This is a genomic window from Brevibacillus sp. SIMBA_040 (assembly GCF_046535075.1).
Classification (GTDB): Bacteria; Bacillota; Bacilli; order Brevibacillales; family Brevibacillaceae; genus Brevibacillus.
This window is the reverse complement of sequence record NZ_JAWRXI010000001.1, coordinates 1-57,117: the sequence shown is the minus strand read 5'-3', so window position 1 is coordinate 57,117 and position 57,117 is coordinate 1. Positions and strand designations below refer to the sequence as shown.

Below are 57,117 nucleotides of genomic sequence, written 5' to 3'. Positions count from 1 at the left end.
GCAGCTCGGTACCTGGTGAAATCCGAGCTGCCGAGTCTCTCTCGTCCTTTGTATGAAGTGCTGTTAACAGGTACGCCCAGCTCTGTAAACGGGATTACATCGAATCAAGTCGTTCGCCTTTCCCATCAGAAAAGCATTTTTCATTTGACCAAGGAGCACGGACTCAGCAATGCAGCGGCGGCTTATTATTGGGTAAGCGAGTTGTACAACCGTGCACCGTTTCATTACGTCGAGGATCGTTTCCAAAATGATGAGGAAAAGGCGATTCAGCACGGCTGCTTCTACTTTGAAGACAGCTATCCTGATTCACACCTCTTGCTCGATGGGGAGTCGCTACGACGCAAGGTAGACCCTGATTTTCTTTACATTCATTCGATGGGCGTAGACAATGCAGGCCATCTGTTCGGCTCTGATTCCAAGCAATACCGAGGCTCTGTCATTGCCGTAGATACGATTTTGGCTCAGCTTTTGCCAGTTTGGATGGACGAAGGCTACCAGATCATCGTGACCTCAGATCATGGCATGAATCCCGATGGCAACCACGGCGGAACAGGGGATGATGAGCGCAATGTGCCAGTGTATGGTATTGGGTCTGCGTTCACCCCAGGTGTTTACGAAGAGGCGATACCGCAATTGTCGGTAGCTCCGCTCATCTGCCAGCTACTCGGAATTCCAGCATCAGAAGCGATGATCCGCCACTCGTTCCCTGGCGTTCAAGGCTAAACGAATTGGAGGGGTACACCTGAATATTCGAAAAAGCCATAGGTGGCTGTTGCTGTCCTTACTGCCGTTTGCCTTTCTTGTCCTCTGTTTTGAATTATTGCCTCTTCTCGTCATGTTCCTGGAAAGCTTTCGAGGAGATGGCGGAGTAGGCTGGGGTCTTGACCAATACACCAAGGCGCTGACGAGCAAATATTATTTGCTTGGATTGAAAAACAGCTTTTTCATTTCGTTGTGTGCGAGTGCGGTGGGAATTGTGGTTGCTCTGTTTGCAGCTTACTCGATTACGCGCTTTTCCCAGCGCTCGCGTGATTTTTTATTGATGCTTTCCAATATGACCTCGAACTTTTCGGGGGTTCCGCTTGCTTTTGCCTACATTATCATTTTGGGGAGCAACGGGTTGTTTACGCTCCTGTTCAAGCAATTGGGCTGGACGACGCTGGCATCCATTGATTTATTCAGCTGGTTTGGGCTGGTATGTGTCTATGTCTACTTTCAGATTCCGCTTGCGATTTTGCTCTTGTATCCGACTTATTACGGAATTCATCAGCAATGGAGAGAATCAGCTGCCCTGCTCGGAGCATCCACGGTCCAGTTTTGGCGTTATATTGGTCTTCCGGTCATCCTGCCAGGGGTCGTAGGAACCTTCAGTATTTTGTTTGCCAATGCGATGGGAGCTTATGCGACAGCCTATGCACTGGTCGGAGGAAACTACAACCTGATTGCCATCCGGATCGGTTCGCTGGTTGCGGGTGACGTAGCTGCCAGACCGGAGCTCGCCGGCGCACTCGCCGTTATTTTGGCGATCACGATGGTGACGGCTATGCTGATCAATGAATGGATGATGCGGCGTGTCAGGAGGGAGCTCGGATGAAGCCTAACAAAGTATTTCACGGCTCACTCATCACACTTGTCATGATTTATCTGTTTATCCCATTGGTCGCAACCTTCTTGTATTCGATTTCGACGGACTGGTATCGAACCATTTTGCCAGAAGGCTATACGCTTTCGTGGTACAAAGAACTGTTTACCGATCCGCGCTTTTTAGACGCGATGCAGCGCACGCTACTGGTTTGCTTTCTTGCTATTTGCATCAGTGTCACAGTGATGGTGCCGACCATTTTTATCGTAACAGTTTACTTTTCTCGCTGGGAAAGAGTACTCCAAGGCTTGGTCATGCTGCCTTATGCGATACCTGGAGTCGTAGCAGCAGTCGGATTGATCAAGCTGTACTCGTCTGGACCGATTGTGCTGTCAGGTAGCATTTGGATATTAATCGGTGCCTACTTTGTGATCGTGCTTCCTTACATGTACCAGGGAATTCGAAACAGCATGCGCACCATCGATGCGATCAAGCTCGTGGAGGCAGCTGAGCTATTGGGCGCAAGTCGGATGCAGGCGTTTTGGAAGGTCATCTTTCCCAACATTTTGACAGGGATTATCGTTTCGACACTGCTTTCATTCTCTACGCTGTTTGGCGAGTTTGTGCTAGCCAATCTGTTAGTCGGAGGACACTACGAAACGATGCAGATTTATTTGATTCGCCGGATGTCGGAGAGTGGGCATCTGACTAGCGCCATCGTCGTTACCTACTTTATCCTGCTGTTTGCTTTGTCAGGAGTAGTGATGCGACTGGGGAAATCGTCGTCCAAGGAGGGAAGCAGATGAGCTATGTACAGATTGATCGCCTAAGTAAACGATTCAAGGAGACTACTGTGTTGAACCAGGTTTCCCTCTCGATTGAAAAGGGCGAATTGATTACCCTGCTCGGTCCGAGTGGATGCGGAAAAAGTACGCTTTTGCGCTGCATCGCCGGTTTGACAGAGGTAGAGGATGGGGGCAAAATCGTCGTAGGGGAGACGGACATCACGAATCTTGCCCCAAAGGACAGAGAAGTCGGGATGGTGTTTCAATCCTATGCGCTGTTCCCCAATATGAATGTGTTCGGCAACATTTGTTTTGGGCTGAAAATGAAAGGCGTGAAGAAAGAAGAATACAAGGCGCGAGTGGAGCGAATTATCGACCTGGTTGATTTGCGCGGGCGCGAGGATTCGTATCCACACCAGCTCTCTGGCGGTCAGCAGCAGCGTGTTGCTTTGGCGCGCTCGCTAGTCGTCGAGCCCAAAATCCTGCTGCTGGACGAGCCGCTTAGTGCGCTTGATGCCAAAATCCGCAAAAGTCTGCAAACCGAAATCAGGCGGATTCAGCAGGAGCTTTCCATCACAACCGTGTTTGTCACTCATGACCAAGAAGAGGCGCTGACCGTATCTGACCGCATCTTTGTAATGGATCATGGCAATATTGTACAGATTGGTACCCCAAAAGAGATATATGCTCATCCTGCGAGTGAGTTTGTTGCCCGTTTTATTGGGAACTACAACGTACTGAAGCGAGCGGAGATGACGCGGCTGGTTGGAGAAATAGCGATGGCAGGCGATGCGTTTGCCATTCGACCTGAGGTTATTTCTCTCAAGCAAGTGGACAAAGATGTATCGGCGCCGCCAGAAAATGGCTGGTCTGTAGAGAGTGTCGTTCGCAGTATGACGTTAAAAGGAAACGTCATTCGTTATGAAGTAGAAGCAAAACGTCAAAAAATGCAAGTGGATGTGCTCAATACGTCTGACAATCACTGGATTCGCGAAGGGACACCGGTGTTCATGCAAATACCGGCTGAAGAGTGCATCCCGTTACAATAAGGGAGCGTATGGAATGTCCATCTCGGCTGAAGAAAGAAAAAAAGCCATCATCGAGGAACTGAATCTGTATGGAAAGGTAAAGGTGCTCTCTCTCGCAGAGCGGCTGGAGGTATCGAGCGAAACGATTCGTCGCGATCTGGATGCCTTGGAGCAGGTAGGCAGACTAAAGCGTGTCTACGGTGGAGCGGTAAAAGAAAACTACGCAGAAGGGGAACCGCCCTATCAAGAGCGACAGGACATCAATCTGGCAGCCAAACGGGTGATTGGACAGCATGCCGCTGAGCTGCTTGCTGATGGCGAGACCGTCGTCATCGACACGGGGACGACCATGCTGGAATTTGCCCGTATGATCCAGGGGCGCAAGCGATTAACCGTGCTGACGAATTCGCTGCCCGTAGCCGCGTTGCTTTCGGAAGCGCTCAATCAGCATGTATTCACAGGAAAAGTCATCCTGCTCGGCGGGGAAGTGAACACCGAGCAGCAATCGATCAGTGGACCGCTGTGCGAGAAGATGCTGGAGACCTTCCATGTCGACAAGGCATTTATTTCTGTGGGAGGGATCTCCTTATCCTCCGGGATCAGTGATTACGACATTAATGAGTCCATGATCTCCAAAACGATGGCGCGAGTATCCAAAGCTGTTTTTGTCTTGGCGGACCAGAGCAAAATCGGCGTGCAGGCCTTTTGCAAAATCATTTCCCTGGATGCAGTCGATGTCATTATTTCCGACCATGAAAAGCCAGCGTCCTGGGAGAGCGAGTTGGAGCGAAAAGGGGTAACCTGGATGACGGTCGACACAAGGGAGGGGAAGGCGTGAAAGTAGATTATCACGTACATCTGGAGGAAGGTCCGTATTCCTTGCGCTGGTGGAATCGCACGGCAGAGGCGCTGCTTCGTTTTCGTCAGCCTGCACGGGACAGACATACAAGAGCATGGATGGAAGAGCTCGAATCCTGGATGCATGAGAGGATCAACCGAGGAGCGTACTCTCGTGAGTGGCTCGACCTGTACCGCATTCGTGCAAAAGAGCTAGGGCTCTCCCATGTAGGAATTGTGGATCATCTGTACCGCTTTAAGGAATTCAAGCCTTACTTTGAACAACATATGCATCTGGAGGACGATGAGCTGGGGAGCATGCAGCGCATCTGGCTGGATCAGGTATGCACCGATTCGATGGAGGATTTCGTCAGCTTTATTTTAGAGCAGCAGCCAATTTGGGAAGCGGATGGAGTCGCATTGAAGCTGGGGATTGAAGCGGATTATTTTTCTGGAGGCAAAGAAGTGCTTGCCCCTATGATCGATCGTTACCCGTGGGACTATGTGATTGGTTCCGTACATTTTGTAAACGGCTGGGGCTTCGACAATCCCGAAACAAAGGAGCGGTTTGAGGGCACCGATTTGCTGGCCCTTTACGAGCAGCAGTTTCGGGTGGTGGAGGAAGCGATCGCATCCGGATTGTTTAACATCGTTGCGCATTTGGACAATTTGAAGGTGTTTGGCTATCGACCGCACGAACATGAGCTTATCCCTTACTATCAGCGGATTGCCCGGCTTTTAAAAGAGCACGGGGCAGCGACAGAAATCAATACGGGGCTGTACTATCGTTACCCCGTGAAGGAAATGTGCCCGAGCTACAGCTTCCTGCAAATTTTGCGCGAGCATGGCGTGCCTATCACCACTTCCTCTGACTCGCATTTTCCCGACGATTTGGGCAGCTACCTGGACGAGGCACGAGAGACTTTGCTTCAAGCAGGCTATCAAGAAATCGTTACGTTTGAAAAACGAAAGCGAATATCGGTCGAGCTGTTGGACAAAAAATAATAAATTGGTTTGCAAAAAAACAAACTGCCTGAGTCTGTTTCGCTAAGACTCGGCAGTTTTTTGGTTTACGCAAGGATGACGTGAAGCATCAGGTCTCCTGTCATATGCGCGATCATCGCGTATTCCAGCCCTTTTTTCCAGTAAAGCCAACCAAACAGGATACCAGCAAGTGAATTCAACACAATTCCGCGAATGACAAGCAGCGATGACAGCTCGCCAAAAGCCTGAATGGTTGCAGGAAGATGGCCCAAGCCGAAGAGCACGCTTGTGAGTAGAATCGCTACGATGAACATCCAGCCGCTCGTTTTTTTGCCAGACAGGCGATAAAATAACCAGACAAACAAGGTCATTAGCCCCAAGCGAAGCAGCAATTCTTCCACAATGCCCCCATAAAAAATGGTCGTAAGTCCGAGCCAGCGAGAAGAGACGGGAACCTGAAGCTGTGAAAGCTGAGGGATGCTTGGCACAAAGAAAAGCCGATCGAGAGAAAGGATCGCCAGGGAGACGATGATGCCTCCCAAAATGGCGAGGAGCACGGTACGCTTTTCAAAACCTTCGTGCTTTTGGCGGTATGCCCATCCCTTCCAGAGGTTTAGCTGCAAACCGACTGAGGAAGAAAGGCGAATTCCGAGATAGCTCAAAAGAAAGGTGATGACCGCAGTCTGTATGGCTGAACCAACGAAAAGAATGGCGGGATGGACGGGAACCGTTTCGGGAAGCGGAATGATTTGCAGCTGATAAGGAATCATGATCAGGTTGGCCAGAAAGGAAATGACAGCAAAAATCAGCGCAAGGCGAAGAGGTCTTTCCTTCATCTCATACTCCCCTTTTTTTCCATACTTTTCGTACGACTAGCAAATACACGAGCAGCGGAGTCGGAATACTCGTTAATCCCCATAACCCCCAAAGCCACGGAAAACGGCTTCTTTTTTTTGCATCTAAAAACAGCCAGGTGCCCTGAATTGCAGCAAGAGTAAACAAAGTGAGAAACAGCCACAGTGGAACATCATGGAGTTGTGTCATGGTTACCTACCCACCTTTTGGCAAGGATGAGAACAAATACGAGAAAGGACAAGCCTTGAACAATGAAGAACACAATCGGCGCTTGGGATTGGATGAAGTAAAGCATGGAAAGCACGACGAGAGCGACACACCAAAAGGCGAGCAGCTCGTAGCGAATGCGTTTTTTTGTGCGTTCGGTTGTTTCCGAAACGATGCTCTGGAAAAAAGCAGGGTCAGGGGTGGCAGACGGAAAGAGCTCATCCAGCTCATCCAGACCCTCTCGCATCTTCTGATACAACTGGTCGTTGTCTTCATCCAGATGTTTGTTCATCGTCCAACCATTCCTTTCTCAATTGATTGCTGGCATGATGCACGCGGGATTTGACCGTTCCTTCGCGGATATGCAGAATGTCCGCGATCTCCGCATAGGTGTACCCGTAATAATGCTTCAAGATGAGCGGAATGCGATACTCCTCCGATAATGTCAGGAGAACTTCAAGGAACTCAGGCCAGTCTCGATTCATATTGCCCGCAGCCCATTTCATTTTGGATAGGGCTTTTTGTTTTTCTGTCCATCTTTTTTCCGTGTCTTTCTTACGTAGAAAATCGATATAAAGGCGGGAGCCAATCGTAATGAGCCAGCTGGAAAAGGCTGATCGGCCGTCATACGAAGTGATTTTCTCGATCGCTTTGATCAAGGTCTCTTGTGTCAAATCCTCCGCCAAGTACGGATTTACCGTGATTTTAAGCAGATAGCTTTTTAAAAAGACGTAATGCTTTTGCAATAGCTCAGACAATGCCTGCTGGTTTCCTTTTTGGGCTTGTTTGATCAGGTCGCGTTCATCCATAGTCGATGGAGCTCCTCTCGACGCATTCAACCTTAATACGATTAGCTTACCTCAATCGTTCAATTAAGCTTGTAATATTTTTTGTGAAAAAAGATTTGAAATGTTTAGACAATTGAATATATAATAAAAACAAAAAACAACTAAAAAACGGGAAAACAAACTAATTTATGTGGAATTGGTGTTGTCTTAACCGGAAGTCAGCTTGGAAGGGGAGAATGGATTAGAAACAAAAGGGGAGGGTTCTGGATGAAAAAATGGGTTAGCACAATCGTAGTGGGTGTACTGTCAGTAGGGCTTTTAGCGGGATGTGGACAATCATCTAGCTCCACAGGCGGTAAGGCAGGCTCGTCCGAACTGACAGTATACACAGCATTGGAGGATGATCAGCTCAAAGCATATGTGGGAGCTTTTAACCAGGCGCATCCCGAGATCAAGCTGAACATCGTCAGGGATTCAACAGGTGTTATTGTTGCCAAGCTTATTGCTGAAAAAGAGAACCCACAAGCAGATGTGGTGTGGGGAACAGCGGCAACGGAGCTATTGGGAGCAGAGTTCCAAGGTGTACTGGAGGGCTATACGCCAAAAGGAATGGAAAGAATCTCACCTGAATTCAAGGACTCCAAGGACCCGGCACATTGGGTGGGCATTGATGCATTTGAGACCGCATTTGTCGTAAATACGAAGGAGTTGGAAAAACGCAATCTTCCTATCCCGCAATCTTACGCTGATTTGATCAAACCTGAGTATAAAGGGCTGATCGTCATGCCGAATCCTTCTTCATCTGGAACAGGCTTCTTCACTGTCGCCGCATGGAAAGAGCTGTACGGTGAACAGGAAGCGTGGAACTACATGGATAAGCTCCATGAAAATATTGCTCTTTATACGCACTCCGGTTCCAAGCCGGCAAAAATGGCGGCGGCTGGCGAGTATCCCATCGGTATCTCATTCGGCTACCGCGGCATAACGGAAAAGAAAAAAGGAGCTCCACTTGAAGTCATCTTCCCTCCCGAAGGTGCTGGTTGGGATGTAGAAGCCAATGCCCTCGTGAAAAAAGCGCAAATCAAGCCGGAAGCAAAAGTATTCCTTGATTGGGCCATCTCGGACGAGGCGATGAAGGAATACAACAAAAACTTTGCGATTGTTACGGTAGACAACAAAAGTACCACACTCCCCGAAGGCTACACGAAAGACCCCAGATCGCAGCTCATCCATAATGACTTGACCCAAACAGCAAAAGATCGCCCGGGAATCTTGGCTGAGTGGGACAAACGCTACAGCACGAAAAGTGAGCCGAAGAGCTAGATGCGGATCACCATTCAAAGTAAATTACACGAAAAAGGGAGAAGGGAGGAGCGTATGACAAAGCCATATCTTAGCATTCAAGGTGTTCGAAAAACATTTGGCAAGTTTGTTGCCCTCACATCAATCGATATCGATATCCAAAAGAATGAATTCATTTGCCTCTTAGGACCCAGTGGATGCGGAAAAACGACATTGCTTCGAATCCTAGCGGGATTGGAACAGCCATCGAGCGGAAAAATTTTGGTTAATGATCGGGACATTACGGTTCTTCCGCCAGCTAAACGAAATTTTGGGATGATGTTTCAGTCTTACGCCCTTTTCCCCAATTTGACAGCAGCGCAAAATATCGCCTATGGCCTGCAATCCAAAAAGATGTCCAAAAAAGAAATCGAGGAGAAAGTGCGGGAAGTGCTGGTGTTGATTGACCTGGAGCACATCCGTGACAAATATCCATCTCAGCTGTCAGGGGGGCAGCAGCAGCGTGTTGCCCTGGCCCGTGCCATTGCTCTGTCGCCAGACTTTCTGCTTTTGGATGAGCCTTTATCTGCGCTGGATGCCAAAGTGCGGCTCAAGCTGCGCCGGGAGCTGCGAATTTTGCACGAGAAAATCGGGATTACGACCATCATGGTAACCCACGATCAGGATGAAGCACTGACGATGGCAGACCGCATCGTAGTCATGAACAACGCGGAGGTGGTGCAGGTAGGCACTCCGCAGGAGATTTATGAAAAGCCGAACAGTCCGTTTGTTGCAGACTTTATCGGAGCGATCAACTTTTTGGAAGAATCGGTGTTTACGGGAAACAAAGTCGGTCAGGATCGCTTGTATGCCATTCGCCCGGAGAACATTCATCTGATGGACCCGGCGGCAGAGTACAGCATGAAGGCAGTCGTGCAAGACATGGAGTTTCGTGGATCGTTTTATCGTGTAAGCCTGCAGCTGCTCAATCAGCATAAAGGACTCTTACCGCAATTCGTTACCATTGATCTACCTGTACAGCAAACACATCGATTGGGTCTTGCGCGCGAGAAGCAGGTTGCTTTTGAAATGCCACTCGAAAACCTGATCTCTTTTGAACAGGCTGCCGTGACGAAGAAGACGGGGAGTGATTAAAATGAGCACTCGAACCGTTCGGCAAAAGATGGGCAAGGACGAGTGGCTGCAAAAAATCTTGATTGCGAGTATTGTAATTGTCCTGTTTATAAGCGTTCTTTTGCCGCTGGGAGATTTGTTCAGCAAGGCTTTTATCAATGAGATGGGCGAATATATCGGCCTAGCCAACTTCGTCAAATATTTCGCTACGCCTGCTCTGGTTCAATCGTTCTCCAATACGATGTACGTATCAGGAGTGACGACGATTCTTTCCGTGACGCTCGCATTTCTCTACGCCTTTGCTCTGACACGAACCGATATGCGAGGGAAAGTGTTTTTCCGCTATGTAGCCCTGCTACCGCTTTTTGCACCGACAATGATGCACGGGATCGCCCTGACGTATTTGTTTGGCAATCAGGGAATTATCACGACCGGATTTTTTGGACTTTTCCCCGGCTTTGACATGGAGCTGTATGGCCCGCTGGGGATTATCCTCTCTGAGATGTTCTATACGTTTCCACAGGCGTATCTCATCATGGCGGTATCCCTCGCGTTTGCTGACTACAATCTGTACGAAGCAGCAGAAACCATGGGGGCAAGCAAGCTGCGAAAGTTTTTGACAGTAACGCTGCCCAATGTGAAATACGGACTGATCAGCGCGATTTTCGTCTGCTTTACGTTGAGCTTTACCGACTTCGGAGCGCCAAAGGTAGTAGGTGGACAATTCAACGTACTGGCGACCGACATTTACAAGCAGGTGATCGGGCAGCAAAACACGACGATGGGGGCGACAGTCGGGATCATCCTGATTATTCCGGCCATTCTCGCCTTTATCGTGGATCGAATCGTAGAGAGGAAGCAAAACTCCTCGGTGAATGCCAAATCGACACCGTACAAGATCACGCCACAGCGCGGGCGAGATGTTTCCTTCTTTATCTATTGCTCGCTGATCACCGTCTCGATCTTTTTGATGCTGGGTACCGTTATTTTCGCTTCTCTAGTCAAAGTTTGGCCGTATGATTTGACGATATCGCTTACGCATTACGACTTTTCCAAGGTAGCCGGGGAAGGGATGCAGCCATTCTGGAACAGCTTGCTCGTCGCCTTTTACAGTGCGGTGGTTGGAACGATTGTGACGTTCATCAATGCGTATTTGCTTGAGAAAACACGGTTTATGAAAGGGCTGCGGCAAATCGGCTATTTTCTCTCCATCCTGCCGCTCGCTCTGCCGGGATTGGTGATCGGTCTTGCCTACATCTTTTTCTTCAACCATCCTGACAACCCGCTGAACTGGATGTATGGCACGATCCTCATCCTGATTCTGGCTAATCTGATCCATTTTTACGCCGTTCCGTTTATTACCGCTACCACTGCGCTGAAAAAACTGGACAAGGAATTCGAGCTTGCTTCGGAGTCAATGGGTGTTCCGTTCTACATCACCTTTTGGAAGGTGACGGTACCGATGTCACTGCCGGCGATCCTGGAAATTGCCGTCTATTACTTCATTAACTCCATGGTAACAATCTCTGCTGTCGTCTTCCTCTATTCAGCCGACTTCAAGCTGGCATCCGTATCGATCGTCAACATGGACGATGCGGGAGATGTCGCACCAGCCGCAGCGATGTCCGTCCTGATCGTTTTGACCAACGTGCTGGTACGGATCTTCTATGAAGTCGGTACGAATAAGCTGAGGACAAAAACACAGAGATGGCAAAAACGGTGAATAAGCATGAAGAAAAAGGTGGGAGAGAGAGCATGATTCAAGCAGTGATTTTTGACTGGGCAGGAACAACCGTTGACTATGGATGCTTTGCACCACTGGATGTGTTTTTGGAGGTATTCAAAAAGCGGGGAATTGAAGTTACCCATGCTGAAGCACGTGAGCCGATGGGGATGCTCAAGTGGGATCACATCGACACGATGCTGAAAATGGAGCGCATCCAAGAGCTGTGGAGAGCTAAATACGGCAGACTCCCGGAGAAAAAGGACGTCGATATGCTGTACGCCGACTTCGAGCCGATGCTGTTCTCCATTTTGAAAAACTACGTGACTCCGATTCCTGGTGTGCTGGAGCTGGTGGCGCGGCTGCGAGCTGCCGGAATCAAGATTGGCTCGACGACGGGGTACACGGCGGAGATGATGGCCGTCGTGGCTCCCGCAGCCAAGAAGCTCGGCTATTGGCCTGATTCGATGGTAACTCCGAGCGAAATGCCTGCAGGCCGTCCGTTGCCGTGGATGTGCTACCAAAATGCGATCAATCTGGATGTTCATCCGATGAAGCACATCATTAAAGTAGGCGATACGACAAGCGATGTAAAAGAAGCGGTAGCAGCAGGTACGTGGGCAGTCGGCGTAATCAAAGGCGGCAGTGAGCTGGGCATGACGGAGAAAGAGGTGCTGGAGTGTGACCCTGACGAGCTGGCAGACCGAATGGAGGTCGTAACAAAACGATTCAAAGCCGCAGGAGCCGATTATGTGATCGATACGATTGGAGAGCTGGATTCACTGATTCCTAAAATCAACCTGCGCCTCGCGCAAAAGGAGAGATAACCATGAATCTCACACAATTGCCTGATAATCCGTATTTGCTCTTGACTCCTGGCCCGCTGTCGACATCAAAAGGAGTAAAAGCCGCCATGCTGCGCGATTGGTGCACATGGGATAACGAATATAACGATTTGGTTCAAAGTCTTCGCGCAAAGCTGGTCAGTCTGGGTGGGCGCAACCATGATGATTATACGACCGTGCTCATGCAAGGAAGCGGCACCTTCTCTGTAGAGTCTGTCATCGGCTCGGTCGTACCTGAAAACGGCAAGCTAGTTGTTTTGACGAACGGTGCCTATGGAAATCGTATCGCACAAATCGCCAAGGTGCTCAAGGTCAATACGGTCGTAGTTGACTTCGGGGAAGTCGGACAGGCGGAACCAGAAAAGCTGCGCGAGGTGCTGGAGGGCGACCCGGAGATTACGCATGTAGCTGTCGTTCACTGCGAGACGACCACAGGGATGCTCAATCCCATCGACGAGATCGGAAAAGTAGTCAAGTCGTTTGGCAAGGTATACATCGTGGATGCGATGAGCAGCTTCGGGGGCGTCGCGATTGATGTTGCCGATTTGCAGATTGACTATTTGGTCAGCAGCGCGAATAAATGCATCCAGGGCGTTCCGGGCTTCGGCTTCATTCTCGCTAAAACCGAGGAGCTGAAAAAATGCAAAGGGCAAGCACGCTCGCTCTCGCTCGACTTGTACGACCAATGGGAAACGATGGAGAAGCATAACGGAAAGTGGCGCTTCACCTCTCCAACCCATGTAGTGCGCGCCTTTTACCAAGCGATGCTGGAGCTTGCGGAAGAAGGCGGCATCGAGAAACGGCAGGTTCGCTACCGCGAGAATCAGCGCATATTGGTAGATGGCATGGAAGCGATCGGTTTTCGCGCACTGCTGCCAAAGGAATGGCAGTCCCCGATCATTACGTCCTTTTACTTTCCGGAAAGCCCACAATTTACGTTTGCAGCCTTTTACGAGCGGCTGAAAAAAGAAGGCTTCGTGCTGTATCCGGGGAAAATTTCACACGCAGACACATTCCGGATCGGCAATATCGGGGAGGTCTACCCGCATGATATGAAAAATCTGGTGCAGGCCATTGAGAAAAATATTTTCTGGTAAAGCTGCAGGAGGACTTCAGTTATGTCATTAGTGGGGGAAGAACGCAAAGATGCGATTATGAACCTGCTGAATTACGCCGGTAAAGTCAGGACCAACGAGCTGGTAGAAAAATTGCAGGTGTCCTCGGAGACGATCAGACGATATTTGGAGGAGCTGGAAAATGAAAATCAGCTCAAGCGTGTGTATGGCGGTGCCATCAAGATTAATTACGAAAGGGAGGAGCCCTCTCATCTGATGCGGGAGGTTTCCCACGCAGAGGAGAAGAAGCGAATTGGCCGTGCGGCTGCCAGTCTCGTACAGGACAACGATGTCTTGGTCATCGACGATGGAACAACGACCCTGCACATGCTCCCGTTTTTGATGAATCGCAAAAATTTGAAGCTCATCACCATCTCGGTACCTGCGCTCAATTTGTTGATGGAGTACCACAACAAGGAGCTTTTTACAGGGGAGATTTACTTCATCGGGGGAAAGGTTCAATCCAAGCATTTTCGAACGGCTGGTACGCTGGCTGAAAACATGATGCAAAGCTTTTTCGTCGACAAGGCGTTCATTTCGATTGACGGGATTTTGGCTCAGCATGGCATTTCCAGCTATGATTGCGAAAAAGCGATGATTGCCAAACGGATCATCGAGAATTCCAAGGAAAACATCGTTCTGACGGATCACTCCAAGATCGGTATCAGTACCTTCTACAAGGTGGCTGACTTGAAAGAGGTTGATACGGTAATCAGTGATGTGCCAGCGCCAAAGGAATGGGCAGGCGAGCTGGAAGCAAAAGGTGTCGATTGGTTAGTAGCGGACTGAAAAAAGGGGCAGGAAGTAGATGCTCTTCATTTTTTGGACCAAAACACAACTAATTTCAACGAAAACAACACAAAAACAAATTCTTAACTTGAAATCGGCTCCGGTTCGCATTATTTTCAGAGTATCGAATCTATTTTTTGCTTGGCGAAATGTGAAAACGAGGAAAGGGTGAAATCCAGATGCTAGAAAACGGCTACGCCTTGGGGATGATTGAAACCGTGGGATTTCCCGCTCTTGTTGCAGCGACAGACGCAGCAGCCAAAGCCGCCGATGTCCGCTGCGTGACCTACCAGGGAGCGGATGCGGGGATTGTCACCATCTATATCGTGGGAGACGTAGCTTCTGTTTCGGCAGCGGTAGCGGTAGGCGAGGCGGAAGCAAGACGAGTGGGTCAGCTTCGTCACTCCAGAGTCATTCCACGTCCTGACCGAAGCGTGATGCAAATGGTTTTGCAGCAATTGGAACAAGAGAAGTCTAAGCAGGCTTCTAAGCCAGGAGGGAAACCAGCGGCTGACAAGTCTAAAAATGCACAAGCAGCGATAGCAACCACAACACAAGCAAGCAAGGAGGAATAGTCATGGGTGATGCACTCGGAATGGTAGAAACACAAGGACTGATCGGTGCGGTAGAGGCTGCTGATGCAATGGTCAAGGCAGCGAATGTAAAGCTTGTCGGCAAGGTGCATGTAGGGGGCGGGCTGGTTACCGTCATGGTTCGAGGAGATGTAGGAGCGGTAAAGGCATCTACAGACGCTGGAGCAGCCGCAGCGGAAAAGGTAGGAGAGCTGGTTTCTGTCCACGTCATTCCACGCCCGCACTCTGATATCGAGCTGATTTTGCCAAAGCTGGAGTAGTTAGAGTGAATATGCCTTTTCACATGAAACGGATCCGTAAACGGCTGAAGAGAGGTGACGGTATATCGTGATGCTAGACGTAGATTTGCAATCTGTCCAGGAAGTAAGACAATATGTGCTCACTGCCAAGGAAGCGCAGAAACGACTGCAAGGCATGTCACAAAGTCAAATCGATCAAATCGTACAAAGCATGGCGGAGGCGGCAAAAGCAGAGGCAGGTCGCTTGGCAGCATTGACCGTTGAAGAAACTGGCTACGGAAGGGTAGCTGATAAAACCGTAAAGAATCTGTTTGCAGCACACGATGTGTATCAGGCAATAAAAGAGCTGAAGACAGTGGGGATCATTCGCCGAGACGAACAAAACAAGGTGTGGGAGGTTGCACAGCCGGTAGGTGTCATTGCGGGAATTGTGCCATCTACCAATCCTACCTCAACGGTTATTTTTAAGGCGTTGATTAGTGTAAAAGCGGGGAATGCGATTGTCTTTAGTCCACATCCGCAGGCGGCGAAGTGTACAAAGGAAGCAGCCAAAATCATGCAGGCAGCCGCAGAGCGCGCAGGTGCTCCGGCAGGACTGATCTCCTGCATTACGCAGCCGACGCTCGCAGCCTCCAAAGAGCTGATGGGACACGGGTGCACGGATGTGATCCTGGCAACCGGCGGAACCACGATGGTAAAAGCAGCCTACAGTAGTGGCAAGCCCGCTTTTGGCGTAGGGCCGGGCAATGTCCCCGTTTACATGCATGCCAGTGCCGATATTCCAACAGCGATACGCCAAATCATGCAAAGCAAAACGTTTGATTATGGAACGATCTGTGCTTCTGAGCAGGCACTTGTCGTCGATAAGACGATCAAACGCAAGGTTGTGACTGAACTGAAACGTCAAGGAGCCTACTTGCTGGACGATCATGAGACAAAGCGTGTGGCTGCCATCATCATGAAGAATGGTGGACTGAATCCCGCTATCGTCGGGAAATCACCACAAGCGATTGCTAAGCTGGCAGGCATCCAGGTGCCAGAGGATGCCAAGCTTTTGATGGCAGAGGAAACCGGGATCGGGCGAGATTTCCCGTTTTCGATTGAAAAGCTGGCTCCGATCTTGACGCTCTATACCGTTTCCGACAGCCAGGAGGCGAGCCATATTTGCCACAAGCTGCTGGAATTTGGCGGACTGGGTCATACACTCGGCATTCATTGTCAGGATGCACAGGTGATCGAATCGTTCGTCGTCGATAAGCCGGCCTCGCGCATTGTGGTCAACACGGGGACTACGTTTGGCGGAATCGGAGCAACTACCGGCATCTTGCCGTCGCTTACGCTTGGGTGCGGCTCCTATGGCAACAATGTGACTTCAGATAATATCGGACCACAGCACTTGATGAATATCAAGCGGGTCGCTTTTGGACTGCGCGACATGAAGCTGGAGGCGACAGATCATACGGCTCCGGTTGTGACCGCAGCTCCAGCAGCTCCTGCAATCAGCAGAGATGAAATCGCAGAAATTATTAAAAGCGTGCTTTTGGAATTGCAAACTTCCAATCGCTAAGGAGGCATAAGGGATGGCAGGAGAATGGGCAGCACTCGGCATGGTGGAAACAAAAGGCTTGATTGGTGCAGTAGAAGCAGCTGACGCTATGGTAAAAGCGGCAAACGTCAAGCTGATCGGGAAGGTACATGTAGGAGGCGGGCTTGTGACCGTCATGGTCCGCGGAGACGTTGGTGCGGTCAAAGCATCGACGGATGCAGGCGCAGAAGCAGCGCAAAAGGTGGGGGAGCTGAAATCTGTGCATGTCATTCCGCGACCACATTCTGATATCGAGCTGATCCTTCCGAAGCTGGAAGGGTAAATCACTAGCTTATGGCCGTCATTACAGAAACAACATTACGGGCCATGCTGCGAACAGGGGTCCCCAATCCCTTTCTGGTTCGTGCAGAGGACAAATTTACCCCGGCTGCAACTGATTTTCTAAAGGGGAGAGGGATTCGCGTAGAAGTGTTGGAAGCAGACAGCGCTTATTCTGACGGGAGAGAGAATGGGGCAGGGCAGACCATTCCGGTAGGGGTATCCAACCGCCATATCCATTTGGCCCCAGAGGATGTAGAAAAGCTGTTTGGCGCAGGCTACAATCTGACTCATCTGCGTCCACTCTCCCAGCCGGGGCAGTTTGCCGCGACAGAAACAGTGACTCTGCTAGGACCAAAAGGCTTGATAAAAGGTGTGCGGATACTGGGTCCGGCACGGGGAGTAAGCCAGGTGGAGATCTCCAGGTCGGATGGCTTCTCGCTCGGGGTTCATCCGCCGGTCAGAATGTCGGGTTCTTTGGAGGGGACACCAGGTATCACGCTGATTGGTCCAGCCGGATGCGTCGTTCTGGAGACTGGTGTTATCGTGGCAAAAAGCCATATGCACATGTCTGATGCGGATGCTAGGGCCTTTCACGTCCAGGAGGGTGACAGCCTGATGCTGCAATCTGTCGGGGAGCGGCCCCTTATTTTCCCAGATGTGACTGTGCGCGTCAGCCCGCGGTATGCGCTGGATTTTCATATGGATCTCGATGAGGCCAATGCGGCAGGGCTCAAAACAGGTGACCAGGTACGCTTGTTTGGGAAAAATGGCAAGCTTTTTACCTCGGCAGGGAGGTGATAGAATGGACGTCAGGCAAATGATAGAGTCGATTACGCGGGAAATTTTGCAGTCAATGAAGCCAGAAACGGTGCAGGAGAGCCAGGAAAAATGGTTGTATATCTTTTGTGACAGCAAGGCGCACGAGTCGTTTGAGGACCAGTTTATCGCCTTGCAAAACAACGGGATCTGCCATGACCTTTTATTTCTGGACGGGGAAACGTCCTCGTGGCTCGGGATGCATCGCATCGAATGTGGAGGGGCAGGCAAGATCATCACTGCGGATGAATTCGCTCCTGTTCCTTTGGAAGTGCCCAAAGAGTATGACGGTGTCATCATTCCGGAAATCGATTTGGATAATGCAGCCCGCATAGCAGCAGGTCTGAAAGGTACAATCAAGGCGGAGATCGTCTTTTCAGCGCTTGTGTTAGGAAAACCCGTTCTCGTAAGTAGGGATGTACCGGGAATCAAGCGAGCAGACCGGCGGACGCTAAAAACGTTAACACTTCCGAAGCCGTATCAGCAGCTCTTTTTGCGGCATGTGCATGACATGAAGGAGCTGGGGGTAGAGTTTTACCCGCAAAAAGGGCTTGCTGATGCTGTCATACGTAAGAGCAGGGCAAAAAAGCAGCAAGAGACAGCGGGCTCATCGGGCGGAGTCGTGGGGGCGCGACCAGCCCAATCAGCCAAGCTTCTGACTGCTGAGTGGGTCAATGCGCAAGCAGAATTTCCGGATGCGGGGCTTGTCCTGAGACAGGGGACCATTCTCTCTCCGCTGGCAAAGGATATGCTGAAGGAAAAAGGAATCGCGATCCACTACGAACGGTAAAGGGGGAGCGCCATGTTTTTGGGAAAAGTGATCGGCAGTGTCTGGTCCACACAAAAAGAGGATGGCATGGAGAATCTAAAGCTATTGGTTGTCCAGCCGATTGACTGGAACGAAAAGGAAGGTGGACACACGGTGATTGCAGCAGACCGCATCGGGGCGGGCTTTGGCGAAAAGGTCATCGTTTCGAGCGGCACTCCTGCGCGGATCATTTTTCACAACAAGATGGTCCCCATCGACGCCGTCATTGTTGGGATCGTGGATTCTTATGAAGTAACGCAAGAAGAATAGACAGGCGATAGGTGTGGTCAATTCAGACTGCACCTTTTGCCATTTACAAAAAGAGAGCTGGGAGAGTATGTCCACCACCATTTTGCTGATTCTGTTATTTGCAGCGGTATGCCATGCGATTTGGAATGCCCTGTCCAAGAAAATTGAAGAGCGCGACGCCTTTTTTACCCTGATTTTAGGGGCTTCTGTTATCTTGTATTTTCCACTTGCTGTCTATTTGTGGCAAACCTCATCGTTTCCGCCTGGTGCGATCAAATGGCTGTTGCTTAGCACTTGCTCGGAGGTTTTGTATTTTGTAGCTTTAGGTAAGGCTTATCAGACGAATAATTTGAGCTATGCGTATCCGATTTTGCGCGGTACAGCTCCTATCGTGACGACAATCATAAGCACACTGTTCATCGGCACGGCGATTGCCTGGACTGGTTTTGTTGGCATTTTAGTAATTGTAGCGGGTGTTGTCTTCATGAACCAGCGCACCTTTTCGTTTCGAGAGCTCAGTCATATCGTCAAGGATTGGGGCAATATGAAGTGGGTGTTTTTAGCGGGTAGCTTTTCAGCGTGCAGCAGCATAGTCGATGGCATGGGAGCATCCATGATGTCGGGTCTGCTGTTTAAATACTTCGTGTTCTTCGGAATGTTTGCAGGAAAGTGGATGATTGACCGCAGAGCAGAGATAAAGGTATCCTATGTGGCGCTGATCAAACGCTATCCGTGGCATACATTGGCGGGAGGACTCTTCGTTTTCGTCTCCAATTCGCTGGCTGTGTACGCCATGCAAACGACGCCGGTTACCTATGTCGCCTCTGTGCGAGAAATCAGCATCGTGTTTGCGACCATTATTGGGGTGATCTGGCTCAAGGAAAAGGTCGGGGTCATCAAATGGGTGTCCATCGGGATGATTTTGGCTGGGGTCGTGATTATTAAGCTGAGTTAGTCGGCGAAGATCAGCAAATGGGATTTGATAGCCCAAAAAAGCAGTGGTAGTCTAGGACATTATTTTTCGTCCTAGGTTGCGGCTGTTTACTAGGCGGAAAGCCGTTTCAACCCTGTTTCGTTTCTCATACGATACAAGAATACAGGGGAGGTAAGCTTCTATGGCAAATAACCGAACGCTTTGTGAGCAATTTTCAAAGATACTCAGGGGCAGGTCAAGTTTTGCTGGCGGAAAGTGCGTAGCAACCATAAGCAGAGATGAAATAAAAGCAATCATTTTAGGGAAAAGATTTCGAGTAACGTCTTCTTTTTCATTCGAATCCGTGAATAGTAAAACAGGCAGAGGACTTTGTCTGGCGCGAGCAGCATTCTTGCAAAAAGAAGTGAATCGATTTATTTCGGCCATAAGAAAACAAGGGATAAAGGTGTCCTCAGTTCGTAACGAATGGCTCTTCGATCAGCCGCGATTGATCTATATAAATATAGAAGCTGTTGATCAACCTCTCGCTTTTGCTAGAAAAGTCAGGCGAGCATTGGATGCGATTGGCCGCTTCTCTTAAAAACCGGAAGGACTCGTAAGCGTACAGCGTTACGAAGTCATTCCGGTTTTTTTTGCCTGTCAGGCTAAACCGAGTACCAGTGCCAGCAAGACTACTGATACGCCTCCTGCAAGTGAGCCTGTAACATTGACGGCATCGTTGTTCCAGCCGGAGCGGCCACGTATCCGCATGGCTGGCATTCCACAATGACGGGCTTGCTCGATTTCACGACCGCAGGTGCCACAACGGTACATTTGCTGCCAAGTCGCACCGATCCACGAATCGGTCAGCGACCCAATAATGCCTGCCAGGCCGGCTAATCCAATCCAAGCTGCTGGTCTGAGTGCCGTCGCGACCGCATCTGGTGCTGAGTGGCTGGACACCGAGAGCAGCAGCCACGCTACGGCACCGATAAAAAGGCCCCCTGCCAGCGATGCGCCCATGCCGAGGACAGAAACTCCTCCGGACGTGCCAGGAAGAACGCGCTGCCCCGTTTTGATTGACCTCGGCGGCGTCCGGCTCAAGCCGCCGATTTCTGTTGCCCAGGTATCGGCTGTGACTGCAGCCATAACACCGAGGAAGGCGTACCACCAAAGCGGATGTGGAAACGCCCAATTTATCGTACATAACAGCAGCCCTAGTCCACCGTTCGCGAGTACCTGGCCGGCATCGCGCCTCCCGGTTTTCTCATAACCACTCTCTGCCTCTTCCTGTGCATGCTTTTTCCACTTGGACAAAAGACTCGACGAGATAAAAAAGGCGATGAGGGATCCAAACCAGACTGCGCTTCCGAGCGCGTACATCACTGTGCCCAGTATCATCGCTGCTAAAAAACCGGAGCCGGACAGCGACCGCTTTATATATGCCGCCCCTGCAATACCGGTACTGCAGGCAAGACCTATTAACCACTCCACCGCACTATGCCCCCTTCACTTGGACCTATTATATCGCAATCCAATAGGCTTTCGAAAAAGATTAAGCTGTGCTCAAAAAATGAGCGAGGGATTTTGGATAGGATGTTGCCATCTGAGCTTCTATGAAAATGATGAAAGTATAATTATGGATTTTTGTGATACAATTGAAAATGAAATGAAACTTTTGGAAAATGGTTCACTTCTAGAGGAAAGGAAATGACTATCTATGACACTGCTACGTACACTGTCCCCAAAGCATTCAGGCGACAAAGGTATGGAATATAACCTTTTTACATTGAAAGAGAATCCTGAAATGGCTAGTGATTTTGACGCTATGAATGAGGCGGGCTGGCCAACGTTTATGTTATATGATGAAGTGGCGATCCAGTATTATTCTCAGGTGGTAGAGATCTTCCCACAATTCCAATTTTGTATCGCAGATGAAAACGGGACTGTAATGGCTTGCTGTAATTCTGTACCGTTTTATTGGGATGGTACTGAGGAGGGAATGCCAGCCGGTTGGGATCACGTATTTATGAAGAGCATAGAGGATTACCATCAGGGAAGAGTGCCAAACACGGTATCTGCTCTTGCTATCGTGATTCATCCCTCTTATCGTGGGAAGGGAATCAGCGGCATTATGCTAGACGCATTAAAAGGTTTAGTGAAAAGTCACTCGATCGAACAGCTGGTTGCACCGGTAAGACCTTCTTCGAAATCGAAATACCCGTTGATTCCCATGGACAAATACGTGCATTGGCAAAATGAAAAAGGAGATTCATTTGATCCATGGATACGGACTCATTTGCGAGCCGGGGCTAAAATAGTCAAGCTTGCTCCAGAATCTATGAAAATTAACGGAACGGTTGCAGACTGGGAAAGCTGGTCAAATATGAAGTTTCCTGAGTCAGGGACTTATATTGTGCCAGGTGCACTGGTTCCAGTTACCATCGATGTGGAGAAGAATGAAGGGCGTTATGTTGAACCCAATGTTTGGATACAGCATTTCCTTTAATTTTTTCAAATCGTAATCTACTATTTTTGAACAGAAGATCAGTAGGGCGCTAGTTTGCAATCATTTGGATTGCATGACTAGCGCCTATTCTTATCGGTTTGAATACACGCCACCAATCATCGCGAATACAAGCCAATTTTTTAACAATCAACGCCCCCGCTTGTTTGCTTGCACAGGATGCCTGTACCTTCGAGAAATAGAGCTCTTGACTTTACACTTAACTGGAGAGTATACAATTTAAACGACAAAATCAGAAGGGAAGGTAAAAGCAATGTTTAAAATCAGCGAATTCTCCAAGCTGAGCCGTATTCCGCTGCAAACTCTACGTTACTACGATCAGATCGGACTCTTAAAGCCTGCCAAGACCGACGAATCAAGTGGTTATCGGTACTACTCTGCGGAACAACTGCTCAAGATCAATCGAATTGTGATTTTTAAGGAATTGGGATTCACGTTGCAGCAAATCTCGGAGCTATTTCAAGAAGATATATCAGCTGAACAGATTCGCGGTATGCTGAAGCTCAAAGAGAGTGAGATCGAGCGCCAGTTAAATATCGAACTCGCCAAGCTTTCCCGGATAAAAGAACGAATGCAGCTTGTAGAATGTGAGGGAAAGATGGATAAAGAACAAGAAATCGTAGTGAAGCGCGTTGAAGTCGTGCAGATGGTTACTTACGCTTCCACGGGCACGGTTGATGATATCCCAAATCTTTTCGATATCTTCGATGGTCTGCTTGATAGCCGAATCCGATCTGCCTTATCTGGCCCGCGAACGGTGTTATGGAACGTATCCAGCAGCACGGCCCATGAGTTTGAGCTTGAGGCCGGTTATGTCGTGAAATCAGAAGCCCTCAGGCTGCCCGAGCCTCTTCGTTTCCGTTCCCTACCCTCAGTGACGATGGCCACGATGTTATTCCGTTCGGATTCGGTATATTCAGAGACGGCATGCTTAAACCTTGCTGAATGGATTGAGCAGCAAGGTTTTCGTATACGAGGCGACCACTCCGGTAGAGAATTCTATGTTCCACTACCTGGAAATCCGGGTGTTAATCTCATCGAAATCCAAATTCCTATTGAAGCTAATGAGGGACATTCATGAACAATAAATGGGTCGTTTATTCGCTTTCACTGGCGGTGTTTCTAATTGGTACGATTGAATATATAATAAGCGGAATTCTTCATATCGCAGCAGCAGATCTTGGGATTACGACATCTACCGCAGGGACGCTCGTCACGGCGTTTGCGCTTGCCGCTGCGATTGGCTCCCCCGTTGTGATCGCCACAACCATCCGGGTGGACCGAAGAAAAATACTATTTATCATGCTCGGCATTTTTATTTTAAGCAGCATCCTGGTCTATTTTAGTCCCTCGTTTGAGATGATGCTAATGACACGAATCATCCAGGGGCTCAGCGGAGGGGCAGCCACAGTCATTGCAATGGCCGTCGCAACGCGCTTGGTTGAAGAGCGGAGTCGAGGTCGTGCAATCGGCACAATTTTAATGGGATTAAGCAGTTCACTTGTTTTAGGCGTACCAGTCGGCACATTATTAAGCGAAGCGCTAGGGTGGAGAACCTTATTTGTTATCGTTGGGTTGCTGACGGTAATTCCGCTGCTTGTGGTCTACTTCAGAGTCCCTTCTATTCCTGAGCAGAGAGCTATTACGCTCGGAATGCAGCTGTCGATTTTAAAAGATAAAAAGATTGTGCTGGCGGTTGGCATTACGCTTTTCTATATAGGAGGATACTCTGCACTGTTTACGTATATTTCGCCATTCTTGCAATCGAATGCGGAACTATCTGCGACGGCGCTTTCCGGAATTCTGCTGCTTTCAGGGATTTGCAGTTTTGCCGGCTCCAAAATCGGAGGAGTCGCAGCGGATACGAAAGGGTCCAAGTTCACAATCTATGCCGGACTGTCTCTCCAAGCTGGAACCCTGTTGCTGCTGATCTGGTTAGACGGCTTGATCTATGCTGTTATCCCGTTGATCATGATATGGATGGCCGCCACATGGATGACCTCCCCGGCACAGCAGTTATATTTGGTTACCCTGGTGCCCCAGTCGCCGGATATTGCTTTAAGCGTAAATACTTCGTTTATCCAATTTGGCTTCGCCATTGGCTCGGGAATAGGGGGATTGATGATCAGCAGCTCCTCAATAGACAATCTAGGCTGGGCAGGATTTGCATTGGTTGTGCTGGCGCTCCTACTAGCAGCGTGGTTGTTCGCTTACGATAAAAAAACCGGACACGCAGCGAGTAACAAAGACAGCGAAAGCCGAAGAGTCTGTACCGAATAAAAATTCTCCAATAAATCTCTGTGTATGCGTCAAATATCTCTACTCAGGAATGCGGCGGTCTATAACTTTATTTACTCTTCCTAGACTGCCGCAATAGCCTCAAGAATTGCGTGGAACTTACACCCTAAACCTAAATCACCTGAATTTGTAACGTGAGCCCTATAGAAGCATCGTGCAATAATGTACTATATGCCCTTTCTTTTAAAGATGTAGATTATATGAGAATACTTGAAAGGAGTCTTCTCATGAATACGACATCTTTGTTACTATACTGTTTTATTGTTACATTTACACCAGGGCCTACTAACATCGTCATTTTATCCACAGTGAATAATTTGGGAACAAAAAAGGCAATGGAATATACGTATGGAGCAACGATTGCCTTTGGATTATTACTTGTCATTTCTGCTTTTCTGAATACGTTGCTCATAACGATAGTACCGAAAATAGTAATTGTTATGCAGATAATCGGAAGCATTTATATACTTTATCTCGCTTATCAAATTTATAAAATGGATACGTCAGAATCATCTGTAAACCAAACGGGTACCTTTATGTCAGGCTTTCTTATGCAGTTTCTAAATCCAAAAGTGGTACTATTCACAATGACTGTACTTCCTAGTTATGTGATCCCCTACTACAGTGAAATGCCTGCGGTGACAGTAAGTGTTATAGCGATAACGATCATTGGATTTTTAGCATTTGTTACATGGGTACTTTTCGGTACAATCTTCAAAGGGTTTTTACAGAAGCATAAAAAGACGGTTAATGTAATGATGGCATTGCTTTTAGCTTTTTCTGCCATAATGATTTGGATGTAAGGTAGTTAATGAGGAGGTGAGAGAGATGGACAAGTTTATCTATAAAAAGTCTGCAGGTGTTACTGCGCTGTCAGCGAGTATGACTGATTTTACGTATAAAAAGCACTCGCATAAAGAGTATGCATTAGGTGTTACGCTTCGTGGTATTCAAGAGTATAACCTGGATGGGAGTTTACAGTTATCCTATCAAAATGGGGTTATGCTTTTTAATCCAGAGCAGACTCATGACGGAATGGCGCATGATGAGACAGGTCTTGATTATGTTATGTTATATATTGATCCACAATTGTTTTTAGAGATTAGTGAGAAAAAGGAAATCGTCCGGTTTTCAACACCTATTGTGTATGATGATAGACTTGGACAAAAAATAGTAAATCTTTCTCATGCAATATTAAGCGAAAAAGATGAGGCTTTGTGCAATGAATTACTCGTATCTCTTACGGATAGCCTTGTTCAAACGAATCTATTTTCAGAATATAAAAAAGATGCCCCTCTCATGAGAAAAGCAAAGGATATGCTTCATGCCAACCTAGATATCGTACTTAAGCTTGACGAGGTATGTAAAGAGCTGCATTTATCAAAATTTCAGTTTATCAGGTTGTTCAAGGCTCATACTGGAATTTCACCATACCAATACTTTCTTAATTGCAAGATAGAACGTGCAAAGCAGTTAATCGAACAAAATCGAGATATATATGCGGCTGTAGCAGAATGTGGCTTTAGTGATTTAACCCATTTGAACAAGCACTTCAAAAGAGTATATGGAACAACGGCATTTGAATATATGTCACATGTAAATGCGGGAGGAGATAAATATGTCATTAAGAGCAGGAGATAAAATAAAGTTTGAACGAACTTTTACAGTGGAAGATGTTCAATTGTTCACGCAGGTTTCATGTGATGAAGGGGCTCATCATGTTACCCCAGATGAACAAGGAAGGCTGGTTATTCAGGGGCTGCTAACTGCTACATTGCCGACAAAGGTAGGAGGCGATCATAACGTGCTCGCCCGTACTATGAATTTTGAGTTTTTAAGACCAGTGTTTACCGGGGATACGATTATTTGTTAAGTAACAATAGAAAGATTCGAAAAGCAAGATAACAGGACATCTATTGCAGCAGCTTTTTTGTGTATCAATCAGAAGCAGAAGGAAGTCCTGAAAGGGAATTTCGCTGGAGTAACCCTATAGGTCATACATCTCGTCAACGGACCCTTAGGAAATGGTAAAATGGTGAGAAGTTGTGATGTATGTGAGGAGGTTTTTATGTTCCGTAATAAAAAATATTGGCGTTTACTCCCTCCTTTTTTGGTAATTGCAATAATATTGGCAATTTGGTTACCACCTAAGCTAAAACCGATTGCAGTTCTTGTCATATTAGTTTTTTGGGCAGTATATTACCTTTGGGTTCATTTCGAAAAAACGAATAATTCAAAGAAATAATGATAATTTCACACACTAGTCTGGATGCACAATACTATCCTGTCTAATTCTTTTCCGTTGACACCGCTTCCTCACTTTTATAGGATGATCTAATGCCCAAAATTTGATCGTAAAAGATCACATACTAGAGGAGGGTAGTTAAATGAATGTTGTGGTTACGGAGTACAACAAGGACTGGAAGAAAAAGTTTAACGAGGAAGCTCAAAAAATCAAGGATATCTTTTGTGATGAATTAATCGACATCCATCATATCGGAAGCACTTCCGTTCCAGGATTAAAAGCCAAGCCAATCATTGATATCATGCCAGAGGTAAAAGATATTGAAAAAGTGGATTCATTTAACGATCGGATGGAAGACATTGGTTATGAATGTATGGGCGAGCTCGGCATGAACGGAAGAAGGTATTTCCGAAAAGGCGGGGATAATCGCACACATCAGGTCCATGTGTTTCAATGGGTTAACAAGGAAGATATTGATCGCCAATTAGAGGTAAGAGATTACCTCCGGATGCATCAGAATTACGAAAATCGGTATGGAGATTTAAAAGAAAGCCTCGCCACACAGTTCCCAAAGAACATAGAAGCCTATATGGACGGGAAAGATGCATTTGTGAAAGAGCTAGAGAAGAACGCACTACAATGGTCCAAAGGATGTAAAGAACGTTAACTTAGCTATAGAAAAAGTCGTTTTCCCAGTATGCGGAAGACGACTTTTTCTTCTACCTTGCTGACAGGTGTAAAGCTATTTATCTAGCCATTTGCACCGATTCATCTTCCGTATCGAGCTGCGTAATCTCCTCGTGCATGAAAATTCCTCGTTTTTCTAACTGTGCAAACACCTCTGCCGGTTCAAATGCTTCCTCAGGAATGAGCACACCCGTCTTTTTCACCATGCCTTTGGCAATCATTTCTGTCGCAACAGCCATCGGAATCCCTACATTTCGTGTATACGCCCGCAGCTTTTCCCAGCCCTCCACCGATCCATCAGACGCCGGGTGAGTATGGTACAGGACATGCTGTACGCGTCGGCCGTCCTTAGTACCGATCACCTCGACATGCAAGGAATAGCCATACAGCTCCGTTTCCTGTCCTTCCTTTGAATGGAATAAGTATTCACTGATGCAATCTAGCACACCAATTTCTTTGCCATTCACAGTAATTTTGTCATTTCGCATGAAGCCCCAATCGTAGAGGGCACGTACGAGCTGCATGTTTTTGGCTGGCCACGTTCCGCGCACCTCAATCAGCCTAACCCCTTTGTCAGCGAGAGCAGTCGCCAACGTTTTCGTTTCTGCGTGCGGAATAATGTATTGGATTGTTTTTCCGTATGGTTCTGGCAATTGGATTTCACGCGGTCTGGCAAAAGGAGGAACTTGAACAAACTCACCGTTTTCATAGACGACACGACCAGGCAGGAGGGGATCATATTCATACGTAGTTGTTTCCGTGATGGAACGGGAAAAAGCGATCGGACGGAAAGCGCCGTGGCTGACGCGAACGGATTCGATTGTATCCAGTTGATTGGCAGCATGCATGGCCATCATTTGGGTAACTCCAGGAGTCATACCAAAGCCGGGAACGCAGGTCTTGCCGTTTTTCTTGAAAATCTCGTCAGATGCTTCTTCAGCACCAAAGCCATTTAAGTTGATTCCGTGGCAGCCTGCTTCCGCGATGCAAGCTGTAGAAAGTCCATTTAATGTAATAGTCGTACCATCCATAACGATATCATAGCCACGCATTTTGCTTACCGAATCCTCGTGGTCACGCACGTTTATCTGTACGAAATCAACACGCGGATCGTTCAGCGCTTCGACGATTTTTCTGCCTTCCTCCTCATTAAAATCAGCTACTGTAATCTTTTCAAAGCTGGAGTACTGCACCAAATCAAGAATAGACTCCCGGCAAATTCGACCTGCACCGCCCAAGCAAAGAACTTTCATGCGTATTCCTCCTAAGATTAGAATTTTATTTTCTGAATATTTGCTCTGTACGATTTTGAGTATAACATAGCGTTTGGGTTTTGTGTTGTTTTTGTTTGGTATTTTTTGTGTGTTTTATTTGTTTACCGTTGTTTTTGTTTTACAAACAAATAAACACACAAAAATAACAACAAAATAAACTCATAACAAATTAAAACAACATAAATAGTGTGGGAGGTGGTATAATAGATATAAAATTATGAATATTATAATTTTAAAGGGGTGGTCGTAAATAAAGCGCCTATCAAACATTCATCGTAGTGAAAGTGTTCTTGTTTCGGCCTTTGGAGGGGAGTAGCTTCACCCGTACAACAGGTCTATTTTACGCATTCGCACATATCATTTCTCTATCGCTAAAAGAGGGTGAATCACTTGGAATCTCTGCACGTATTTTATGAACAGCATGTCATCATGAATCTGGAGATGTATTTGCGCGTAGTTATTAGCGCTGTACTAGGGATGTTCATTGGCTGGGATCGCTCACACAGAAACAAGCCAGCCGGGTTAAAGACATATATGTATGTCTCAGTGGCTTGTACGTTGATTACGCTTGTTTCGATATACAGCACAAAGCTGTACAGCTCCCCGAATAGCGGGACGATGATGGACCCGATGCGTTTGGCTGCACAGATTGTTACAGGCCTTGGCTTTTTGGGAGCAGGGGTCATTCTGAAGGATGGCTTGCAAGTAAAAGGGCTGACGTCTGCGGCTATGATCTTTTTCGCCGGGGGCATCGGGATCGGGATCGGGGCGGGATTTTATGGCATCGTCATCTTCTCTGTGATCGTGGCATTTGCGCTTGCCCGTGTCAGCCAGCGCTTCGAGGATGTCCAGCAGAGGAGGTCAGACAGTAGTGAAAAAACGAGCGCGGTCAAAAAGCAAGAGGTTGGATAGCAAGGAAAAAGCGGTGTGAGCACAGGCTCAGCGTCGCTTTTTTTGTTCGCTCGCAATGCGATGCTTCCGATAGGCTGCAAGATGAGAGGTCACTTGATCTCGCATCTTTTTTATTTTGTAGCAATATCCTCAATGGGTCTTTATTCCGTAGTCTTTTCGAACTATGCTAAAGAGAGCAAATCATCGTTCAAACAGGGAGGGCAGGCAGCCAATGATCAAGAAAATAATCATTTTCGCCTTTCTGATAGCCTCCATGCTAACCTTTGTTGCCCAGGCAATGGCTTATGTCGAGCAGCCAGTCGCCAGGCAAGGCGTTATCGATTTGCGCGCGGTTAACTGGGACGAGCAGCAGTTCGTACCTTTAAATGGCGAGTGGACTTTTTATTGGAACCAGCTGCAGACCCCAGCCACTATACGAGAACAAGCAAGATCCGCTCAGTCTAGCTACAAGCAAGTCCCGTCTACCTGGAAGGGCGGGGCGGCGATTCATCAATCTTACCCCAATCATGGCTACGCTACCTATCGTCTCCTGCTTCAACTGCGAGATGAAGATGTACATAAACGCTTTGCGATCTACTTGCCAAGTGTCGCTACTGCCTATCAACTATGGATCAATGGCGAGCTAATGGAGAAAAACGGCGTTGTTGGCACGAGCAGAGAGCAGATGGTCCCCAAAAATTATGCCAAGCTCATCCCCTTTCAATCCGATCGTTCCCAGGTAGAGTTGGTTGTCCAAGTCTCAAATTTCGTTCAGCGAAAAGGCGGATTGTGGGAGTCTATCACATTCGGACCCGTTGAAGAAATCATGCTGGAGCGCGATACAAAGGTCCTCTATGAAAGTCTGATTGCCGGCTGCTTGTTTCTGATGGGAATCTATCATTTTGTGTTGTACTTGGCGAGAAAAAGAGAGAAATCAGGTCTCTACTTTTCTGGTATGAGTATCGGTATCAGTATCCGGCTACTTTTTTTGGGCGAGACTCTCGCTGTACGCTATTTCCCGCAAATTCCGTGGGAGATCGGGGTCAAGCTGGAGTACCTTTGCGCCTCGGGAAGTATGATGTTTCTTGCTTTGTTCGTTCAATCGCAATACCCTCTCGAGTTTAACCGAACCATCCGCAATTGGCTAATTAAGCTCGGTAGTGTGCTCATTCTCTTTATCACGGTTACTCCTGCCTGGATATTCACGGAAGCGATTCTGATTAAAGAAATCTACTTATTGCTCTGCTATTGCTATGTGCTGTACGTCTATGTGCACGCAGTGATTCGAAAAAGGCATGGCTCCCTGCTAAACGGGTTTGGCTTGATGCTCCTTTTTATTGCCTCGATAAACGAAATTTTGTTCTACGCAAACTTGTCTAGCTTTGAAAATGGCGTAGCATTTAGTGTACTCGTTTTTTTGTTTACCCAAATGATCAATCTGTCTATGGCGTTTGCCAGATCATTCGATCAGGTTGAGAGGCTGTCGGAGGAGCTGCGAAAAACCAATGAATCGCTGGAGCAAAAAGTGCAGCAGCGAACACAAGCACTGGAAGGAAAAAACAAGGAGCTGCAAATGATGCAGGAGTCGCGGCGCAGACTCCTTTCCAATATTGCCCATGAGCTAGGGACTCCGCTCACATCGATCCAGGGCTTTATAAAGGCAATGATCGATGGTGTCGTGAAGCCGAATGATCCGAAGTACCTCACCGTGATCTATGAAAAAACAATATATTTACATCAGATTATCAAGGACTTGTTTGAGCTATCCAAAATAGAGTCACGCCAAATTCGCTTCCATTTCCAGCCGATCCCGCTTATCACCTATTTTCATAGTCTGTACGAAAAGCATCTGTTGGACATGGAAAAAAAGGACCTCCATTTTGTCTGGGAGCTGGGCACGAGGATCGTTCCTGATGACAGACTGTGTATCATTGCAGATCCGCTTCGTATCGAGCAGGTAGTGGTCAACCTGCTGACGAATGCGCAACGATATACGCCTGCGGGAGGAACGATCAGTCTGAGGATAGATTCGGAGCTGGGACCAGATGGGATTGGACGAGCCTTCGTGGAAGTAAGGGACACGGGACTGGGAATCGACTCGGAAAATCTTCCTTTTGTGTTCGAGCGATTTTTCAAAGTAAGCGATGCGCGCAAGCTTCGAGCAGGAGGCGGAGTTGGGCTCGGACTGACTATTTCTAAAGAAATCATCCAATATCATCAGGGAGACATTTGGGTAGAAAGCAATTTAGGAGCAGGAAGTACATTTTCGTTTTCTTTGCCAGTCAAGCTGATGCAAACAACTACAGAGCCCATAGAGGAAGGGAGGGTATCGTAAATGGAAGCCCCTATGATATTACTGGTAGAGGATGACGAGATGATCAGGGAGCTGGTGAGGCTTTATTTGGAAGCGAATCATTTCGGGGTTTGGGAGGCTGAGAATATTTGCGAGGCCGTAGCTGCTCTCAAGCAGAAGCAGCCTGATCTGATCGTTCTTGATATAGTATTGCCGGACGGCTCTGGACTCGAGCTGTGCCAGACATTGCGAGAATCAGGCAGTGAAATCCCTCTCCTTTTTTTGAGCTGCAAGGATGATTCAGAAGATATGATTACAGGCCTGGATATGGGTGGGGATGATTATATGACCAAGCCCTTTGATCCGAACATTTTAGTCTCCCGGGTAAAGGCAATTCTGCGCAGACGAGGTGTTCAGGAAAAAAAGGACAGTGCCAAGAGTGCACGGGAAGAGCTGATTGAGCGACTTACCAAACGCGAAATTGAAATGCTGACGTTGATCAAGGCGGGGTGTACAAACCAGGAAATCGCTCTGCACTTTCAAATCTCCATAGGCACAGTCAAAGGCTATAATAATCAACTATTCGGAAAGCTAGGGGCAAAAAATCGCACCCACGCAATTATGCTCGCCAGTGAAATTGGCCTATTACGCGATGCCTGATGCTGCTCACATTCTACTCACAAAAAAGCTTCATTCGATTCGCTCCTTTGATAATCCTCTGACAATCAAAAGCTAAGCTGGATACAAACGAATAAAAGGAGCGAATGGACATGAGGGATGAGCGGCTCGGAAAGATTGCTGACAATTTGATCTCGTACAGCTTGGATGTTCAAGCAGGCGAGCATATCATGATCATGGTGGTGGACGAAGGGGAGCTGTTGGCTGCAGAATTGGTAAAAAAGCTGTATGCCAAAGGGGCATTTCCGCATCTTCGTTTTGTAAGACCAAAGGTTCAGCGTGAATGGATGAAGGGGCTGTCAGATGACCAGCTTGCCCAAATGGTTCAGTGGGAGCAAGAGATGTGGAACGGCATCCACGGGTATATCGGCATTCACGGGGAGACCAACGACAGCGAGATGAAAGATGTGCCGGATGAAAAGAATCGCCTGTATGCGCAGTATTTCCACTCGATCTTTCGGCGTGTGGACAATGATATAAAAGGGATTCGAATCAATTATCCCACGGCAGCATTAGCCCAAAAAGCGAAAATGCCTACAGAGGAGTTTGAGGACTTTTATTACGATGTTTGCTCGTTCGATTATCGCAAAATGTCGATCGCCTGTGAACCACTTTATCAGCTCATGGACCAAACAGAGCATGTACGTATCACAGGTCCGGGTACGGAGCTTCAGTTTTCCATCAAAGGAATCGGCACACAATTAGCAGTCGGCAAGCGGAACATGCCTGATGGGGAAGTGTATACGTCCCCGGTACGAGATTCAATCAATGGGACGATTAGCTATAACGTTGCCAGTCAGTATAAAGGCACGACGTTTGATAACATCAAGCTCACTTTCCGTGAAGGGAAGATCGTGGAAGCGACGGCAAATCATACAGCCAAATTAAATGAGATATTGGATACGGACGAGGGGGCACGCTACATTGGTGAATTTGCAATTGCATTTCATCCATCTATTTTGCATCCGATGGGCGACACTTTGTTTGATGAAAAAATTGCTGGCAGCTTCCATCTCACACCGGGTCAAGCTTATAACAGAGCAGACAATGGAAATCGAAGTACGATTCATTGGGATTTGATCAATATTCAGCGGCCCGATTATGGAGGTGGTGAAATTTGGTTCGATGATGTGCTGATCAGAAAGGACGGATTGTTTGTTCATCCGGCGCTTCTGGGATTAAATCCGCAGCAGCTTCTTCGCTAGTATAAGGAGCTTTGGAGGAGGGCATTAGAGCCCTCCTCCATTTTATTTGAACACCAAAACACCATTACCTTGTTCATGGTCAGAGGGATTTTTTCTACCCCGAACACCCCGCCGAGCAAATAAAGCTTGTTCACTTCCCCTTCCTTTTGCGTGTTTGTTTGTCATAAGCCGAGCTTGTCGCTCGCTTGCGCATTGATCTCCCGCAGCTTTTGGGCAAAGTTATCTTCTTATAGATTTCTATGCATTTCTGCAAAACAACTATGTGTGATTGCATAGACGTTATTCTTTCGTGATATGTGTCTTGAAATGGTATAGCTAGGTAGGCAAGTCAGGTTAGAAACTTATGTAAAAATGCATAGCCTGTTCGATTTGCAAATGGCACCGCCTTTTCCCTGAAAAGTGAGTAATAACCGGAAAAAACGAGTGAATATGGTGATAGCAGCAAGCAAAAGGACAAGCTGGCATGGTATGTGCTCTAGTGATAGGCAGCGTTCTTGAAAGCGCTTTGATATAGAGAGAATGTCCAACATAGGATATAGGGGGCAGAAGGATGAATGCCGTTGTAAAAAAAGGATGGGGTTATCGCCATGTTGTTTTAGTCGTTCTATGGCTGCTTTACATCATCAATTACTTTGATCGGATGGCAGTCTTGACGTTTCTTCCGTTTATTCAGAAAGATCTGGATTTGACTCCGGTTGAGCTGGGGCAGCTCGCTTCGGTCTTTTTCTTCGCTTATTCCCTGGCACAAGTGACGGCAGGATTTCTCGCGGATAAGATCGGTCCGAAGAAAGTCATGAACATTGCCATCATCGTATTTACGGCGATAACTGCTCTGACTGGAGTGGTCAAAACATTCGGTCAATTCCTGGCGCTTCGTATCGGCTTAGGGCTTGGAGAAGGTCATCATTTTGCCCCTGCCTGCCGGACGATCAACAACTGGTTTCCTATGGCTGAGCGTGGGCGATCGGTATCGTTTTTTGCAACCTCCTGGGCAGTTGCCCCTGCGATCGTACCAGTACTCGTCACTTCGTTGTCCTTTTACTTTTTCGGCGGAGAGTGGAGACCAGTCTTTTACGTCCTGGCGGTACCTGGGCTCATCGGGATTTTTGCTCTCTGGTACTTCATCACGAATACCCCAAAAGAAATGCTGGATAAAGGACGTCTGGACAAAACGGAGTACGAGCACATCACCAGTGGAGATGCTGACGTGCAAGCCGAGGCTACTTCTGACAAGGGAACGAAAAAGAAAAACATCAACATCTTTTTGAAGGACGGTTATTTCTACGTCTACACCCTGCTTTTGTTCTGTCAGTTGGCTGTGTATTGGGGAACGACGACATGGCTCACGACTTTCCTGGTGAAGCAGCATGGACTTGATTTGAAGCAAATGGGTTTTTTCGCTTCTGTCCCGTATATCATCGCCTTTTTTGCCATGATGATGGGGGGCTGGCTCATGGATAAAGTTCTGCATCGAATGAAGCCGGTAGCAATTATCGCGTATTTGGGATGTATCCCGGTTCTCTGGATGCTGGGAGCAGTGGAAAAGGGACAGACTGGCATGCTTTTGACAGCCTTGTTGTTGGTTGGTTTTTTCATCAATCTGAACTTTGGAACAGTGTATGCGTACGTTCAAAAGCGTTATCCCCAAGAGGTAGTGGGAAGTGCTACAGGACTGTCCAACGGGATCGGTCAGATGGGATCATTCGTCTCTCCGCTCGTTGCTGGATACTTGGTTAAGGTGGGGGCAGACGGCTCTCAGGATTTCAGCAATGTCTTTGTCTTTTTTGCTATCGCAGCCGCCGTTGCAGCGCTTTGTGCCATCATTTTGAAAGAGCAAAAGGTGAAGGGGAGTACCGATGTCCTAACCGATGACAAGCAGGCAGTGATCTAACAAAAGAAACGTGCAAAGAGAGGGAGAGAGTGGATAATCATGAAAGCTGTTATGACAAACCCGAGAGTGCAAAAAGCAATGGAGCTGATTAACGAGCAGGAGGCAATCGATTTTTTGCGTGACTTGATTGCGATCAATAGCGTCAATCCTCCGGGAGCAGAAGCGGCAGTGGCCGAGGTGATTCAAAGCCATTTGGCGCGTGCTGGATTGAGAGCAGAGGTAGATGAGGTGCTACCTGGACGTAGCAACGTTTTGGCGGAGCTGACAGGCGTGGCTGCTGAAAACAAAGACCAGCGTGTGCTCGTTTTTAGCGGGCATCTGGATACGGTACCGACAGGCAATATCCCATGGAAGCACGATCCATTCGGCGGGGAACGTGTGGGAAACAAGATGTACGGCAGAGGAACGACCGATATGAAGGGCGGCGTAGCAGCGATGGTGCTCGCGATGGAGTATTTGCATCGTGCGGGGATCAAGCTACAGGGAACGCTTCGCTTTGCAGGAACTGCAGGAGAAGAAGTGGATTGTCTGGGGGCAAAAGCGGTTGCTGCCAGGGGACAAGTAGATGATGCCACCGCAATGGTCATCTCAGAGCCTAGCTCCAATCGTCCCTTCATCGCTCACAAGGGGGCACTTTGGTTAGATATCGTCACCTATGGCAAGACAGCACATGGCTCTATGCCGGAGCAAGGCGTAAATGCAATTACAGCAATGGCTCGATTTATCCATGAGCTGGAGTCCTATTCGTTCACGTATGAGCATCACGCTTTGCTCGGAAGTCCAACGATGAATGTCGGGGTCATCCAGGGAGGAGTCAAAACGAACGTGGTTCCCGATCAATGCTCATTGATGCTTGATATTCGCACCGTTCCTGGGCAAGTCCATGCAACGATCGTGGATGAATTAAAGCAGCTGCTGATAAGCGTCTGCGAGCCACTCGGAGCACAATGCGAGATTCGGGTAGCCAATGATTTGCCTGCAGTGACGACGGACGCTCAGCACCCTTTCATTGCCCTTTCCCAAGGGACGATGCAGCATCTGTGGGGAACCGAAGAGCCTGTTAGTGGTGTGAACTATTATACAGATGGATCAATCTACGGGCCGCATTTGCAGGTGCCGATCCTCATTTGTGGACCGGGAGAACCGACACTTGCTCACCAGCCGGATGAATGGATTGACACCGAGCGTTATCTGGATTCGATTCGGTTCTATCTCACACTGGCTGCTGCTTATTTGGGTATCGAGGAACAATAGCTTAGAACAGAAAGAAAATTGAAAAAAATAGACATCTCCTCTATAATAACTCCAATACAATCGCATTTATTCTGAAAGAATAGGTTCCTCCCGTAACAGGAAGCACGACGTTATGGGGGGATTTTTCAACGTATAGACCAGGGGAGGGTGGAGCCTATGACATCTTTGGACTTTTTGAACGTATCTTTTTCCTTCTGTTTACAGCCAGACTGGGAAGAAGCGGCACGTCAGATGAAAACGGATGCGCTTTTTATCATGGACAAAAACCAGTCTGTTACTGGCGTCGTTATGCGGGAGTGTCCCGAGGAGCTGCGGTCAGTGGGAGTGTGTGCCTTAGAAGAGATCGAGACACAAGACGCGGAATGGGATCGATACGAGCAGTGGGCATTGGTAAATCCTCAGGGACAGATAGTGGGCTGGGTCAAAACAGCAGAGCTGTATCGCCATTTCTTTCGTGTATACAAAGAAAAACAGGCTAACTATTCACTGGAGCTGGAGGCTGTTTTTAATACGAGCTACGACATGTTTTACATTTCGGATGGCAAAGGAATTACACAACGGGTAAGCAGATCATCCGAGCGACTGTATGGCTACAGTCCCGAAGATTTGGTTGGCAAAAGCATCTATGATTTGGAGCGATCTGGCGTGTTTCAACCATCCATTACAAGGCTCGTGCTGGAGCGAAATGAAAAAGTGCAGGTTATTCAATCCACACGGATGGGCGGCAGATTGATGGTGATGGGAACTCCTGTGAAGGATGAGTATGGAAACATCTTGCGCGTCGTCAACTTTAGCCGTGATATTACAGAGGAAAAACGATTGCAGGAAGAGCTAGAAAACGCGCGCGGACTATTGGAGGGCTACCGGCAGGAGCTGCGCAAATGGAGCCAACTGACAGAGCAGGATGGAGAATTCATCACCAAAAGCGAGCAAATCAGACAAGTAGTCATCCTGGCAGGAAAGCTGGCGGAAGTCGATTCTACCGTCCTGATTTTGGGAGAATCCGGTGTAGGAAAAGAGGTAGTCGCTTCGTATATTCACAATAACAGTCAGCGCAAGGAAAAGCCATTTATCAAAATAAACTGTTCGGCAATTCCCGAGCATTTGCTAGAGTCGGAGCTGTTCGGATATGAAAAAGGAGCGTTTACGGGGGCGACCAAGGAGGGCAAGCCGGGGCTTTTTGAACTGGCAAATGAAGGCACCCTTGTTCTTGATGAAATTGGCGAGTTGCCCTTGAGTTTGCAGGTGAAGCTATTGCGTGTACTGCAGGAGCATGAGTTTGTCCGAATCGGAGGGACCAAGCCGATCAAGATTGATGTGCGGATCATCGCGGCAACCAACCGAAATCTCCAGGAGGAAACGAGACTCGGACGCTTCCGGGAGGATTTGTATTATCGGCTGAATGTCGTACCGGTCAATATTCCCCCTTTGCGCGAGCGTACCGATGATATATTGCCCTTGCTGTTATTTTTCAAAGACAAGTTCAATCGAAAGTATAAGAAGACAAAAACTTTTTCACAGGAAGCATTGGAATGCTTGCAGGCGTACAAATGGCCAGGAATTTACGTGAGCTGCAAAACATCGTCGAGCGATTAATCGTCATTACGGATCAGGATGTGATAGAGGTCGCTCATTTGCCAGAAATCGTGCATCCAATGCAGCATGCTCACTCCAGGCTGAGTGTCACGGAAATCATTCCATTAAAAGAGGCTATTTCCATGCTAGAAAATCAATTGCTGACGATGGCACGGGATAAATACAAAACGACGACGAGAATGGCAGAGGTATTGAAAGTAGATCAATCGACTATCAGCCGAAAGCTAGGGAGGATCAAGTAGCATAAATGTTTCCAATTGTGCGAGAATGAGCGGGGAGGAATTTAGATACACTAACGAGAAGTAAATGACGGATGAAAAAGAGTGAAATGATTGGAGTGGTTATCTTGTCATTGAAGGCAGAAAATACAGTCATCGGATTTGTTGGAACTGGCGTTATGGGAAAAAGCATGGCGTCCCATTTCCTGAATGCTGGTTACCAGGTGCTGGTATATACGCGTACAAAGGAAAAGGCCGAAGACTTGCTCGCACGCGGTGCGGTTTGGAAAGAGCGTATTTCCGATCTGGCAGCGTCATCTAATGTCATCATTACGATGGTCGGCTATCCAAGTGATGTAGAAGAGGTGTACCTCGGAGCAGAGGGAATCGTATCCCATGCAAAGCCAGGTACTTTCTTATTAGATATGACCACTTCCAAGCCGTCCCTTGCGATAAAGATTTACGAGGAAGCAAAGAAGAAATCCTTGTATTCGCTGGATGCGCCAGTTTCCGGCGGCGACGTAGGAGCGCGCGAGGCGAGACTGACCATCATGGTAGGTGGCGATCAGGAAGCGTTTGACAGCGTAGAGCCACTACTGCAAATTATGGGCAAAAACGTCGTTCTCCAAGGTGGTCCAGGAGCGGGACAGCACACCAAAATGTGCAATCAGATCTGTATCGCAACGAATATGATCGGTGTGTGTGAAGCCATTGCCTACGCGAAAAAAGCAGGTCTGGATCCTACCAGAGTGCTGACAAGCATCGAAGCAGGAGCAGCAGGCAGCTGGTCTTTATCCAATCTGGCACCGCGCATGATAGCTGGTAATTATGCTCCAGGCTTTTATATCAAGCATTTTATCAAGGACATGGGCATTGCTTTGGAAGCAGCGAAAGAAATGGGCCTTTTGACACCAGGGCTGGAGCTGTCCAAATCGCTTTATGAGGAGCTCGCTGACAAAGGCGAGCAAGACAGCGGTACGCAAGCGCTGATCAAATGGTTCGAGGGAACATTGGCACAATAAGGAAATTGGCCTCCTTTATCGGTATGTTCGATAGAGGAGGCTTTTTATTTGCAGATATTTTGGAGCAACCAACACCATTGGTGCTGCGCTTGGACAAAAGCAAAAAAGCTTTTCTGGCAACGGCATGATTTCATGCACGATATACCAGAAAAGCTTGTATATACGTAAAAGCCTGACTTATTGCGTGGAAACTGCTTTCGGAAGAGGCTGCCCCATCTTTTTCACTTCAAGAATGTCCAACAAAAAGACGAACGAAGGGATTCCGACAATCAGACCCCAAACACCAAAGAAATGCTCGGAGAAGATGAGAACCACGAACGTATAGAAGATCGGCAGATGTGTTTTGGATGCCATCAGTCTCGGATTGAGTACGTACGCCTCGAGTGCGTGAATCAGAGCAATGAAGATGAGCAGGTACACAACCATGTGCAGTCCACCGATACTAAATGCGATAGCACTCAACGGAATGAGCGAGATCACCACACCAGCGACAGGAATGAGACCCAAGACGAAGATCAAGAGAGCCAGACCGATCAAATTCGGGAAGCCCATGATCGAGAGGGCGATGGTCGTGAGTATCGAGTTAATCAATGCAATCAGCAATTGAGTTTCAATCACTTTTCCAAACGTCGTGATAAACTTTTTGCTGAAGTACTCAATCTCTGTATACAGCCAGGAGAGCTTGCTTCCCCGGAACTGAGCAGTGAATGCGATGACATTGTCCTTTCCTAAAAGAAAGAACAGGCTTAGAATAAGGGCTAAAAACAGATTGAATCCCCAATTCTTTACGACCGTCAGAAAATCAAGACTGCTTTTCACGAGACCTTGCATATCCAGTTTTTCCAATGCAGGCATCAAGTACTGCATAAACTCATTATCCTGCTGATTCCGAAATGCGTGCTCAATGACATGAATCAGTTGGGCGCTCTGATGGATGAGGGAAGGGAATACTTTTGCCCCTCCTAAAACCAGCAAGGCTGTAAGCACAACATAAAGCGTGACGAGAACAAGCTTTGGACTGATTGGAACAACCTTATGAATCAGCTTGGTGACATGAAAATGCAACCGATCCATTAAAAAGGTAACCAGGAAGGTCAAAAGTACGACATTCATCATGCTTCCCAGAGAATAGAGTAGCAAGCAGAATAATGCTAGAATCCCAAAGCGTCTGACATCTGGTTTTTTCAGGAAGGTGAGCAGATTCATGGGAACATCCTTTCCAATTTACAAACGTTCTATTCTATTAAAACAGATTACAATACTCTTGTGTACTTCTTGTGTCCTTTTCCCTATTTCCGCACAAATCAATCATGGGAATCACGTGGAACACACAAAAGACACAACGATCATCTATACTGATGGCGCAGGATTTTCTCCTGAGCGAGAAAGATGAGCCGAAGGGGGACATCAACAGATGAAACGACAAGTGCTCCTGATTGAAGATGAGAGTCGCATTCGGGAAATCGTTGCTGACTATTTCGAGCGGGAGCAATGGATCGTATATGAAGCTGAAAATGGCAGACAAGCAATCGAGATGCTAGCGTCTCTAAGGGTCGATCTGATTATCCTCGACATCCTCATGCCAGAAATGGACGGCTGGGCTGTGTGCAAGTACGTCCGCGCCAGATCCGATGTGCCCATCATCATGCTGACTGCGAAATCAGAGGATGACGATAAAATGCTCGGCTTTGAGCTGGGGGCAGATGATTATGTCACCAAGCCATTCAGCCCGAAAGTGCTCGTTGCCCGGGCTAACACTCTCATGAAGCGAGTGGAGGGAACCGTGGGCAAAGCCGATCATCTGCTGTGCTTTGGTCACGTGGTAATCAACAAACGGGCACGGCGTATGGAAATCATGGGAGAAGAAATCGATCTCACCCCCAAAGAATATGAACTGCTGGTGTACCTGATCAAAAACGCCGGAATCGTGCTTTCTCGTGAAACGATCATGGATCACGTGTGGGGCTTCGATTACTTTGGTGATTTGCGGGTCGTTGATACCCATATCAAGAAGCTTCGCAGCAAGCTAGGCGGCGAAGCACGTCACATCCGAACGGTAATTAAAGCTGGCTATACCTTCGAGGAAGAACGATGAAGCGGCGGGGGGTAACAGTCAAGCTGTTCGCTATCACCTCATCACTTTTCCTGTTGTTATATACGATCATTATGCTCGGTCAGTTACTTTTTTTTGAACAATTTTATCAATCAAAGAAATTGGGAGATCTGGAAAAAAAGCTAAAGACGTTTTCGGAGCACTACGTCTCGAAACAATGGGATGACGAAAGCATGGCAAACGAAGTGTCTTTGTTTATCAGCCGCAATAAAGCGCAAATTGCGATTGTCAGTACAGATGGAAAGGTTAAGGTCGATAACCCGTTTGGCATCGTCATCCGCAATAAAGCTGGGGAAAAAGTGAAAATCTCCCTATCTATGTTTCCTGACGTCTACCGAAAGGATTTAATCAATGCGAATTTGCATATAGGTGATCACATTGATGCGGTGGGTGTTTTTGAGGAAGGCATTCCACAGACCTTGTTTTATCCCTTGGTAATCCACAAGTCTGGTGAAAAGCCAATCGGTAGCTTGAAATCAGGTGGAACGGCAGAGCCGCTGGAGCGGCTATCTGGCGAAATAACAGGAATGCTGCTACCTTCGCCAAATCAATGGAACTCACGCCAAGGAATCCTGTTTCTCGTAATCAAAGACTGGTTCCCGTTATCGATAGAACGCAAAGCAAATCTGCAGAGCGGCAAAGTGATTGAGGAGGAATGGGTAGAGCCGTGGAGCGGAGTCCGCAGTCTCGTCGTGATTCAACCAGCAATGAAGGATGGCCACGTAAAGGATCTCATTATCGCCTCGACATCGCTTCAACAAATTAGTGAGGCAAACGACGCCCTGCGCTTGTTCTACATCTATATCGGAATCGGAGGATTTGCTCTGATTCTTTTGCTTTCTCTCATCTTTTCCAAAGTGGTCTCGAAGCCGCTGCTATCCTTGAATAAAAGCGCCTTGCAGATGGCCAAGCTGGACTTTTCCGTAAAATCGCCGATTATGAGAAACGATGAATTCGGCAGTCTGGCGAGAAGCTTGAATACGATGGCGGAAAAGCTCGATATGACATTGAAGGAATTGCAGCAAGCAAATGAGCAGCTCCGCGCCGAAATGGACCAGAAAAAGCGGATGGAGCTGATCCAGAAGGAGTTTGTATCCAATGTTTCGCATGAGCTGAAAACACCGATTAGCATCGTCAAAAGCTTTGCCGAAGGATTAAAGGATGGCGTCGGAAAGAACAAGCATGATCGATACATCGAGGTCATTTTGGATGAAACGGAAAAGATGGAAGACCTCGTCAGAGACATGCTGGAGCTGACGAAGCTGGAATCGAAAACGATCAAGCTGAAAAAAAGTTCTTTCTTTGTCAGTGAGCTGATGGAAGAAGTCGTGGATAAGCTCTTGCACCATTTTAATGAAAAGGATTTGCGGGTTGTGACGATTTTGGCGAATGAGGAGGCTCTCTACGCGGATCAGGTCAAGATTGAGCAGATTCTGTTTAATATTTTGGTTAACGCGATTCGTCATGCGCGTGTCGGCAGTGAAATTACGGTCCGAATCGAAGGAAGAGACAATCGCGATTTATCCGTGGCGATTGAAAATGAAGGAGAGCATATTCCCGAGGATCAGCTCGACCATATTTGGGATCGCTTTTATCGGATCGAGCGCTCACGCAACCGCAAGACTGGGGGAACGGGTCTCGGGCTTGCCATCGTCAAGCATATCGTAGAATTGCACGAGGGTACGTACGGTGTTCGCAATACAGAGCGAGGGGTTACTTTTTTCTTTGTGCTACCATGTCACATGCAAACGTAAATAGCGCTGGAAACAGCAGAACCGGGCGTAACACCACTGTACAAGACAGGTTGGTTACGCCTTTTGTGTACTTCTTCCTAGTGGACGGGCCAGTATTGCTGTACCAAAAGATAGAAGACGACAGCCAATATCGCGGTAGAGACTAAACATAGAATCAGTGTAACCAACGAGATTTGGCTAAGCTTGTAAGCTACCAGGAAAAAAATCGTAAACGCAATATAGGCAATAAGCGTAGTTTCTTCTAAATAAGCCACATTTGTCACCTCGCCATCTATCATAGCCGATTTCTGCCTGCAAGATCAAAAGATTTGCTAGAGAAGGATGCTATAGAAAATCAGTTAAAATATGGTAAGTTAAACTAGGATGAATCATTTTTGCGAAGAGCGTATGTAAGAGAAGGAGAGATAAGCATGGAGCTAACCATATCAAATGTAGCAAAGACAGAAGACAAGCAGTACGTCCGTAACAAATTGATTGCGTATAATTACGCGAACTTTCCCGCTGAACTAAAAGACAAGTACGAAGAAATAAACCTTTTTGTAAAAGATGCTGCTGGTCAAACCTTCGGTGGGCTTGTAGGCGAAGTATGCTGGAACTGGCTGGAGGTACACTATTTGATTGTCGATGAAAGTGTACGAGGTAAAGGCTACGGCAAAAAGCTGCTGATGGCAGCAGAAGACATCGCGAGAGAAAAAGGCTGCGATTTTATCAAGCTGGATACGCTTAGCTTTCAGGCAATCGATTTTTATAAAAAGCATGCTTACGAAATATACGGTGTGATTGAAAACGCAGGTGGGCACACGCACTATTATTTGAAGAAGAATCTGTAGAAAAAACGGAGCATCCAGAGGAGACAAATAAAAATTGTTGACGCCTACATGATCTGATAACATAGTAAATATTGGATAATTAGGAATAGGGGGGAAATAATTGAAAAAGAAAATGAAAGTGGCAACGAATCTTTTCCTCGCGGCAGGTGTACTGGCATCGTCTGCGGGTATTGTTCATGCGGCAGAAGCAAAGCCGCAGACTTCCACGGCAGCATCTGAAAAAAGCCTGCTCCGGTTAAATATGCCAGATGGTATATATACGGCTGATCCTGCACTGGCGGAGGACGCAAGCTCGACCGCTCTCGCAAGAGCGACCTTTGACGGCTTGACGCGAGTGGGACCAGATGGAAAAATTCAGCTCTCAGTGGCACAAAAGATAGATATATCCGATGACCTGAAAACGTACACGATTCACTTGCGCGATACAAAATGGAGCAACGGTGACCCTGTTACCGCTGATGATTTCGAATACGCTTGGAAGCGAATGCTTGATCCCGAAAAGGGGAGTAATTATGCCTACATGCTGTATTACCTTCAAAATGCTGAAAAAGCAAACCTGGGAACGCTCGGCTTGGACAAGGTCGGCGTCACTGCAGTCGATGCGAAAACGTTGAAAGTAACCTTGGAGCAGCCTGCCCCCTTTTTTACGGAATTACTAACACTTCCTAGCTACTATCCTGTGAACAAAAAAGTAGTAGAGGCAAACCCGTTATGGGCTGAAAACGCTTCTACACATGTAGGAAATGGACCTTTTACGATTGAGACTTGGACACGACAGGAAAAATTGGTCCTGGTAAAAAACAAATATTATTGGGATAATGTGACAGTCAAGCTGGATAAGCTGGATTTCACCATGATTCGCGGTGAGAATGAGGAGCTTACTCTGTTTGAGGAGGGGAAGCTCGATTGGGCTGGAGCTCCTCTCAATGCTTTGCCAGTGGAAGCAAAGTCAGCGTTGAAGCAAAAAGGCTTGCTGCAGAAACAACCGATTGCAGGCGTATATTGGTACAAATTTAATACGGAACAGCAACCATTTACCAATGTAAAGATTCGGAGGGCTTTTGCTTATGCCATCAATCGGCAGGAGCTGGTAGACAGCTTGCTCGATTCGGTCCAATATCCGGCAATGGGAGTCGTTCCGTTAACGGCGTCGCTTAAAAAGGAAGGGTACTTCAAAGATAATGACAAAGAGACGGCCAAAAAGCTGCTTGCAGAAGGGATGAAGGAGCTGGGTTTGACAAAGCTACCCCCCATTTCTCTTTCCTTTAATCAATCGGATGCCCATCAAGTCATTGCGGAAACGATCCAAAAGCAATGGAAAGACTCTCTTGGCGTAGATGTGGCATTGGAGAACAAGGAGTGGAAGGTCCATTTAGACGATATGCGCAATGGACAGTACCAAATCGGTCGTATGGGCTGGGTAGGCGATCTTAATGATCCGATCAATTACTTGGAGCTATTCAAGGACAAGTATGGAGATTTAAATGATACCAACTGGGCCAACAGCAAGTATCAGGAGCTGCTGAACCAATCAGCAACAGAAAAAGATCCTGAAAAACGCAAGCAATTGCTGGCGGCTGCTGAAGCCATCCTCATGGATGAAATGCCAGTGGTTCCGATCTACTTCTTTACCAATCAGTGGGTACAAAAGAAAGAGCTCAAAGGCGTAGTAATTGATGGCCTCGGGTATATCGACTACAAATGGGCTCATAAAGAATAAAAAGCGAGGCTCCTTCTGATCAAAGAAGGGGCTTCGCTTACGTTACGGCTCCCACGGACGGCGGGTTCCGAGTAAATCAGCCAAATGCTTACTGCGAGTTCGGCGGAGCTTACGTGCTTCTGCCCGTTCGGCAGCGCCATCATGCAGAAAAATTTCCTCAGCTGTTTCGGGAACGACTTGTGGGACAGTCGTAGGACGTCCATCTTCACCAATCGCGACAAAGGTCAAAAACGAGGTTGCACATACAGTGCGGATTCCGGTGAGGAGATCTTCCGCGACGATTTTGACGAACACCTCCATGGAGGTCTTGTGTGACCAGGTTACGAATGCCTCGAGGGATACCTCATTATCTACTCGAATCGGCTGCAGGAAATCGACAGAGTCGGTTGATGCTGTTACAACAGGTCCCCGTGCATGCTTCATTGCAGAAATCGCGGCTACATCATCAATATGAGCCATCAATCTACCGCCGAATAAAGTGTTGTGATTGTTCGTGTCTGGAGGCAGTACATGGCTGGCTTTAAATGTCCGAGACTCTCGAACAAAACGTTCAACGGTCATGGGGAAGACTTCCTTTCTCATTAACAATTCATTAGCAATCATTTTAATATTCTTACTTTTATTATGCCACTCCTTTTTATTATTAATCATAAAAATGAAAATGGAGTGATTTCCTTCGTTTCAACTGTATTTCTACTTGTCTCCACGGATTTCAGCCACGATTAAATAGATAATACCCGTGAGCAAAAAAATCCCTGCAAAAACGGGAAGGAGCCATGCGAAGGTTTCCTCGACAATCCAACCACCATCCTTGTACGTTTTATACGAAAACAATACCAAAAAAGAGGGAGTAGAACAAATAATCGAAATCATTATGCAAATAACAAGACAGCCCTATCAGATAAAAGATAGGGCTGTTGGCTCACGAATGATGGAAGGCTTACTTTAAGATTTCCGGCAGTGGTACGGATTTAACCGGAGTGATTGTAGAGATTGCAGCTTTGAAAAAGAGACTTTGCTTACCTTGTGATTGCATCGTGACCGTATACGAGTCAGCGTAGGCAATCGTGCCTTTAAGTGGAACGCCATTTTTGGTGATCAGTGTCACGGGAACTTCCTGTGTAATCAGGTAATGCAAATAAGAGTCTTGCACATTCATTGGCTTCATGGCAAACATCCCTTTCTCTCTATAGTCGGATTCTCTATCATAGTAACATTTTTTGTAAAGGGAAGCATGTCGGTGAAATAGGACCTTGCTAGAATATTTGCCCCAAATAAATCGGCGCTTCTCAGCGAATAGATAGTTCTTTTTTCGGACTCTTATTGTTGATAGATAACATATTTGAAAGCCCCGTGATGTTTGGGGAATCTCATTAGAAACGATCGGTTTTAGGATCGTATCTTCTAATTTTAGAAGAATAGTTTGGGACTCTTTGCCCGTAAATCGTGGTGAGAAAGTAGGTATTTGTTTATAGATCAGATAATGGCATAGTATGGTAAAATATTGAGCAAGCATGAAAATATGTAGTTATGAGGTGTCATGTGAATAATCATACTATTCAATTAAACGAAATTATGCAAATGACAAACGGGCATATTTTGTACTTTTACGAGGATCCAGAGAGTTACGTGGAAAATGCTGTTTCATTCGTTTTAACGGGAATCGAAAAGGGACATCATTTGCTGGTAATCGATAACACGCAGCGTCTGGAACAGATTTATCAAAAGCTTGAAAAGGTAATGCCTACAGAAAGTATGAACGATATTCATTTTTATGATAGTCATGAGTTTTATGCAATCCACGATGATTTTCATTGCTACACCATTTTATCGCACTTCAGTGAAATATTAAGTCCTTATTTGGCGAAAAATCTCACGGTAAGAACTTGGGCGCATGTGGAATGGAAAGAACAGGGTGAGATTCTCGCGAAAATGGAACATGATGAAACGATGACTGACCATAGTGTGAACTGCCATGGTGTTCTTTCTGTTTGCGCGTATAATAGCAATCGGGTATCGGCTTCATTTTTAAATAGGATGTTGAGAAGTCACGAGTACTACATGACCGATAAAGAATTGCAGAAATCAACCCTTTATCGAAAAAGACCCCTCGCGTTCCCTTCGTTGTCTATCCAAACAGAGCAGCGGAGAATCGTTGAGCTAAATAAGCAAATGTATCAAGAAGCCAAAAGCAAGTTAAAGGCGACCAACTATCAACTGGAATCTTTCATCACACGGAATTTAGACCCTATTTTGATTATGAATGATAATAATCAGGTAGTACGGGTCAATGAATCCTTCGAGAAGGTTTTTGGCTGGTTGGCAGAGGAAGTTGTAGGATTACAGGCAATTGATCTACCACAAATTCCGGAAGACAGAAAAGGTGAAGTGGAGAAAAATCGGAAGGACGCTGTACTGGGACGAAATACGCAAGGATATGAAACCATCAGAAAAACAAAGGCAGGAAATGAGCGAAAGGTAAAGATATCTTGTTTTCCTCTTCGAGACGAAAGCAATCAACTGAGCGGCTGGACGGCTATCATACGTGATATTACCGAAGAGAAGCAGGCGCAAGAACTGTTGCTTCGAACAGAGAAGCTGTCTGTTGTCAGTGAATTGGCGGCAGGAATTGCCCATGAGATACGGAATCCGCTGACTTCCGTAAAAGGCTTTTTGCAGCTGTTAAAGTCAGAATGCTCCGAAAGCAATATCTACTACGAAATTATGTTATCTGAAATTGGTCGCATCGACTTGATCCTAGGTGAGCTGCTAATGCTAGCCAAACCGCAAGTGGCTCAATATCAACAAAGAAATGTTACGCTGTTACTCAAAGAAGTGATCACGCTACTTGAGGCACAGGCGAATATGTGCAACGTACAAATTGTTTCGGATGCAATACGAGAGGATGTCTACATAAATTGTGAAGAAAATCACATCAAGCAAGTCTGCATTAATTTTATCAAGAATGCCATTGAAGCTATGCCACAAGGCGGGAAGCTGAACATTCAGCTGGACAAAATTGAGGAGCTCGTCTTTATTCGTTTTATTGATCAAGGGATCGGTATCCCTACGCACGTATTGGAAAAGCTGGGTCAGCCCTTTTACACAACCAAAGAAAACGGAACGGGTCTTGGATTTATGGTCAGTAAAAAGATTATCGAAAATCATCAAGGAAACATCCAAATCTTTACGGAAGAACAGAGAGGGACAACGATTGAGATCAGCCTGCCACTTGTTCTCTAAGTAACACAATACATACATAAGAATGGTAGAGATTTAGAACGATGAAAAAAGAAAAGCTCTGGCAAAAGAACTTGCCAGAGCCAAGCACCTATATCTATTAAAACAAGCAGATAATGAAACCTCTAGCGATTATCCACTTTTTCCGGGTACATATCATGATTCATCAAGCGATAGCTGGCCATCTCTTCGTATTTCGTTCCTGGCTTTCCATAGTTGCAGTACGGATCAATCGATATGCCGCCGCGCGGGGTGAATTTGCCCCATACCTCGATGTATTTCGGGTCCATGAGCTTGATCAGGTCATTCATGATGACATTGACGCAATCCTCGTGGAAGTCGCCGTGGTTGCGAAAGCTGAACAAGTACAGCTTGAGTGATTTGCTCTCAACCATTTTGATGTCCGGGATGTAGCTGATGTAAATCGTAGCAAAGTCAGGCTGGCCAGTAATCGGGCACAGACTGGTGAATTCCGGGCAATTGAATTTTACGAAATAATCCCGGTACGGATGCTTGTTGTCAAACGACTCCAGTACACTTGGATCGTACGAATAATTGTAGGTAGTTCCTTGGTTACCCAAGAGAGTGAGTGAAGACAAATCGCGTTCTTGATGGTTCGACATATCCAATAAACCTCGTTTCATTTCTATTTTTCCAAATAACTTACACGCCGCGTTTATTTCCCCAGACGAGTGCATGCAGCTGCGGGAGTACCTTGACGTCATTCATATCAGGGGCTTCCATAGCACGATCAATTAACCATTCAAAGCTTTCCAGCAGCTTGTCTCGCAGGTTGACTGTATCCGCAACAGTCAAATCGTCGTTTCCTGGCTGCAAATAAAAAGGAACAGCAGGATAACGCTGATGAATGCTTTGTGCGTAGGCAAAATCATCTTCGTTGAAGACAACTACTTTAAGACTGAGTCCTTGATGATTGCTTGCCAGGAGTGCATGTATGATCTGGTCCAGATTGTCCAAATCAGTCGTCATTCCTGAGCTTGGCGGTTTGGGAGAGATCGTGACGTCATCGATATCATGAAGCCAGCTCTGCCATTTGCTCCCCTGTGTTTCCACCGCGGTTCGGATGCCGTGCTCTTTTAACAGCTGGACAAGTCCATTTAGGCTGGCAAGCAGAGCAGGATTGCCCCCAGAAATGGTGACATGGGAAAAACGGTCCTGTCCCAGACGAATTAGCTCCTGATAGATTGCCTCTGGAGTCATCTGCTTGATCTCATCGCGTGCGGTGCCGTCCCAGGTAAAGGCAGAATCGCACCAGCTGCAGCGGTAATCGCAGCCAGCCGTACGCACGAACATCGTTTTTTGGCCGATGACCATGCCTTCTCCCTGAATCGTAGGACCGAAGATTTCCAATACAGGAATGGAGCTCATGTCTACATCCACTCCCGTCTTGCTTCAGCGTAGCTCGTTGGCGTCTCAAACAGGCGTACGAATTCCACGCGAGCCTCGTTATAGCGATTGCGGTACGTCTCGGATTGCAGCTGGTCTTCCATTTGCTCAAAAATCCAGACGACCATATTTTCGGCAGTAGTATTCATGAGAGGAAGCATTTCGTTCAAATAGCGATGGTCCAGATAAACCTCGATATGCTCTTTCCAAATCTGCTTGATGTCGCCAAAATCGATGACGAGTCCGATCTCATCCGGCAAGCCGCTGATGCCAAACACAACCTTGTACGTATGTCCGTGCAGGTTTTTGCATTTTCCTTCGTATGCGTGTAAATGATGCGCAGCGTCAAAGGTAAACTCTTTGCTGACGAGTACACGCTTGTTATGGTAGCGAAGCTGTGATTTTTGAATATGAGTGCCCAAGGATTGCATGCGGTCGACAATGCGGAAGTCAAAGTTTGCACTCATGAGATTTGTTCTCCTTGCTTACGTGTGGAAAGGTAAGTGTCCAGTCCGGCTTTTCTCAGTTGGCAGGCAGGGCATTCGCCACAGCCGTCTCCTTTGATGCCGTTGTAGCAGGTGAGGGTATTTTCGCGGATATAGGTGAAGGCACCCAGTTCATCTGCCAGCTTCCACGTTTGCGCTTTTGTCAGCCACATTAATGGCGTGTGGATTACAAACGGATAGTCCATCGACAAATTCAGTGTCACATTGAGTGATTTGATGAACGAATCGCGACAATCCGGATAGCCGCTAAAGTCTGTTTCACACACACCTGTTACCAGATGCCGTGCTCCTCGCTGCTTGGCAAATACTCCGGCAAATGAGAGAAACAACAGATTGCGTCCATCCACGAACGTAGAGGGCAGCTGGCCTTCCTCCTGGGTGATGTCAATATTTGTGCGGGTGAGGGCATTAGGAGCGAGCTGATTCAACAGGCTCATATCCAATACTGTGTTTGGGACGTCTAACTCACGAGCGATCTGCTGGGCGCATTCGATCTCCAGCTTGTGACGCTGCCCGTAATCAAACGTGAGGGTTTCTACTTCTCCGAATTGCTCCTTGGCCCAGAACAGGCAGGTCGTGCTATCCTGTCCTCCGCTGAAAACAACGACGGCTTTTTCCTTTTTCATGCTCTCCATCTCCTTCAGTAATGTAATGGAAGAAAGAGAGTTCTTGAACTTGCTCCTGCAAAAAAACAAAACAATACCAAGGGTAAGGTACTGTTATCCACCTTAGTTTTTTATAGAGGGAGTTCGCGAACCTCTCCCATGCACATGCATGGATTTCGTATTCGGTTTGGCATCCAGACAGACGCCTGTCGCCATTATACTACAAAATGCTCGGCATTAGGGATGGAAGATCACAACTCCTTGATGCTGGAAAAAATAATTTGACGGAAAAGGGAAGTGACTGCTAGTATTTTTTAGTAACATCATTGGAGGAACTCTTTTGTAAAATTAGGCAACGTTCGGGATTTGAATGGTTCTGAAGCATGTTTTGTGTGAATATTTTATATTTTTATACCATCATTGGAGTAACGAGAATAATGAAGTTGGTTTTCCTATATTTAAGTAGAGTTGGTGATCAGAGTGAATTACAGTCTGCTAGTTGAAGAGTATCGTGGAGAAGTACTTGAAAATGTTCATTTTGGCGTTGTGTGTGGGGTTGATGAGCACGGTCAGGTTATTTATTCTGCAGGAGACGAGATGCACGTCACTTATTTGCGTTCCGCAGCGAAGCCGTTTCAGGCAATTCCTGTAGCCAAGCAAGATATTGATGGAAAATTTGGTTTAACAAGCAGAGAAGCAGCCTTGTTTACCGCTTCGCATCGTGGTGAGACGTATCATATGGAAGGATTGGAGTCGATCCTGGCCAAAACGGGGATGAAAGAAGACGAGCTGTTGACATGTCCGACCTATCCGCTTAATGAAGAGCCCAAGCTTGCCTGCGTCTCGAAAGGAATGCCTAAACGCCGCCTTTTTCACAATTGCTCAGGCAAGCATCTTGGATTCCTCGCCTTGTCCAAGGAGCGGGGTTTTTCCACGAACAATTACTACGAGCATACTCATCCCACGCAGCAACAAGCACTGGAGGCCTTTTCCTATTTGGCTGAGTACCCTAAAGAGCAGATACAGCTCGGCGTAGACGGCTGTGGTTTTCCCGTTTTTGCTGTGCCCCTGAAGCATATTGCGATCGCTTACTTGAAGCTGGGCTGCCCTGATTTGATTGAGGATGCGAAAACGCGCGAGGCTGTTTTGAAAATCACCGGGTGGATGAGCGAAAATCCTGACATCATCGCGAGTCATAACTTCATTTGTACGGCACTCTTGACTGATCCGAATATTATCGCCAAGGGTGGAGCGATGGGGGTGTACGGTTTTGCGCTAAAAAAGGAAAGGCTCAGCTTCTCACACAAGGTCCTCGATGGCTCAGAGCTGGTGTGGCCGCTGGTCATCGCTTCGATTCTGGAGCAGATCAATTATGAGAATAAAGAGACGATTGCACGATTGTACGCACTGACTCCGCGGGAAATAAAAAATGATAACCAATTGATTGTTGGCGAAAAACGACCTGTGTTCACGCTGAAAAAATAGAGCGTAGGCAAGCTCGTCTATTTGCATCTGGAATAAAACGGGTATACGATGTCCACAGATCATGAGGACGGAGGGAAATGGATGCTAATCGAAGTGATAGTGACCTCTGTGGAGGATGCAAAAAGAGCCGAGCAGGGTGGAGCAGACAGACTCGAGCTGATAACGGGAATTTTGGAGGGTGGATTGACTCCGAGCTGGGGATTGATTGATGCAGTCGTCAAATCTGTCCATATCCCGGTTAATGTCATGGTGCGACCGCACAGCCAATCCTTTTGCTATACCCATGATGAATTGCTAGTCATGCGAGAGGATGTGCGAGTTATTCGTGAGCTGGGAGCGGCAGGTATCGTTATTGGCATGCTCACCGATCAAAAGAAGCTGGATCAAAAGGGCTTGGAGCTGGTGCTAAGCGAAGCGAATGAGCTGGATGTGACCTTCCATCGCGCATTTGATGAAGCGAGCGACCAGCTAGAAGCTGCACGAACGCTGCTGCATTATCCGCAAATACGTCGCATCCTCACTTCAGGCGGTCAAAAGAGTGCCGTTGAGGGAATTGACTGCATCACGCAGCTGCAGCAGCTCACAGATAAAACCAAACTAAGCATTTTGGCAGGCAGCGGCTTGTCGCTTTCCAATATCACTGATTTTCTCCAGAAAACAGGGGTCAGGGAAATTCATTTTGGCACAGGTGTACGTGAGGATGGGCAAGCACTGCAATATGTAGACCCAGAAAAAGTATCTGAGCTGAAAGGAATCTGCGCACCTTTTTCGAAACTTGTATGATTAGGAAATATTTTGAATCGTACATGCTTCACAGGAAAGGGTGACGTAAGTGGAAATCGAAAAAAGATTGGGCGAAATTATCGCGGAAGCCGAGGGAACTTGGGGAGTAGTGGTGGAAGAGCTGGGACAAGCCAGTGGTCAGAGGCTGCACTTTTCACATATGGACGACGAGAGGTTTATTGCCGAAAGTGTCATAAAAGTTCCGATCATGGCAGCGGTCTATGAAGCGGCAGACAACGGGCAGTTTACCGTATCTGACCAGCTCACGTTGCGCAAGGAAGACCTGGTCGGGGGATCAGGATTTTTGTACACACTATCGCCTGGCCTGAAGCTGACCATTCGTGATCTGATCACCATGATGATTATCCAAAGTGACAATACGGCAACCAATATGCTGATTGATTTGGTTGGAAAGGAACAGATTGAACAAACCATGCGCAATCTGGGAATGAACCAAAGCCGCTATTCACGCAAGCTGATGATCTACCCGGTCGATGTGACTGAGAACAATATGATTACGGCTGGTGATGTTGCCAGCATGCTGGGGAAAATTGCCTCAGGCGCTTTTTTGTCACAGCGTGCCTGCGAAGAGATGATAGCGATTATGAACAAACAGCAGGTCGTGAACGGGTTGCCCTCCTTGCTGCCCGCTCCAGCTGAAGCAGGTGCATACTCTGAGTGGAAATTGCCGTGTAAATCGGGATGGGATACAGGCAGACAGCATGATGTCGGCGTGCTGATCGCGGCGGGACGGAAAATTACGATTACAGCATTATCAAAGGACGTACAAGCGAGTGCAGCTCTACGAACGCTAGGATTGCTGGGGAAAGCAGTATACGACTACGCGACGGCAAATGAGTCATGTTCAGTATCATGATGTGCTTTCCAAACCTAAAAAAGAGGTAGCCCAATCAACAGCGGGTTACCTCTTCTTTCGTTGTGGGGATGGCATGCTACATGACCTGCTTAAGTTCGACGGAATCAAGAGCGACCAGGCTTACAAACTGGTTCGGTGAATCGGGATGGACATGCTCTTTTAAAATCCCCATTTTGACGAAAAAGCGCAAGGATGTATACACGGTAGAAAGTGTGATATTTGGCATTTCGTTTTTCAAGGCGTGATAGACGTCTTTAGCGTTTAAACACTGATTGGAGGTCAGCATATGGAGCAGTACGGCTCTTCTTTGGACCGTCAAGCGTTTTCCTAGATGCTTTATCTGCTGTGTGACATTGGCGATGCGTTCGTCCATGACATCTCACCTCTTTCTTTTATAGTAATCAGAAAGGATAATCTTGTGTGTCTGCTCATCTAGGGTAGGGTCTCGAATGGAGTTTTATTAAAATAATTATTACCTAATGTTAATTATCGTTTAGCTTCGGACGATAGTCAATCTCTTTCTGTGTAATAATGTAGGGAAATAAAGCGGTGATGCTTTAACGTGAAGTGTTTTCTTTTTTTTGAAATCATGATAGTGTATGTGCGACTTTTGTCTATGTGAAAATGGATGTCAGGAGTGGACTGTGTGGCGCGTAATAGACGAACTTCAGGGCAATTGAATAGTCCCCTGCGAAAAGCAATGGAGTATGGCATGCTGCTTGTGGGCTCGCTGGTGCTGGCAACAAGCTTCAATTTATTCCTAAATCCCAACCAAATTGCATCGGGTGGCGTTTCAGGCTTGTCGACCATCCTGCATAATCTGTTTGGATTCTCACCAGCGATTGTTCAATGGGCGTGCAATATTCCTTTATTCCTGCTCAGTCTAAAGCTGTTAGATCGGCAATACAGCTTGAAGGCTGCTGTTGGATCGATTATCTTGCCTTTATGTGTCATGCTGACAAGTAATTTGCAACCATTGACGACGAATCCCCTGCTGGCGAGTATATATGGAGGAATTGGTGTCGGTCTTGGGATTGGGATCGTATTTCGAGGGAGAGGGTCTACAGGCGGTTTTGCGATCGCCTCGCAGATTTTACATAAGTTTTCAGGTCTTAGCTTGGGAGTTTGTGTAGCGGTTTTTGATGGCTTGGTTATCTTATTTGCCGGAATTGTCTTCGACCCGGAAAAGGCACTATTTGCGTTAATTGCCCTCTTTGTAACCAGTAAAACGATTGATATTGTACAGATGGGCTGGAATACGTCAAAAGTGGCGTACATTATTTCGAACGAAACAGACGCTTTGCGAGAAGCTATTCTTTACGATCTGGATCGGGGAGTTACGTTGCTGGATGGCGCCGGGGGATATACCGGAGATGCACGCAAGGTAGTGATGGCTGTCGTTAGTCAGAGTGAGGTAAGTAAGTTGAAAATCATGGTGCGCTCCGTTGATCCCGATGCGTTCATTATTTTATGTCCTGCACAAGAAGTTTTAGGGGAAGGCTTTCGAGTGGGATAAAGCTGTGAGTTTTCATATATGATCTTGCAAAATGGGCCGCGGGATTCTATTGCGGCTCTTTTTTATAGGTATGAGAGTGATAGTACTTCACTAATTTGAGCATGAATTTGCCTAAAGATAGAGGTTTTTTTATTTAAAATGAATTATTTTTAGATTTTCTATTGCATTTAAAAATCAGACATGCTATATTAAATGTCGTGAACGGGACACATACGAAAAACGCTCACACAAACGAATAAACATAATGCCGGTGTAGCTCAATTGGTAGAGCACCTGACTTGTAATCAGGGGGTTGTGGGTTCAAGTCCTATCGCCGGCACCACTACATATCACAAACGGTTTTTCTTCGGAAATAAGAGGTTGATGAATCGCTTTGGATATGGTAGAGTAAAACTCGCGCTTTTGAAGTGCGGACAAAAAATGCTCTTTGAAAACTGAACAGCGAAAGCGTTAATGAGTCTATCATTAAATGATTTGCCAGCTTTGAACCAGTAACAAACTTTATTGGAGAGTTTGATCCTGGCTCAGGACGAACGCTGGCGGCGTGCCTAATACATGCAAGTCGAGCGAGTCTCTTCGGAGGCTAGCGGCGGACGGGTGAGTAACACGTAGGCAACCTGCCTCTCAGACTGGGATAACATAGGGAAACTTATGCTAATACCGGATAGGTTTTTGGACCGCATGGTCCGAAAAGAAAAGATGGCTTCGGCTATCACTGGGAGATGGGCCTGCGGCGCATTAGCTAGTTGGTGGGGTAACGGCCT

58 protein-coding genes, 1 tRNA gene, 1 rRNA gene, 2 pseudogenes and 1 riboswitch (1 of these 63 only partly in view) are annotated in these 57,117 nt (G+C 47.1%); of the genes and pseudogenes, 47 read left to right on the top strand and 15 right to left on the bottom strand.

Annotated elements, in window-relative coordinates; translation table 11 throughout:
• The 6 genes in view from SB752_RS00315 to SB752_RS00290 are tightly spaced (at most 49 nt apart) and all read left to right on the top strand, a layout consistent with a single transcriptional unit that may run on beyond the window.
• Nucleotides 1–723, top strand: partial view of an alkaline phosphatase family protein gene (locus tag SB752_RS00315; protein ID WP_410713774.1) — the 3' portion only. 102 nt of this gene lie to the left of the window's left edge; the window shows 723 of its 825 coding nt (coding positions 103–825); its start codon lies off the left edge, out of view; it ends in the stop codon at nucleotides 721–723.
• A 49-nt stretch (nucleotides 724–772) separates the two neighbouring features.
• Entirely contained in the window at nucleotides 773–1,594 is an 822-nt protein-coding gene (locus SB752_RS00310; RefSeq protein WP_410713773.1) for an ABC transporter permease, read from the top strand.
• Entirely contained in the window at nucleotides 1,591–2,388 is a 798-nt protein-coding gene (locus SB752_RS00305) for an ABC transporter permease (RefSeq protein ID WP_410713772.1), read from the top strand. The genes SB752_RS00310 and SB752_RS00305 overlap by 4 nt, the downstream gene beginning before the upstream one ends.
• Nucleotides 2,385–3,416, top strand: coding sequence for an ABC transporter ATP-binding protein (locus SB752_RS00300; protein WP_410713771.1), 1,032 nt, complete (start codon nucleotides 2,385–2,387; stop codon nucleotides 3,414–3,416). The genes SB752_RS00305 and SB752_RS00300 overlap by 4 nt, the downstream gene beginning before the upstream one ends.
• 13 nt (nucleotides 3,417–3,429) lie before the next feature.
• Nucleotides 3,430–4,233: a DeoR/GlpR family DNA-binding transcription regulator gene (locus SB752_RS00295; RefSeq protein WP_410713770.1), complete on the top strand. Its 804-nt coding sequence runs from the start codon at nucleotides 3,430–3,432 to the stop codon at nucleotides 4,231–4,233.
• Entirely contained in the window at nucleotides 4,230–5,237 is a 1,008-nt protein-coding gene (locus tag SB752_RS00290) for a histidinol phosphate phosphatase domain-containing protein (RefSeq protein ID WP_410713769.1), read from the top strand. The genes SB752_RS00295 and SB752_RS00290 overlap by 4 nt, the downstream gene beginning before the upstream one ends.
• 65 nt (nucleotides 5,238–5,302) lie before the next feature.
• Here the strand turns inward: SB752_RS00290 and SB752_RS00285 are convergent, their stop codons facing one another.
• The 4 genes from SB752_RS00285 to sigY are packed head-to-tail and all read right to left on the bottom strand — an operon-like array spanning nucleotide 5,303 to nucleotide 7,087.
• The gene (locus SB752_RS00285; RefSeq protein ID WP_410713768.1) at nucleotides 5,303–6,052 is read right to left on the bottom strand and encodes a CPBP family intramembrane glutamic endopeptidase; all 750 of its coding nucleotides are present in this window, start codon (nucleotides 6,050–6,052) and stop codon (nucleotides 5,303–5,305) included.
• 1 nt (nucleotide 6,053) lies between these two features.
• Entirely contained in the window at nucleotides 6,054–6,260 is a 207-nt protein-coding gene (locus SB752_RS00280) for a sigmaY antisigma factor component (protein WP_410713767.1), read from the bottom strand.
• Nucleotides 6,244–6,570: a YxlC family protein gene (locus SB752_RS00275; RefSeq protein WP_410713766.1), complete on the bottom strand. Its 327-nt coding sequence runs from the start codon at nucleotides 6,568–6,570 to the stop codon at nucleotides 6,244–6,246. The genes SB752_RS00280 and SB752_RS00275 overlap by 17 nt, the downstream gene beginning before the upstream one ends.
• Nucleotides 6,551–7,087 carry an RNA polymerase sigma factor SigY gene (gene sigY, locus SB752_RS00270; protein WP_410713765.1) on the bottom strand — a complete coding sequence of 179 codons (537 nt, stop codon included), beginning with the start codon at nucleotides 7,085–7,087 and terminating at the stop codon, nucleotides 6,551–6,553. Before sigY ends, SB752_RS00275 begins: the two co-directional genes overlap by 20 nt.
• Before the next feature lie 246 nt (nucleotides 7,088–7,333).
• Here sigY and SB752_RS00265 point away from each other — a divergent pair, with 246 nt between their 5' ends.
• The 15 genes from SB752_RS00265 to SB752_RS00195 all read left to right on the top strand — a co-directional run bounded on the left by SB752_RS00265 (nucleotide 7,334) and on the right by SB752_RS00195 (nucleotide 20,039).
• Nucleotides 7,334–8,389, top strand: coding sequence for a putative 2-aminoethylphosphonate ABC transporter substrate-binding protein (locus SB752_RS00265; RefSeq protein ID WP_410713764.1), 1,056 nt, complete (start codon nucleotides 7,334–7,336; stop codon nucleotides 8,387–8,389).
• A 54-nt stretch (nucleotides 8,390–8,443) separates the two neighbouring features.
• Nucleotides 8,444–9,502, top strand: a complete 1,059-nt coding sequence (locus SB752_RS00260; protein WP_410713763.1) for a putative 2-aminoethylphosphonate ABC transporter ATP-binding protein — start codon at nucleotides 8,444–8,446, stop codon at nucleotides 9,500–9,502.
• Nucleotide 9,503: 1 nt separating this feature from the next.
• Nucleotides 9,504–11,204 carry a putative 2-aminoethylphosphonate ABC transporter permease subunit gene (locus SB752_RS00255; protein WP_410713762.1) on the top strand — a complete coding sequence of 567 codons (1,701 nt, stop codon included), beginning with the start codon at nucleotides 9,504–9,506 and terminating at the stop codon, nucleotides 11,202–11,204.
• 32 nt (nucleotides 11,205–11,236) lie between these two features.
• The gene (gene phnX / locus SB752_RS00250) at nucleotides 11,237–12,031 is read left to right on the top strand and encodes a phosphonoacetaldehyde hydrolase (RefSeq protein ID WP_213022129.1); all 795 of its coding nucleotides are present in this window, start codon (nucleotides 11,237–11,239) and stop codon (nucleotides 12,029–12,031) included.
• Nucleotides 12,032–12,033: 2 nt separating this feature from the next.
• Complete coding sequence (gene phnW, locus SB752_RS00245; RefSeq protein WP_410713761.1) at nucleotides 12,034–13,146, top strand: 2-aminoethylphosphonate--pyruvate transaminase; 1,113 nt, start codon at nucleotides 12,034–12,036, stop codon at nucleotides 13,144–13,146.
• Between the two features lie 21 nt (nucleotides 13,147–13,167).
• A complete protein-coding gene (locus SB752_RS00240) occupies nucleotides 13,168–13,953 on the top strand; it encodes a DeoR/GlpR family DNA-binding transcription regulator (RefSeq protein WP_410713760.1) in 786 nt (261 codons plus the stop codon).
• Nucleotides 13,954–14,132: 179 nt separating this feature from the next.
• Nucleotides 14,133–14,528 (top strand): BMC domain-containing protein, encoded by a 396-nt coding sequence (locus SB752_RS00235; RefSeq protein ID WP_410713759.1) that lies wholly within the window; start codon nucleotides 14,133–14,135, stop codon nucleotides 14,526–14,528.
• Between the two features lie 2 nt (nucleotides 14,529–14,530).
• Nucleotides 14,531–14,806: a BMC domain-containing protein gene (locus SB752_RS00230; RefSeq protein ID WP_410713758.1), complete on the top strand. Its 276-nt coding sequence runs from the start codon at nucleotides 14,531–14,533 to the stop codon at nucleotides 14,804–14,806.
• Between the two features lie 67 nt (nucleotides 14,807–14,873).
• Nucleotides 14,874–16,352, top strand: a complete 1,479-nt coding sequence (locus SB752_RS00225; RefSeq protein ID WP_410713757.1) for an acetaldehyde dehydrogenase (acetylating) — start codon at nucleotides 14,874–14,876, stop codon at nucleotides 16,350–16,352.
• Between the two features lie 13 nt (nucleotides 16,353–16,365).
• Complete coding sequence (locus SB752_RS00220; RefSeq protein ID WP_049741197.1) at nucleotides 16,366–16,653, top strand: BMC domain-containing protein; 288 nt, start codon at nucleotides 16,366–16,368, stop codon at nucleotides 16,651–16,653.
• Nucleotides 16,654–16,664: 11 nt separating this feature from the next.
• Nucleotides 16,665–17,450, top strand: coding sequence for a phosphate propanoyltransferase (pduL, locus tag SB752_RS00215; protein ID WP_410713756.1), 786 nt, complete (start codon nucleotides 16,665–16,667; stop codon nucleotides 17,448–17,450).
• Between the two features lie 4 nt (nucleotides 17,451–17,454).
• Nucleotides 17,455–18,258, top strand: coding sequence for a hypothetical protein (locus SB752_RS00210; RefSeq protein WP_410713755.1), 804 nt, complete (start codon nucleotides 17,455–17,457; stop codon nucleotides 18,256–18,258).
• A gap of 12 nt (nucleotides 18,259–18,270) precedes the next feature.
• Nucleotides 18,271–18,546: a EutN/CcmL family microcompartment protein gene (locus SB752_RS00205; protein ID WP_103104588.1), complete on the top strand. Its 276-nt coding sequence runs from the start codon at nucleotides 18,271–18,273 to the stop codon at nucleotides 18,544–18,546.
• A 67-nt stretch (nucleotides 18,547–18,613) separates the two neighbouring features.
• The gene (locus tag SB752_RS00200) at nucleotides 18,614–19,480 is read left to right on the top strand and encodes an EamA family transporter (RefSeq protein WP_410713754.1); all 867 of its coding nucleotides are present in this window, start codon (nucleotides 18,614–18,616) and stop codon (nucleotides 19,478–19,480) included.
• Between the two features lie 160 nt (nucleotides 19,481–19,640).
• On the top strand, nucleotides 19,641–20,039 hold the full coding sequence (locus SB752_RS00195; protein ID WP_410713753.1) for a DUF1259 domain-containing protein: 399 nt from the start codon (nucleotides 19,641–19,643) through the stop codon (nucleotides 20,037–20,039).
• 59 nt (nucleotides 20,040–20,098) lie between these two features.
• Here SB752_RS00195 and SB752_RS00190 read toward each other — a convergent pair whose 3' ends face one another.
• Entirely contained in the window at nucleotides 20,099–20,932 is an 834-nt protein-coding gene (locus SB752_RS00190; RefSeq protein ID WP_410713752.1) for a DUF92 domain-containing protein, read from the bottom strand.
• A 274-nt stretch (nucleotides 20,933–21,206) separates the two neighbouring features.
• Here SB752_RS00190 and SB752_RS00185 point away from each other — a divergent pair, with 274 nt between their 5' ends.
• The 7 genes and pseudogenes from SB752_RS00185 to SB752_RS00155 all read left to right on the top strand — a co-directional run bounded on the left by SB752_RS00185 (nucleotide 21,207) and on the right by SB752_RS00155 (nucleotide 27,175).
• Nucleotides 21,207–21,947 (top strand): GNAT family N-acetyltransferase, encoded by a 741-nt coding sequence (locus SB752_RS00185; protein ID WP_410713751.1) that lies wholly within the window; start codon nucleotides 21,207–21,209, stop codon nucleotides 21,945–21,947.
• Nucleotides 21,948–22,218: 271 nt separating this feature from the next.
• A complete protein-coding gene (locus SB752_RS00180) occupies nucleotides 22,219–23,046 on the top strand; it encodes a MerR family transcriptional regulator (RefSeq protein ID WP_410713750.1) in 828 nt (275 codons plus the stop codon).
• Nucleotides 23,043–24,245 carry an MFS transporter gene (locus SB752_RS00175; protein WP_410713749.1) on the top strand — a complete coding sequence of 401 codons (1,203 nt, stop codon included), beginning with the start codon at nucleotides 23,043–23,045 and terminating at the stop codon, nucleotides 24,243–24,245. Before SB752_RS00180 ends, SB752_RS00175 begins: the two co-directional genes overlap by 4 nt.
• A gap of 245 nt (nucleotides 24,246–24,490) precedes the next feature.
• On the top strand, nucleotides 24,491–25,066 hold the full coding sequence (locus tag SB752_RS00170; RefSeq protein WP_410713748.1) for a LysE family translocator: 576 nt from the start codon (nucleotides 24,491–24,493) through the stop codon (nucleotides 25,064–25,066).
• A 25-nt stretch (nucleotides 25,067–25,091) separates the two neighbouring features.
• Complete coding sequence (locus tag SB752_RS00165; protein WP_410713747.1) at nucleotides 25,092–25,904, top strand: AraC family transcriptional regulator; 813 nt, start codon at nucleotides 25,092–25,094, stop codon at nucleotides 25,902–25,904.
• Nucleotides 25,882–26,256 (top strand): annotated as a pseudogene (locus SB752_RS00160) (hotdog domain-containing protein). Before SB752_RS00165 ends, SB752_RS00160 begins: the two are co-directional and overlap by 23 nt.
• A gap of 394 nt (nucleotides 26,257–26,650) precedes the next feature.
• Nucleotides 26,651–27,175, top strand: a complete 525-nt coding sequence (locus tag SB752_RS00155) for a GrpB family protein (RefSeq protein ID WP_410713746.1) — start codon at nucleotides 26,651–26,653, stop codon at nucleotides 27,173–27,175.
• A 79-nt stretch (nucleotides 27,176–27,254) separates the two neighbouring features.
• Here the strand turns inward: SB752_RS00155 and SB752_RS00150 are convergent, their stop codons facing one another.
• Nucleotides 27,255–28,448, bottom strand: coding sequence for a saccharopine dehydrogenase family protein (locus SB752_RS00150; protein WP_410713745.1), 1,194 nt, complete (start codon nucleotides 28,446–28,448; stop codon nucleotides 27,255–27,257).
• Between the two features lie 450 nt (nucleotides 28,449–28,898).
• On the opposite strand from SB752_RS00150, the gene SB752_RS00145 reads away from it, so the two are divergent.
• From SB752_RS00145 to SB752_RS00105, 8 genes and pseudogenes are all read left to right on the top strand, one after another.
• The gene (locus SB752_RS00145) at nucleotides 28,899–29,381 is read left to right on the top strand and encodes an MgtC/SapB family protein (protein WP_410714252.1); all 483 of its coding nucleotides are present in this window, start codon (nucleotides 28,899–28,901) and stop codon (nucleotides 29,379–29,381) included.
• A 211-nt stretch (nucleotides 29,382–29,592) separates the two neighbouring features.
• Nucleotides 29,593–31,695: a sensor histidine kinase gene (locus SB752_RS00140; RefSeq protein WP_410713744.1), complete on the top strand. Its 2,103-nt coding sequence runs from the start codon at nucleotides 29,593–29,595 to the stop codon at nucleotides 31,693–31,695.
• Nucleotides 31,696–32,313, top strand: coding sequence for a response regulator (locus SB752_RS00135; protein WP_410713743.1), 618 nt, complete (start codon nucleotides 31,696–31,698; stop codon nucleotides 32,311–32,313).
• A gap of 110 nt (nucleotides 32,314–32,423) precedes the next feature.
• Nucleotides 32,424–33,536: an aminopeptidase gene (locus tag SB752_RS00130; protein WP_410713742.1), complete on the top strand. Its 1,113-nt coding sequence runs from the start codon at nucleotides 32,424–32,426 to the stop codon at nucleotides 33,534–33,536.
• 550 nt (nucleotides 33,537–34,086) lie between these two features.
• Nucleotides 34,087–35,427, top strand: a complete 1,341-nt coding sequence (locus tag SB752_RS00125; protein ID WP_410713741.1) for an MFS transporter — start codon at nucleotides 34,087–34,089, stop codon at nucleotides 35,425–35,427.
• A gap of 39 nt (nucleotides 35,428–35,466) precedes the next feature.
• A complete protein-coding gene (locus SB752_RS00120) occupies nucleotides 35,467–36,681 on the top strand; it encodes a M20 family metallopeptidase (RefSeq protein ID WP_410713740.1) in 1,215 nt (404 codons plus the stop codon).
• A 156-nt stretch (nucleotides 36,682–36,837) separates the two neighbouring features.
• Nucleotides 36,838–38,519, top strand: a pseudogene (locus SB752_RS00115) (sigma-54 interaction domain-containing protein).
• Between the two features lie 71 nt (nucleotides 38,520–38,590).
• A complete protein-coding gene (locus SB752_RS00105; protein ID WP_410713737.1) occupies nucleotides 38,591–39,517 on the top strand; it encodes an NAD(P)-dependent oxidoreductase in 927 nt (308 codons plus the stop codon).
• Nucleotides 39,518–39,694: 177 nt separating this feature from the next.
• On the opposite strand, the gene SB752_RS00100 is transcribed toward SB752_RS00105, so the two are convergent.
• Nucleotides 39,695–40,723, bottom strand: a complete 1,029-nt coding sequence (locus SB752_RS00100) for an AI-2E family transporter (RefSeq protein ID WP_410713736.1) — start codon at nucleotides 40,721–40,723, stop codon at nucleotides 39,695–39,697.
• Between the two features lie 208 nt (nucleotides 40,724–40,931).
• On the opposite strand from SB752_RS00100, the gene SB752_RS00095 reads away from it, so the two are divergent.
• Nucleotides 40,932–41,612, top strand: coding sequence for a response regulator transcription factor (locus SB752_RS00095; RefSeq protein WP_410713735.1), 681 nt, complete (start codon nucleotides 40,932–40,934; stop codon nucleotides 41,610–41,612).
• Nucleotides 41,609–43,384, top strand: coding sequence for a HAMP domain-containing sensor histidine kinase (locus tag SB752_RS00090; protein ID WP_410713734.1), 1,776 nt, complete (start codon nucleotides 41,609–41,611; stop codon nucleotides 43,382–43,384). Before SB752_RS00095 ends, SB752_RS00090 begins: the two co-directional genes overlap by 4 nt.
• A gap of 77 nt (nucleotides 43,385–43,461) precedes the next feature.
• Here SB752_RS00090 and SB752_RS00085 read toward each other — a convergent pair whose 3' ends face one another.
• A complete protein-coding gene (locus SB752_RS00085; RefSeq protein ID WP_410713733.1) occupies nucleotides 43,462–43,662 on the bottom strand; it encodes a hypothetical protein in 201 nt (66 codons plus the stop codon).
• 132 nt (nucleotides 43,663–43,794) lie between these two features.
• Here SB752_RS00085 and SB752_RS00080 point away from each other — a divergent pair, with 132 nt between their 5' ends.
• Entirely contained in the window at nucleotides 43,795–44,214 is a 420-nt protein-coding gene (locus SB752_RS00080) for a GNAT family N-acetyltransferase (RefSeq protein WP_410713732.1), read from the top strand.
• Between the two features lie 100 nt (nucleotides 44,215–44,314).
• Nucleotides 44,315–45,934, top strand: a complete 1,620-nt coding sequence (locus SB752_RS00075; RefSeq protein WP_410713731.1) for a peptide ABC transporter substrate-binding protein — start codon at nucleotides 44,315–44,317, stop codon at nucleotides 45,932–45,934.
• Nucleotides 45,935–45,976: 42 nt separating this feature from the next.
• Here SB752_RS00075 and SB752_RS00070 read toward each other — a convergent pair whose 3' ends face one another.
• A complete protein-coding gene (locus SB752_RS00070; RefSeq protein WP_103110876.1) occupies nucleotides 45,977–46,495 on the bottom strand; it encodes an acyl-CoA thioesterase in 519 nt (172 codons plus the stop codon).
• 379 nt (nucleotides 46,496–46,874) lie between these two features.
• On the bottom strand, nucleotides 46,875–47,102 hold the full coding sequence (hfq, locus tag SB752_RS00065; RefSeq protein ID WP_410713730.1) for an RNA chaperone Hfq: 228 nt from the start codon (nucleotides 47,100–47,102) through the stop codon (nucleotides 46,875–46,877).
• 374 nt (nucleotides 47,103–47,476) lie between these two features.
• On the opposite strand from hfq, the gene SB752_RS00060 reads away from it, so the two are divergent.
• The gene (locus SB752_RS00060) at nucleotides 47,477–49,177 is read left to right on the top strand and encodes an ATP-binding protein (RefSeq protein WP_410713729.1); all 1,701 of its coding nucleotides are present in this window, start codon (nucleotides 47,477–47,479) and stop codon (nucleotides 49,175–49,177) included.
• 122 nt (nucleotides 49,178–49,299) lie between these two features.
• Here the strand turns inward: SB752_RS00060 and queF are convergent, their stop codons facing one another.
• The 4 genes from queF to queC are packed head-to-tail and all read right to left on the bottom strand — an operon-like array spanning nucleotide 49,300 to nucleotide 51,713.
• Nucleotides 49,300–49,797, bottom strand: a complete 498-nt coding sequence (gene queF, locus SB752_RS00055; protein ID WP_103110873.1) for a preQ(1) synthase — start codon at nucleotides 49,795–49,797, stop codon at nucleotides 49,300–49,302.
• A 40-nt stretch (nucleotides 49,798–49,837) separates the two neighbouring features.
• The gene (queE, locus tag SB752_RS00050) at nucleotides 49,838–50,563 is read right to left on the bottom strand and encodes a 7-carboxy-7-deazaguanine synthase QueE (RefSeq protein WP_410713728.1); all 726 of its coding nucleotides are present in this window, start codon (nucleotides 50,561–50,563) and stop codon (nucleotides 49,838–49,840) included.
• A gap of 2 nt (nucleotides 50,564–50,565) precedes the next feature.
• On the bottom strand, nucleotides 50,566–51,048 hold the full coding sequence (gene queD / locus SB752_RS00045; RefSeq protein ID WP_410713727.1) for a 6-carboxytetrahydropterin synthase QueD: 483 nt from the start codon (nucleotides 51,046–51,048) through the stop codon (nucleotides 50,566–50,568).
• Nucleotides 51,045–51,713 carry a 7-cyano-7-deazaguanine synthase QueC gene (gene queC, locus SB752_RS00040; protein ID WP_410713726.1) on the bottom strand — a complete coding sequence of 223 codons (669 nt, stop codon included), beginning with the start codon at nucleotides 51,711–51,713 and terminating at the stop codon, nucleotides 51,045–51,047. The genes queD and queC overlap by 4 nt, the downstream gene beginning before the upstream one ends.
• Before the next feature lie 96 nt (nucleotides 51,714–51,809).
• Nucleotides 51,810–51,853, bottom strand: a riboswitch (PreQ1 riboswitch).
• 319 nt (nucleotides 51,854–52,172) lie between these two features.
• Between queC and SB752_RS00035 the strand changes: the two genes are divergently transcribed.
• From SB752_RS00035 to SB752_RS00025, 3 genes are all read left to right on the top strand, one after another.
• On the top strand, nucleotides 52,173–53,177 hold the full coding sequence (locus SB752_RS00035) for an asparaginase (RefSeq protein WP_410713725.1): 1,005 nt from the start codon (nucleotides 52,173–52,175) through the stop codon (nucleotides 53,175–53,177).
• Between the two features lie 81 nt (nucleotides 53,178–53,258).
• A complete protein-coding gene (locus tag SB752_RS00030) occupies nucleotides 53,259–53,960 on the top strand; it encodes a copper homeostasis protein CutC (RefSeq protein ID WP_410713724.1) in 702 nt (233 codons plus the stop codon).
• A 49-nt stretch (nucleotides 53,961–54,009) separates the two neighbouring features.
• Nucleotides 54,010–54,837 carry a serine hydrolase gene (locus SB752_RS00025; RefSeq protein WP_410713723.1) on the top strand — a complete coding sequence of 276 codons (828 nt, stop codon included), beginning with the start codon at nucleotides 54,010–54,012 and terminating at the stop codon, nucleotides 54,835–54,837.
• Nucleotides 54,838–54,913: 76 nt separating this feature from the next.
• Here the strand turns inward: SB752_RS00025 and SB752_RS00020 are convergent, their stop codons facing one another.
• Nucleotides 54,914–55,210, bottom strand: a complete 297-nt coding sequence (locus SB752_RS00020; protein ID WP_410713722.1) for a Fur family transcriptional regulator — start codon at nucleotides 55,208–55,210, stop codon at nucleotides 54,914–54,916.
• Between the two features lie 273 nt (nucleotides 55,211–55,483).
• Here SB752_RS00020 and SB752_RS00015 point away from each other — a divergent pair, with 273 nt between their 5' ends.
• From SB752_RS00015 to SB752_RS00005, 3 genes are all read left to right on the top strand, one after another.
• Nucleotides 55,484–56,353, top strand: a complete 870-nt coding sequence (locus SB752_RS00015) for a YitT family protein (protein WP_410713721.1) — start codon at nucleotides 55,484–55,486, stop codon at nucleotides 56,351–56,353.
• 246 nt (nucleotides 56,354–56,599) lie between these two features.
• Nucleotides 56,600–56,675: transfer RNA gene (locus SB752_RS00010), tRNA-Thr, on the top strand.
• Nucleotides 56,676–56,854: 179 nt separating this feature from the next.
• Nucleotides 56,855–57,117 (top strand): 16S ribosomal RNA (locus tag SB752_RS00005); the annotation flags it as partial.

Coding starts and splice junctions, on each gene's coding strand:
- SB752_RS00305 (WP_410713772.1), top strand. CDS start 1,591: ATGAAGCCTAACAAAGTATTTCACGGCTCACTCATCACACTTGTCATG.
- phnW (WP_410713761.1), top strand. CDS start 12,034: ATGAATCTCACACAATTGCCTGATAATCCGTATTTGCTCTTGACTCCT.
- SB752_RS00080 (WP_410713732.1), top strand. CDS start 43,795: ATGGAGCTAACCATATCAAATGTAGCAAAGACAGAAGACAAGCAGTAC.
- SB752_RS00260 (WP_410713763.1), top strand. CDS start 8,444: ATGACAAAGCCATATCTTAGCATTCAAGGTGTTCGAAAAACATTTGGC.
- SB752_RS00135 (WP_410713743.1), top strand. CDS start 31,696: ATGGAAGCCCCTATGATATTACTGGTAGAGGATGACGAGATGATCAGG.
- SB752_RS00090 (WP_410713734.1), top strand. CDS start 41,609: ATGAAGCGGCGGGGGGTAACAGTCAAGCTGTTCGCTATCACCTCATCA.
- sigY (WP_410713765.1), bottom strand. CDS start 7,087: ATGGATGAACGCGACCTGATCAAACAAGCCCAAAAAGGAAACCAGCAG.
- SB752_RS00155 (WP_410713746.1), top strand. CDS start 26,651: ATGAATGTTGTGGTTACGGAGTACAACAAGGACTGGAAGAAAAAGTTT.
- SB752_RS00125 (WP_410713741.1), top strand. CDS start 34,087: ATGAATGCCGTTGTAAAAAAAGGATGGGGTTATCGCCATGTTGTTTTA.
- SB752_RS00195 (WP_410713753.1), top strand. CDS start 19,641: ATGGCAAATAACCGAACGCTTTGTGAGCAATTTTCAAAGATACTCAGG.
- SB752_RS00020 (WP_410713722.1), bottom strand. CDS start 55,210: ATGGACGAACGCATCGCCAATGTCACACAGCAGATAAAGCATCTAGGA.
- SB752_RS00095 (WP_410713735.1), top strand. CDS start 40,932: ATGAAACGACAAGTGCTCCTGATTGAAGATGAGAGTCGCATTCGGGAA.
- queC (WP_410713726.1), bottom strand. CDS start 51,713: ATGAAAAAGGAAAAAGCCGTCGTTGTTTTCAGCGGAGGACAGGATAGC.
- SB752_RS00240 (WP_410713760.1), top strand. CDS start 13,168: ATGTCATTAGTGGGGGAAGAACGCAAAGATGCGATTATGAACCTGCTG.
- queE (WP_410713728.1), bottom strand. CDS start 50,563: ATGAGCTCCATTCCTGTATTGGAAATCTTCGGTCCTACGATTCAGGGA.
- pduL (WP_410713756.1), top strand. CDS start 16,665: ATGGCCGTCATTACAGAAACAACATTACGGGCCATGCTGCGAACAGGG.
- SB752_RS00100 (WP_410713736.1), bottom strand. CDS start 40,723: ATGAATCTGCTCACCTTCCTGAAAAAACCAGATGTCAGACGCTTTGGG.
- SB752_RS00235 (WP_410713759.1), top strand. CDS start 14,133: ATGCTAGAAAACGGCTACGCCTTGGGGATGATTGAAACCGTGGGATTT.
- SB752_RS00180 (WP_410713750.1), top strand. CDS start 22,219: ATGTTTAAAATCAGCGAATTCTCCAAGCTGAGCCGTATTCCGCTGCAA.
- SB752_RS00205 (WP_103104588.1), top strand. CDS start 18,271: ATGTTTTTGGGAAAAGTGATCGGCAGTGTCTGGTCCACACAAAAAGAG.
- SB752_RS00070 (WP_103110876.1), bottom strand. CDS start 46,495: ATGACCGTTGAACGTTTTGTTCGAGAGTCTCGGACATTTAAAGCCAGC.
- SB752_RS00175 (WP_410713749.1), top strand. CDS start 23,043: ATGAACAATAAATGGGTCGTTTATTCGCTTTCACTGGCGGTGTTTCTA.
- queF (WP_103110873.1), bottom strand. CDS start 49,797: ATGTCGAACCATCAAGAACGCGATTTGTCTTCACTCACTCTCTTGGGT.
- SB752_RS00220 (WP_049741197.1), top strand. CDS start 16,366: ATGGCAGGAGAATGGGCAGCACTCGGCATGGTGGAAACAAAAGGCTTG.
- SB752_RS00200 (WP_410713754.1), top strand. CDS start 18,614: ATGTCCACCACCATTTTGCTGATTCTGTTATTTGCAGCGGTATGCCAT.
- SB752_RS00165 (WP_410713747.1), top strand. CDS start 25,092: ATGGACAAGTTTATCTATAAAAAGTCTGCAGGTGTTACTGCGCTGTCA.
- SB752_RS00300 (WP_410713771.1), top strand. CDS start 2,385: ATGAGCTATGTACAGATTGATCGCCTAAGTAAACGATTCAAGGAGACT.
- SB752_RS00120 (WP_410713740.1), top strand. CDS start 35,467: ATGAAAGCTGTTATGACAAACCCGAGAGTGCAAAAAGCAATGGAGCTG.
- SB752_RS00130 (WP_410713742.1), top strand. CDS start 32,424: ATGAGGGATGAGCGGCTCGGAAAGATTGCTGACAATTTGATCTCGTAC.
- SB752_RS00210 (WP_410713755.1), top strand. CDS start 17,455: ATGGACGTCAGGCAAATGATAGAGTCGATTACGCGGGAAATTTTGCAG.
- hfq (WP_410713730.1), bottom strand. CDS start 47,102: ATGAAGCCAATGAATGTGCAAGACTCTTATTTGCATTACCTGATTACA.
- SB752_RS00170 (WP_410713748.1), top strand. CDS start 24,491: ATGAATACGACATCTTTGTTACTATACTGTTTTATTGTTACATTTACA.
- SB752_RS00295 (WP_410713770.1), top strand. CDS start 3,430: ATGTCCATCTCGGCTGAAGAAAGAAAAAAAGCCATCATCGAGGAACTG.
- SB752_RS00255 (WP_410713762.1), top strand. CDS start 9,504: ATGAGCACTCGAACCGTTCGGCAAAAGATGGGCAAGGACGAGTGGCTG.
- SB752_RS00105 (WP_410713737.1), top strand. CDS start 38,591: ATGAAAAAGAGTGAAATGATTGGAGTGGTTATCTTGTCATTGAAGGCA.
- SB752_RS00280 (WP_410713767.1), bottom strand. CDS start 6,260: ATGACACAACTCCATGATGTTCCACTGTGGCTGTTTCTCACTTTGTTT.
- SB752_RS00265 (WP_410713764.1), top strand. CDS start 7,334: ATGAAAAAATGGGTTAGCACAATCGTAGTGGGTGTACTGTCAGTAGGG.
- SB752_RS00185 (WP_410713751.1), top strand. CDS start 21,207: ATGGAATATAACCTTTTTACATTGAAAGAGAATCCTGAAATGGCTAGT.
- SB752_RS00145 (WP_410714252.1), top strand. CDS start 28,899: ATGAATCTGGAGATGTATTTGCGCGTAGTTATTAGCGCTGTACTAGGG.
- queD (WP_410713727.1), bottom strand. CDS start 51,048: ATGAGTGCAAACTTTGACTTCCGCATTGTCGACCGCATGCAATCCTTG.
- SB752_RS00275 (WP_410713766.1), bottom strand. CDS start 6,570: ATGAACAAACATCTGGATGAAGACAACGACCAGTTGTATCAGAAGATG.
- SB752_RS00030 (WP_410713724.1), top strand. CDS start 53,259: ATGCTAATCGAAGTGATAGTGACCTCTGTGGAGGATGCAAAAAGAGCC.
- phnX (WP_213022129.1), top strand. CDS start 11,237: ATGATTCAAGCAGTGATTTTTGACTGGGCAGGAACAACCGTTGACTAT.
- SB752_RS00085 (WP_410713733.1), bottom strand. CDS start 43,662: ATGATAGATGGCGAGGTGACAAATGTGGCTTATTTAGAAGAAACTACG.
- SB752_RS00285 (WP_410713768.1), bottom strand. CDS start 6,052: ATGAAGGAAAGACCTCTTCGCCTTGCGCTGATTTTTGCTGTCATTTCC.
- SB752_RS00230 (WP_410713758.1), top strand. CDS start 14,531: ATGGGTGATGCACTCGGAATGGTAGAAACACAAGGACTGATCGGTGCG.
- SB752_RS00140 (WP_410713744.1), top strand. CDS start 29,593: ATGATCAAGAAAATAATCATTTTCGCCTTTCTGATAGCCTCCATGCTA.
- SB752_RS00150 (WP_410713745.1), bottom strand. CDS start 28,448: ATGAAAGTTCTTTGCTTGGGCGGTGCAGGTCGAATTTGCCGGGAGTCT.